Source organism: Sutcliffiella halmapala (assembly GCF_050107295.1).
Classification (GTDB): Bacteria; Bacillota; Bacilli; order Bacillales; family Bacillaceae_I; genus Sutcliffiella_A; species Sutcliffiella_A halmapala_A.
Map to the genome: position 1 here is coordinate 1 of NZ_JBNIKR010000019.1, position 52,409 is coordinate 52,409.

Here is a 52,409-nt window from a genome sequence, read left to right on the forward strand (position 1 = left end):
ACATCCTCCATCGGTCCATTACGTTTACTCATTTGGACTCCTCCTTTGATACTTCTATGATAATATCTTTTGATTGAGGTGTCCAAATGAGTTAGGGGGCTAAATAGATATCAACGAAATTTTCCGGATATCAACGAAAAACTCTTGGATATCGATAAAACGCATTTTACGACATAATTCGACAAATCCAGCAAGGTCCCCACAATAAAAAAAGCCGCCCGAAAGTCCTCTCTTGCATGACTTTTTCGGACAGCTTGTATCAATTATTTCTGCTCGGCCCATTCCTCGACGTTCCATACCTTTGTTACCCAATCCTCATAGAAGCTAGGTTCGTGGCAGACAAGAAGGATGGTGCCTTTGTAAGCTTTGATGGCACGTTTCAGCTCTTCTTTTGCTACCACATCCAAGTGGTTGGTCGGCTCGTCAAATAGGAGCCAGTTGCTCTCATGCATCATCAGCTTGCAAAGACGGACCTTCGCCTGCTCGCCACCGCTCAATTGGCTCAAGGGACGGGAGATGTGTTCATTTTTCAGACCACAGCGCGCCAGCACGGCACGGACCTGGTGCTGATCCAATGCAGGGAACTCATTCCATACATCATCGATCGGTGTTAGGTCTTTCGCTTTTACCTCTTGCTCGAAGTAAGAAGGGAATAGGAAATCCCCGCGAACAACGGACCCGCCAAGCGGATCGATTTTACCCAAAATCGTTTTTAAAAGAGTGGATTTACCAACCCCGTTGCATCCGACAATGGCAATCTTATCGCCGCGCTCGATTTCCATCGTAAGCTTCGGCAATAGTGGATCAGCATACCCGATTTCAAGATCCTTTGCTTCCACCACATAACGGCTGCTGGCACGGGATTCCTTGAATTCAAAAGTCGGCTTCGCGGAAGTTTCCGGACGATCGATCCGTTCCATGCGGTCCAGTTGCTTCTGACGGCTTTTCGCACGTCCTGTCGTGGAGTAACGCGCTTTATTTTTCGCAATGAAGTCCTCTTGCTTCTTGATGAATTCCTTCTGCTTTTCATACGCGTTGATATGCTGATTTTTATTCAATTCCGCAAGCTCCAGGAATTTCTCATAGGAAGCCGTGTAGCGGGTCAATTTTGAAAATTCCAGATGGAAGATGACATCGACGACGCCATTCATAAACTCCGTATCATGGGAGATTAATAGGAATGCGTGAGGATATTCCTTCAGATAAGAGCTTAACCAGCGGATATGCTCGACATCCAAATAGTTCGTCGGCTCATCCAGGAGCAATACTTGCGGCTGTTCCAATAACAGCTTCGCCAAAAGAACCTTCGTACGCTGTCCGCCGCTTAGGGCAGCAACGTCACGGTCAAGTCCGATTGCATCCAAGCCAAGTCCCCGGGCTGCTTCCTCCACCTTGATATCGAGATTATAAAAGCCGCCGGCGTCCAGATGGTCCTGAATTTCTCCCATCTGTTCCAAAAGCTCTTCCAATTCCTCAGGAGTTGCAGTACCCATCTTGTCCGTGATTTCGTTTAATTCTTTTTCTTTTTCATAAAGTGGAAGGAACGCATCGCGCAGTACATCACGAATCGTCTTTCCAGGCGTCAGGACCGTATGTTGATCCAAATAGCCATAATGCACACTTGGCGTCCATTCCACGCGGCCTGTATCGTATACTATTTCCCCAGTAATAATATTCATCAACGTGGATTTACCAACCCCGTTCGCGCCAACCAATCCTACATGTTCACCCGCAAGCAAGCGCAGACTAACATCCTTGAATAACATGCGGTCGCCAAAACTGTGGCTCAACCCATCTATGCTTAATAAACTCATTCTCGTATCCATCCTATCTCTAAGAGCGTGTTCAAAAAGGAGGATAAAAAGAGCAAAGAAGTTCGAGGAAGCGAAGTCTCGAGCACCGCAGCGTATGATTTATATACGTGAGGAGCGGAGAGACAAGCTGACGTAGAAATTCGAAGCTAATTTTACCGGACTTTTTGAACATCCTCTAAAATATCTACTTTTCATCATACTAAATTCTGCTAGGAAAGGAAAAGAGAAGTTTCTTCCTATTATCGTTATTTTTTTGAACTATTCCCACCCCACTTCATATAAAATAGAAAATAGAGAAAATTGGAAGAGAAGGGGTCCTTACTAGATGAGAGAAAAAAGAATTGCATTGGGAATCGTTTTAGCCTCATTACTTTTAGTGGGATCGGCATTCATCCCTACAGGATACGATGTATTATTTGCCGACGAACCGATTATGCTGGATGAACTTGTCGAATATGAGGATGGCTATGAGCTTGATGGGGAAATAGGGATGACGTATGTATCCTCGCTCGAAAACGTGGTATGGCCTTTTCTACTTCTTGGGTTGCTGTTCGAAGAGGGAGTGGATATCGAACCTGCTGCCACGGAGGAGCTGGATATCGATGTGGAGGATCTTCATTATCAATATGAAATGATGATGGTCCAGTCCAAAATCAAGGCAGAATACAAAGCAAGAGAATATATGGAAGAAACACCGGATCTCAATTTGAGTGGGTTCTATCCGGCCTATCTCGAGCCTGATTGGAAATATAAGAATGAGATTGAGGTAACTGATCTTCTAGTAGGAGTCGATGGGGTGGAGCTCGAATCCTATGAACAGCTCGATCAACTGATCCTTGCTAAGGAACCGGATGAAAAGACAGTATTGACGGTAATGAGGGATGGGGAACGGAATGACATCGAGGTTCGAACCTATCCGGAACGCGACTATTACAACAATACGTTCCTTGGCATGTACGTAGAAGAGGTGTTTGAGCTGGTGGAGGATGAACGGATCGCCTTCAACATTGAAGAGATCGGTGGACCGAGCGCAGGCTTGATGCTGACCTTGACCCTGATCGAAAAGATGACAGAAGAGTCGATGCTTAAAGGCAACAAGATAGCTGGAACTGGGACAATCGAAATGGACGGTTTCGTAGGTCCTATCGGCGGAGTCAAACAGAAGGTCATCGGAGCAGATCTCGCTGGCTATGAATATTTCCTTGTACCAGAAGACAATGATTATGGAAACAATGAAGAAATAGCAAAACAGACGGTAAAAGAAGAAGGACTGTCCATCAAGCTGATTCCGGTCGGCTCATTAGAAGAGGCGGTCGCGGAATTGAAAAAGCTGCCGGAAAAGAAATAGAAGCCAGTCTGAGAGGGCCATCTGGTCTTCTCTTCTTTTTTTGACTAGCTCCATACATTATGCCAAGATGATGGAAGGAATAGGCTAGTTTCGGTTTGTGCCAGGAAAACTAATTATAACTTTTCCCCCTGTGGGTTGGAGTGCAGGGGGTGAGACTCCTGCAGGAATTAGCGGTAGGCTTGAGACCCCACAGGCGAAGCCGAGGAGGCTCAAGCACCGCCCCGCGGAAAGCGAACCCCTCTCGCTGCAACCAACAGGGGTGTTTAACTCAGATACTTGTTAAAAACATCTATCTTAACGAAACAGCCATGTAATAAGAAACGAAGGGATTTGTATTCAATGTCAAAAACAGTAGTACTTGCAGAAAAGCCATCTGTAGCAAGAGATATAGCACGCGTATTGAAATGCGGAAAAAAAGGGAACGGGTACCTGGAGGGAGACCAGTACATCGTTACTTGGGCACTCGGCCATCTGGTAACATTGGCAGACCCTGAAGCCTATGACGCCAAATACAAAGCATGGAAGCTCGAGGACCTTCCTATGTTGCCGAACGAAACGAAGCTGGTCGTCATCAAGCAGACAGGCAAGCAATACAATGCGGTCAAAGCACAGCTGACAAGAAAAGATGTCAAAGAGATCGTCATTGCAACAGACGCAGGGCGTGAAGGGGAGCTTGTTGCCCGTTGGATCCTGGAAAAGGCCCGCATCCAAAAGCCGATCAAGCGTCTCTGGATCTCATCTGTAACAGACAAAGCCATCAAGGATGGATTCAGTCGCCTTCGGAATGGGAAGGAATATGAAAACCTCTATTACTCGGCAGTGGCCCGCGCTGAGGCGGACTGGGTAGTCGGGATGAATGCGACCCGCGCGCTCACCACGAAATACAATGCGCAGCTGTCATGCGGTAGAGTGCAAACACCGACACTTGCAATGATTGCCAAAAGGGAAGAGGAAATACAGAGCTTTGTGCCAAAGGAATACTACGGCATGAAGGCACTCACGGAAAAAGGCTTCCAACTCGTATGGCAGGATGCGAAAACAAAGGAACGACGCAATTTTAACAAAAGTGAAATCGAACGATTGTATGGACAGGTGAAAAATAAGCAAGGCACCATAACAGAGATCTCTAAAGCGGAGAAGAAAAGCTATGCCCCGGCACTTTATGATCTGACTGAATTACAGCGTGATGGCAACCGGATATTCGGCTACTCTGCCAAAGAAACCTTGTCCATCCTGCAGCGCCTGTATGAGCAGTATAAAATAGTCACCTATCCTAGAACGGATTCCCGTTTCATTTCTACAGACATGGTCGACACATTAAAGGAGAGGGTAGAAGCTGTTCGTGCCCATTCCTATAAATCAGTTGCCTCAAAAATTTTATCCAAGCCAATCAAAGGCAGCAAATCGTTTGTCAACAATGAGAAAGTAACGGATCACCACGCCATCATCCCGACGGAGGAAACGGTGCTCTTAAGCAAGCTTTCCGATAAGGAATACAAAATCTATGACCTGATTGTGAAACGCTTCCTGGCAGTATTAATGCCGCCATTCATCTATGAGCAGACGTCTGTTACAGCTACACTTGGCCCGGAGCAGTTTGTGGCAAAAGGGAAAACTGTCATCTCCCAAGGGTGGAAAGAGGTGTTCGGATCGCTTGAGGAGCAGGAAGATGGAAGCGATGGCTATACTGACCAGCTGCTGCCAAGCTTGAATAAAGGGGACTCCCTGTCTATCAGGAAAGTGGAAATCACCACAGGCAAAACAAAGCCTCCGGAGCCTTTTAACGAAGGTACCCTGCTTTCTGCCATGGAAAATCCGGTGAAATATATGGAGCAGTCCGACCGCGAGCTGATCAAAACGATCGGGGAAACAGGCGGTATCGGAACGGTAGCAACCAGAGCGGATATCATCGAGAAGCTTTTCAATAGCTTCCTTATGGAAAAGAAGGGGAAGGGTCTCCATATTACTTCAAAAGGAAGGCAGCTCTTGAATCTGGTGCCGGAGGATCTTAAATCTCCTGCCCTGACCGCAGAATGGGAGCAGAAGCTTGGCCTGATCGCCAAAGGGAAGCTGAAAAAAGCGGATTTCATCAATGAAATGAAGGCCTATGCCAAGGAAATCGTCCATGAGGTGAAAAACAGCTCAGAAAAATTCAGGCATGACAACATTACAGGCAAACGCTGCCCGGATTGCGACAAGCCGATGCTGGAGGTAAACGGCAAAAAAGGCAAAATGCTCGTATGCCAGGACCGTGAATGCGGCCATCGCAAGAATGTGTCGAAGGTGACGAATGCAAGATGCCCGAAATGCCGGAAGAAGCTGGAGTTAAGAGGCGAAGGGGAAGGCCAGATGTTTGCCTGTGTCTGCGGCCATCGCGAAAAATTGAGCACCTTCCAGGAGCGCCGCAAGAAAAATGACTCCCAAAAGGCGTCCAAGCGTGACGTGAATCAATATTTGAAGAAACAGAACCAGGATGAGCCGGTCAATACTGCGCTTGCTGATGCCCTGGCTAAATTGAAGTTGAAATAAGATTGAAGAGGAGGGGTGCTGCTAGAAGCGGCACTCCTTTTTGGTAATAACATATTATTTAATGTTCCGAAAAAGATAGTTTATAATAGATTTATAAACTACAAAGGAATGGTTTAATGAGCGCTCAACATAAATTGAACATAGAGGGGCTTCAATTTGAATGGAATCTGGATAAGGGGGAATTCCTCTTTGAAGGCGAAGACTCTGTTCTTTTTTGGATATCCTCGGCAATGAAAGCATTTTTCGATACCATTGAAGAGGTATCGGGAGCAGAATCCACCTGCCTTGTAATGGAGTCGACAGGCTATCGCCAAGGAGCGGTAGTTGGAAAGTACTTCGAAAACATGACAGATATCAGCATTGAGAAAATTGCGGGCTTAATAACAAATACGTACGCCTCCGCTGGTTGGGGAAAAGCCTATATTCACGATCTGCATGTGGAGAACTACAGTCTTACCGTTCATTTAAAGGATGATTGGGAATACAAAATAAACAAGGCGCAAGGAAAAAAGAAAGGCGGCATTTTCCTGGCTGCACACTACGCCGGTATCTTTACAGGCCTTTTCAAAACGGATATTTGGTACAAGGTCGTCCAGTCCCAAATTGAAGGGCATGAATACTCCATCATTGAATATTTCCCTCAGGAAGTAAATGTGGCAGAAAACATTCATGGCCTTGCACGCAGAAAAGAAGCGGAGCAGATCGCGAAGCTCGAAGGCCTGGTCCAGGAAAAAACAAAAGAACTGAAGGAGCTTGTCCAAACCATTTCCTCACCGATCATACCGGTCCTCGAAGGAATTGTGGTCGTTCCACTTCTAGGCAAATATGATGAAGAACGGGCAGATGAGCTCATAGTCAAGACCTTATACAATTTGCCAAAGCATAAGGCGAGCTACCTTGTCCTTGACCTGACAGGCATTGACCAGAATCTGACCACCTATACAGCAAGCATGATCGAAAAGCTGGGGTCAGCCGCGGAACTGCTCGGAATCAAGACCATCTTGGTCGGGATCTCCGCACAACTGAGCATGGAAATTACAAAGTCTGATATTGACCTGAACCATTTTGATTTCTTCCAGTCCCTGCAGCATGGCATTCATTTTGCCCTTGCGCAGAACGGACGGAGGATCATATAAATATTGACATAAGTATTAAGATTAGAACAAGCACAGCGCCATCTTTCTTCAGATGTTGCTGTGCTTTTCTTATTTTTTAAACCTCTATCCCTCGCAATCGACAATTGTAAAATTTACATTTTTTTAAAAATTTTTGTGGATACTAAAGGAAGGAGGTGAAAAAAATGCCTAATCCATTTGAAGCAGTATGGAATACCTTAAAAATTGCAGTTGATAATGTTGATGAACCGCACACACCCCTACACGTCATGGAAGTCGGAGATTGTTGGAAATATATCACGATGATGGAAGAATTCATCCGTTATGAGGAAATTGGATTGAATACATCCACCGACGATGAAGTCAAGGAGATGTTAGTGGATGTAATTGCTTTATGTAAAGATCAGGTGGGAAAATTGAGTAAATTTATGACAAAAGAAGGAATACCATTACCGGATGTCACTTCCGCAAAGCCTGAATCCAATTCCATGGAAATTCCGTTGGGTGTCAAATTGACCGATGATGAAATTACCAACGGGATTGCCTTTAAGCTAGTTTTATGTATGCAAGCCGCAGCAGTAGGTCAGGCTAACTCCATACGTAATGATGTGGGTATTATGTGGCTTGGGTTTTTCTCCGATTGGGTGACGTTTGGAACCACGTTAAAAACCTTAATGCGCAAACGTGGTTGGATCAAAGTTCCACCATATTATTATCCCCCAGGTTCTCCGAAGCACAACTAATGAACCTCAATTATTATAATATGGAGTCACATGTATTAGGCAATCACCTATTTCTTATCCCCTGCATATGGTAAAAAGGATAGCTTTATGTCAATTATCCTACCAATGAAGGGGTGTTATTTTTGGCAGGGAAAGTGTTGAATTATTATGCTGGCGGCAATACGGCACGTGGATTTTACAGTTTATATGAATCAAACATAGAGGGCTTGGACCGGATTTTCATCCTGAAGGGTGGTCCCGGTACTGGGAAATCCTCCCTCATCAAAAAAATCGGCAAGGCATGGAACGAAAAAGGCTATGACATCGAATTGTTGCATTGCTCCTCCGATACAAAATCAGTCGATGGCCTCATCATCAGGGAACTCGGTGTCGGCATTGTCGATGGAACGGCACCGCATGTCATCGAACCGAAAGCACCAGGGGCCATTGAGGAATATGTCAATTTAGGAGAAGCTTGGAATTCCCGTTTCCTAAAAGAATATAAGACCGAAATAATGGAACTGGCCCAGAAAAAGAAGCAGGCCTATCAGGCAGCCTACCAAACGTTTGCCAGAGCCTTGAAGGTCCATGATGACTGGGAGCGCTATTATATCCATAATATGAGTTTTGAAGCTGCGAATGAGCTAACCCTATCACTGATAGATTCCTTATTTGAAGGGAAGAGTCTGGATAAAAAAGCCGATGTCCGCCACAGGTTCCTCGGTGCAGCCACACCAGAAGGCGCAAGGGACTGTGTACCAAACCTGACAGAAGGTTTGACGAACAGATATTTCATTAAAGGACGTCCCGGATCAGGAAAGTCGACGATGCTGAAAAAGCTGGCCAAAGCAGCCGAGGATAGAGGCTTTGATGTGGAAGTGTACCATTGCGGCTTTGATCCCTACAGTTTGGATATGATCATTTGCCGCGAGCTCGGATTCGCCATTTTTGACAGCACGGCCCCGCACGAATATTTTCCGGAGCGGGAAGGCGATTCAATTGTCGATATGTACGAAATTACCATCAGAAGTGGAACTGACGAGCGCTATGAGAAAGATATCCAGCTCGTCAAAGATCGCTACACAGAAGCCATGAGCGATGCTATCGGGAAGCTTGCCGAAGCAAAAAGCTGGCATGAAAAGCTCGAAGCAATCTACGTAAAAGCGATGGACTATAGCGTAGTGGATGAATGGACGATGAAGATTCAGGCGGAAATAGAGGAGATTGCAGAATCGAAATAGGCACTACAATGTACTCCGAAAGTCAGCTTTGTTGGCTTTCGGGTTTTTAATTTTACTGATAAGGGGGAGAGGGGGAGGCGCGAATTTTGTCACTTTTTGCTTGCGGGCGGAAGCATGCCTTTATCGGGCGGAAAATTTGATTTCCGGGCGCAAACCTCCCTTTTCCGGGCGGAAATCAAGATTACCGGGCGAAAAACGTTCATTTCCGGGCGCAACCGCAAAATCGGTGATATAAAGAGTATGTAATTTCGGTGCCGCCATCCTACATAAGTCCGAAAACCACCTTCCGACAATCGCAATCGCTTTAAAAATACCTAAAAATAGCCATCCGCACAAAACGGATGGCCCACTAACATCTATATCCGAACCCGTACCTCCACACCAAAGTGATCGGACACGACCTCTTTATTTTCCCCGTTAAACACCACCCGCGACGAGTCTACTGCAACCTGCTCGCTTGCCAGGATAAGGTCGATCCGGAGATCCTGCTTGTTCTCATCCCAGCCGGCAATTTTGCCCCGCACTGTGATGCCGGAATCCTTCTCCTCAGCAAGGAGGTATGTGTCATACAAACCATACTCCACTGTCAATAGCTCATAGCCTTCCCCTTTGATATGGGCACTGTTATTGAAGTCGCCCATCAAGAAAAATGGAGCAGAGCCTGATTTCACCTCAGAAAGAAGCTGGTCGATCTGATAGCGGGCAGGCTCCTCTTCATCAGTCCACCAGCCTAGGTGACAGGTATAGAAGGCAAGCTCCCTCTCGCCATATTCCACCGTCACGCCAACAATCTTCCTGGTTTTCCAATAGTCCGTATCCTCACCCTTGGAAACAAAGAAAGAATGGGACTCAACAATTGGAAGCCTCGTCAGGATTGCAAGCCCTTCTTCATATGTGTCATATCCCATATGGGCGAAATCCCAGACTAGTTGATAGTCGGGGACTCCAAGCTTCGCAAGCTCCTGCTGCAGCACAAGGCCGAAGTTGTTTTCTTTTATATTATCTTGAACGAGGGGCGCATCGATGCTCTGACTAACCTCCTGAAGAGCAATGACATCGTATGCTTTTTCCTTGATGGTTTGGGCGAGATGCTGAATTTTCTCCATTTGATTCTCTTCCTGCCAGGAGTGGCAGTTTAAGGTTAGTAGGTTCATTCTATTACGCTCCTAACAAATCTTGGATATCCGATTTGATTACATCGGCTTTTGGTCCGTAGATGGCCTGGACGCCTTTGTCTTTAACAATTAGTCCAAGTGCGCCATTTTCTTTCCATTTCGATTCCACTGCTACCTTCTCACGATCTTTTACCGTTACACGAAGGCGGGTCATACATGCATCCACATCGTCAATATTGCTTGCTCCACCTAATAATTCGATGATCGCAGGTGCCAAGGAGTCATTTGAAACAGTTGCAGATGAACCGCCAGCGCCTTCCTCCTGCTCGATATAGTTCCCGTTGCGGCCAGGCGTCGGGAAATTGAATTTCTTGATCAGGAAGTTTGCTACTGCAAAGTTTAATCCAAAAAATACAAGACAAGCAATCACAAAGTTAACAAGGTCGAGCCAAAGGCCAGCTTTTACAATCATCGGAGTACGAGTCAAAAGCTCGATCACACCAAAGGCATGGACACGGATGTCGATTACATCCACGATTGCAAAGGCAAGTCCTGTCATGATTGCATACACCACATAAAGCAATGGAGCGGCAAACATGAACATGAATTCAATCGGCTCTGTTACACCAGTCAGAAATACTGCAAGGCCAGCAGAGAAGAACATGGACTTGTACTTTTTGCGCTTGTCCTTGTCCACATTGCGGTACATCGCATACGCAATACCGATCAATGCTGCGCAGGAAAGAATCATTTGTCCCACTTTGAAACGCGCTGGAACGACTTCTTTCAACAGTGCTTCATAGGACTCTTTATCCCCGGCAGATAGATAGTTGTTCAAATCCGCAATCCAAGCAAGCCATAGTGGATCTTGACCATATACTACCTGGCCGGCATTGCCGCCGGTCGCAATCGTATACGCTCCACCAAGCGCGGTATAGTTCATTGGTACCGTTAACATATGGTGCAATCCAAATGGTAATAACAGACGCTCTAATGCACCGAAAATGAATGGTGCAATAATTGGAGCCGTGTCACGGGAAGTTGCAATCCAACGGCCAAAGTCATTCAGTAAGCCTTGAATGAACGGCCATACAAGAGATAGTACGATTGCTGCAACGACAGATCCGACAATAACTACGAAAGGTACGAAACGTTTTCCATTAAAGAAGGATAGCGAATCAGGTAATTTACTATAGTTATAAAATTTATTGAATAGGTTTGCGCCGAGGAAACCGGCAATGATCCCGACGAATACTCCCATGTTCAAAGCAGGTGCACCAAGAACAGAAGTGAAATAATCGCCTACAATCAATTCCTGGCCGAATAGTGACGTGAAAGTCGCTTCCGGATCAGCAAGCATATCATTATTTACCCCAAAAATAGCTCCGGTAATACGGTTGATCAATACGAATGCTATCAATGCTGCGAACGCACCGCCAGCACGTTCCTTCGCCCACGATCCACCGATCGCTACAGCGAATAGGATGTGCAGATTGGTAATGATGGCCCAACCGATATCCTCCATCACTCTTGCAATCGTTTGCACAAGCGCGATGTCTCCACCAGTCATGCCAACCAACTTGCCAAGGGAAATCATAATACCAGCAGCTGGCATAACTGCCACTACGACTAGCAACGCTTTCCCGAATTTTTGCCAAAAGTCGAAAGACAAAAAGTTCTTCATATTAACAGCCTTCTTTCTTCATATGTAGTATATAAAACTTGAAAACGAATTCATTTTTGTGCAATTTTAATGCAACTTTAGTGCAACCGTTTGCATTTTTCTATTGTAAGAGATGTCCTATCACAATGCAAGTAAAAAATTTAACATTCATCTAAATTTAACAAAGTATATTTATTTGTAAAAAGTGTTATTTTGAGAAAATTATTTATTGGCGCAATAGTCTTTCTTTCGCGGATTCCCTATACATCCATTTAGAAAAGAAGTAAACTATGTACCGTACGAAGATGGACAATAAAGGAGAACCTATACATGAAAAAATGGATGAGCATACTATTGACAGCTTTAGTTAGCATCGCTGTTTTGGCAGGATGCAACACTGAAAATAAAAATGATTCAAAAGAAACGGAAGCAAGTGCAGCTTCTGATAATGATAACGATAGCAAGGAGATTACAGCATTAGTCGGTCTTCAAATGGAAATGATCCATACCATCCGCAAAAATTTAGAACCTGTGACAGCATATGAACAATCCCAAGATGCAGCGTTGCAGGAACAAGCGGTATCCTCGAGCAAACTTATTGCAAACGAGCTTCGCGGACTGGAGATCCCTTCCGACTTAAGCAAAGAGCTTCAAGGAGATATGAAGGAATCCGTTGAATTGCTTGCACTTTATTTCGAGGAGCGGGCGGCAACATTAAAGCCTGATGCAGACCTGACAGCAATGGAAGCGGCATTTGCAGCATTCCATGAGAAGATCGGAGCAACATTCGAAAAGGCTGGATTGCATGCGCCTAATTTCGAGAAGGATGTAAACTAATTACATTATAAGGAGCCACCTGTCGAAGAAATTGCGGCAGGTGGCTTTTTTTTGCTATATCTCCGAGGTTGTTGCCCTTGAAATCGGATTGCTTTTCACGTTATGCACAAAAAACAATGGTTTACGCGCAAAAATATAAATATATGCACAAAAAATTAATTTTATGCACAAAAAATCAGATTTACACTTAAAAATGGGTGTCTTATGCACAAACCGCAGGATTCGCCAATATTCGCCATAGTTCCCAGCGGACAACATCATTCAATCTATAATTGACCAAGCAACTCACAACATATCTCTAACTTCTACCGCATAACATAGCACAGACATATTTAGCTATCCGAAAGACTTGTTTAATCCTGAGTTTCATGATAGGATTTATCTAAATTAATAGTTATTTTCTTATCCAGAGAGGTGGAGGGACTGGCCCGATGAAACCCGGCAACCGCACAGGTGTGTGCAGGTGCTAATTCCAGCAAGACAATTTGTTCTTGGCAGATAAGTAGATGGACGGGTTCCCATTCCAAACTTCTTCTTATCGAAGAAGTTTTTTTATTTGCCAAAACGACTACAAACGAGGGGAAGATAGGGGATGAAGTTTGGTTTTTGGTTACCGATATTTGGCGGTTGGTTGAGAAATGTGGATGATGAGCAGATGCCGCCTACCTTTGATTATGCAAAAAAGGTCATTCAGCAGGCGGAAGGGCTTGGCTATGATACGACATTGATTGCAGAGCTATTTTTAAATGATATAAAGGGTCCCCAGGAGGATAGCCTGGAGGCTTGGTCAACGGCTGCGGCACTTGCTGCTGTGACGGAGAAAATCGAGATCATGACTGCGATTCGTCCCGGCTTCCATAATCCTGCGATAGCGGCAAAAGCGATTGCAAATATTGATCATATCAGCAATGGACGCCTTACCTTGAATGTCGTTTCTGCTTGGTGGGAGGAGGAAGCGCGGCAATATGGCGGCATTTTCACCGAGCATGATGAACGGTATGAACGGACGAAGGAGTTCATTGATGTGCTAAAAGGGCTGTGGACCGAGGATTCCTTCAGCTATGACGGCAAGTACTATCAGCTAAAGGAAACGAAGCTTTTTCCAAAGCCTGTGCAGCGTCCTAATCCGATCCTCTACGCAGGGGGCGAGAGTCCGAAGGGGAAAGAGGTCATCTCCTCCTATTGTGATGCGTATGTCATGCATGGCGGAACGGTGCAAGAGGTTGCCCGCAAAATAGAAGAAATGAAAGAGCGCAGAAGAAACACCGAGCACCCTCCTTTCCATTCGTTCGGGATGGCAGCCTATGTCATCTGCCGCGATACAGAGGAAGAGGCACAGCAGGAGCTTGCTAGAATAACAGATGTGAAGGAGTCCAGTGCCTATGCTGGCTTCAAGGATTTCACCAGCAAGTCGCAGCTGGAGCAGCAGATTCAGTTGCAGGACTATTCGGTATCCAATAGAGGGCTGCGGCCTAACCTGATCGGTACACCGGAACAGATTGCTGCGAAAATAAGAGAGTATGAAGACGCTGGCGTGGACCTGCTCCTGCTTCAATTTTCCCCGCAGCTGGAGGAAATGGAACGCTTTGCCCAAAAAGTGATGCCCCTGGTGGTAAATGAGTCACGGCTTGCCCAAACAGAGCTGCAAAAATGAGCATAAGCTGTACTAGGAGACTTGCAGAAATTGGAGGAAGATACGATGAAAAAGATATATATCCTACATGAAAACAAAGAATGGACCAACCATTTGACCGATAGATTAAAAGAATTGGACCTGCCATTTGAGGAGTGGCACCTGGACGAAGGGCTTGTTCCATTGGTCGAGGCCCCGCCTGAAGGGGTATTTTATAACAGAATGAGTGCATCCTCCCACACAAGGGACCACCGCTTTGCACCGGAATTGACGGGGGCAGTGCTTTCGTGGCTTGAGCATCATGGCCGAAAAGTGTTGAACGGCAGCCGTGCGCTTCAGCTTGAATTGAGCAAGGTGAATCAGTATACAGCCCTTGAGAAACAGGGGATTCGCACACCGAAAACGATTGCGGCAGTCGGAAAAGCCAATATAATCGAGGCCGCAAAGAAACTGGGATCCGAGGCGTTCATCACGAAGCACAATCGCGCCGGAAAAGGGCTTGGCGTCCAGCTTTTCCAATCCACGGCAAGCCTTGAGGAGTATTTGTATGGGCCGACCTTCGAGGAACCGGTTGATGGGATCACGCTGATCCAGGAGTATATCGAGTCACCGGAATCCTATATTACAAGATGCGAGTTTGTAGGTGGCAAGTTCCACTATGCGGTGAGGGTCGACACGTCTGAAGGCTTTGAGCTTTGCCCGGCAGACGCCTGTCAGATTGGCGATCTGTTCTGTCCGGTCGGGGAAGAAGTGGAAGAGAAGCCGAAGTTCCGCATTGTCGAGGATTTTGTCGATCCTATCATTGAAAAATACGAGGCATTCCTGAAAGAAAACAACATCCAGGTTGCCGGAATTGAATTTATCCGAAACGCAAATGGCGAAATTTACACCTATGACGTCAACACAAATACGAACTACAATGCCGATGCCGAAAAAGTGGCAGGGAAATTCGGCATGCTGCAATTGGCAAAACTGCTTGGTGAAGAGCTGGAACGAGTATAATCAAAAAGGTGCCTGACCCTTTGAGGGGTCAGGCACCTTTTGCATCTTTTTTTTAGAAAAAGATATGCGCCATGATTGCGATGACTGGCAGCGTAATCAATGTACGCAGGATGAAGATGATGAACAGGTCCTTGAATGATACTGGTACCTTGGATCCAAGTAATACGCCACCGACCTCGGAAAGGTAGATAAGCTGTGTCACGGAAACGGTTGCGACCACAAAGCGGGTCAGTTCGCTTTGAATATCGGCACCCAAAACGGAAGGCAGGAACATATCGGCAAATCCGACCATCATGGTTTCGGAAGCCGCCTTCGCCTCAGGAATCTGCAACAGTTCCAATAGCGGGATGAATGGTACTCCCAACCAAGTGAATAGCGGCGTATTTTCCGCTAAAATGAGGGCGATTGTACCGAACGCCATGACGATCGGCGCGACACCCATCCACATATCAAGGACGTTTTTTCCGCCCTCGATGAAGAATTTGCTGATGCTTCTATTTTTCGCAGCACGTTCCACAGCCAGGGAGAAACCCCATTTTAATGGTGTGTAACCCTCTGGAATCAATTCTTTCTCTTCTTTTTCCTCACCGTTGTAATAGGTATCAGGCTTCCAGGAAAGTGGCGGAATACGCGGCATGATGATGGCAGCAACCAGTCCTGAAAGTGCAACCGTCACGTAGAATGGAACAAACATTTTCGCAAGGTCGACCTGGGATATGACAATCAGACTGAACGTAATGGAAACAACGGAAAAGGTCGTCCCGATAACCGCCGCTTCACGCTTTGTATAGTAGCCCTCTTCATATTGCTTACTCGTCAATAGCACCCCGATTGTCCCATCCCCAAGCCAGGAAGCCATCGTATCGATGGAGGAGCGCCCTGGTAGAGTGAAAATCGGTCGCATGATTTTCGTCAACAAAGCCCCGAAGAACTCCAATAATCCATAATTCAAAAGCAGAGGTAAAAATAATCCGGCAAATAGGAAAACGGTTAATAGAATAGGAAGGAGTTCAAATAATAAAAGTCCTCCAGTCACGTCACTCCAAACAGCCTCTGGTCCAAGCTTGAACAATGTCATAATGGCAAAAACCATTCCGACAATGCGTGTCACTGTCCAGAACAAGGAAACATTCAACAGTGAATTGAAGAAGCCAGGTTGTTTCGTATAAGAAGGCTTCGCGAGCTTTGTAAAGACAGTCGCAATAGCAGTAATGGTAATGATGGCTGTCATGATATATGGTATTGTGCCTCCAAGCTGATCTTGCAGCTGCCCGGATAGAATGGCAATAGGTATGGTGATTTCATCCTTATAGGAAATGGGGAACATGAATAACAGGATCCCGATTAGTGATGGAATAAGAAATTTTAAGATATCAATCGTGCGATAAGATGGTGTATTTTTCAATGTAGATTCTCCTTATGCGTAAATATGCAACGTTAGTTATTTTAATACATTTCTCCTATTTTTCAAAGGTAGTTATTGGAAGAGGTGAAAGTTTTCCCTTTTACTTTCCCTAAAAGTAACGAAAACAAACCCAAAAAAGATACCGGAGATGACTTTAGTTGGCAAAATCCAGTATCTCCAGCTCTTTATGCTTTCTGAGATCAATAAAATGATCATCGATTTTAATGATTGGCAGATGAGGCTCATCCGTATGGATAAAAATGATTTCTCCATGCTTACCATTGTTTAATAGCACTTCATCGCGAATATGATTGGAGAAAATGTATCGGACGAAAGGATAAACAATAGCAGGATTGATGCGATTATAGCTTGCTTCTTGTATCAGGATCTTGCTTGTGACAAAAAGATTCTGTTTTGGCCGGTAGCTGCGTTCGGACGATAGGGCATCATACATGTCCGCCACGGAAAGTATCTGTACAAAATAAGGAATCCTTTCATGCTTGATCCCGGTTGGATAGCCGCTGCCATCAAGACGCTCATGATGCAGCAATGCACCCTGTAGGATATGGGGATCAATCGTTTTATTCTTCCGCAGAAGCTCGTAGCCCAGTGTCGTATGCCTTTGAATTTCGTTCCATTCACTTTCCGTCAGACGCCCCGGCTTTTGCAGAATGGTTTTGTCTATCAATAGCTTTCCTACATCATGAAACAGACCCATCTGACCAAGGAGTTTTATTTTTTCCTTGTCGAGACCCATGATTTTACCTATCAGGGACGCATATATGCCCACATTCAGGCTGTGCGAATATGTATAGTTATCATAGCTTTTTACTTGTTCAATATATCGAATGAATACAGGATCCTCGACCAGCTTGTCCACCAAAGGTGCAAGCATCTGATGAATCTCTTCCAATGGAGGCAGATTTTCTCGTTCCATTTTTGAGAAAATTGTCTGAAACGCGCTGACACTATTATGGTAAATATTTTTCACATGCTGGAAATAATCCTTGGAAAGGTGATGCGGCTGCTCCACCAATAGACGCTGGTCAAAATAGTAGTCATGGTTCTGCAGACTTTCCACATGCTTTTTAGTCAAGATAGTGCCTTTTTTCAACAAAAGATTTCCTGATACAGAATAGATGTCATCTATTAGGATTTTACCGATATGTTTTGAGGAAATTCTCATAGCATTCTACCTCGCCTAAACCTTTAATAATACTCTTATCACATCGATTTTAACATTTACAGGCCAATAAATCTATATTTTTCAAAATAGTCAGCAAATTATTTTCGCAGTATAATATTTGAAATATCCTGAAGGAATACTATAGGATAGGATTCAAGACATAAATTACATAAGAAGGTGAACAGATTGGTAAAATGTATTGCGATTGATATGGATGGAACGTTATTAAATAATAATCATGTAGTAAGCGAAGAAAATGCAAAGGCCTTAAAGGTTGCGCAAAGAAACGGCGTAGAAGTTGTCATTGCCACCGGACGGTCCTATGGAGAAGCGAAGAATGTCCTGGTAGAAGCGGGGATACACTGTCCGATCATCTGTGTCAATGGAGCAGAAATGCGTTCGATGGAGGGAGAGGTTGTAGCTATCAGCCCCTTGATGAACACACAAGTAGTGGAACTGGCTGAGATTCTCGATAAACATGATGTCTACTTCGAGCTCTATACGCAAAGCGGAACCTATTCCAAGGACTACGACAAGGCGGTTGCCACCCTTATGGACATTTTCATGTCGGTGAATGAGGAAAACGACTATGAGGAAGTGCTCAGGGCAGCAAAGGAAAGAATGGAAGACGGCAGAACGAAGCTGGTGGACAGCTTTGATCCAATTCTTAAGGACGAAACAACCATCATTTTCAAGCTGCTTGCCTTCTCATTGGATAAGAAAAAGCTAGAGGCGGCACGAAGCGAGCTGACTGAAACAGGACATGTGGCAATCAGCTCCTCCGGTAAGGACAACCTGGAGATCACCAGCAAGGAAGCGCAAAAAGGGATAGCCTTGTCGGTCTTCACCAGCGAGCGTGGCATTTCCATGGAGGACACAATGGCAATCGGGGACAACTACAATGATGTCTCCATGTTCGAACGCGTTGGCCGTGCCGTAGCAATGGGTAATGCACCAGAAGGCGTAAAAGCCAAAGCCCATATGGAAACCGACACCAACATCAACAGCGGCGTCGCCAAAGCCGTGCTTGAGGTATTGGGGTAGGAGTAGGATTGGATTGGTAAATAATTTGTAGTGGGGGCGGTGCTGAGTAGTACCAGGCCCCTCTTTTTTTGTTTGGGGGAGAGAGAGGTTTGGTGGTGGATGGAGGGGCCAGGCACTGGTGGTGTGGGATTATGTGTTTGTTTTGTTGTTTGGATTAGTGTTTTGGTTCGCCCCTGTTGGTTGCAGTGCAAGGGGTGAGACTCCTGCGGGAGGAAGGGACAAGGGAGACCCCGCAGACGCGCAGCGTCGAGGAGGCTCCCGGACCGCCCGCGGAAAGCGAACCCCTGGAACGGAAACCAACAGGGTGTTTAATGTGGACACAATAGTTCCCCGAAAACGTTTCCGGTAAATTAACCATTGTTCAGCACCCCCTCATCCTCTATAATAAACTAGTTGTAAAAAACGATGTTTTCGCATACATTGTGGCTTTTAACGTATCTCATGTATACACGTAAATTCATTTGCTTTCGTGCTCTTTTCTCTGCAAACCAATTAATTTTCTTTGGAATACGACAGGGATAATTGCTGAGAAAAATCCAAAAGCCGATTTTTCTCGGACAAAAGCAATAAACTTAACGAAAAGAGCCTAAAAGAACGGAAAAAGGGGGCCTCCAGATGAAGTTTCGTGCTTCTGCTGTGCAGTATCATTTGCATACCATCAATAGTTTTGAAGAATTTGCAAATCAAGTGATCCATTATGTAAAAACAGCCGCTGAAATTGACGCGGATTTCGTATTGTTTCCTGAATTTTTGACCACCCAATTACTCTCGTTTCCAGTTGACGGAAGAGAGCAGACGATAAAAGATCTCCCGTCCTATACGGATTTGTATTACCAGCTATTTAGCGGTATTGCCAAGCAGACGGGCATGCACATCATCGGGGGAACCCATGTTATTGAAAAAGAGGGCAAGCTCTATAACGCTGCACACCTCTTTTATCCGGATGGAACAATTGCCATTCAGACGAAGCTTCATCTGACACCGACGGAGGTTCAGGAATGGGGTATCACACCTGGGGAAGGCTTGCAGGTGTTTGAGACGGAAAAGGGCACCATTGCGATGCTGACCTGCTATGATATCGAGTTTCCGGAGGTTGTGCGCCTCGTGAAAGCAATGGGGGCGGATGTGGTATTCTGTCCATCCTGCACCGACGACCGCCATGGCTTCCACAGAGTGCGCTATTCCTGTCATGCCCGCACTATCGAGAATCAGGTATATGTGGTGACAACCGGCACGATCGGTTCTTTGCCGACAGTCGACTTTATGCGCGGCAACTTCGGCCAGGCAGCGATTATTTCACCGAATGATGTTCCCTTCCCGCCAAGAGGCATTGTGGTGGAAGGCGAATTGAACCAGGATATGATTGTTACGGGAGACCTTGATATCGCCCTTTTGGAAAAAGTGAGACAGAGTGGATCTGTAACAACTTGGCGGGATCGCCGTTCTGACTTGTACCCGGATTGGGAGCAGCTTGCAAAGGGATCTGTGAATAATTAGAGTAAACTATTTGACAAACAGGGTGTTGTCATATATTTTTAAAAAATAACAAGATGGATTGTGACTGGTAAAGCAGGCAAGACCTAATACGAAACCGGATAAACCCCGGGCGTGTTGGGTCTTTTTTATTTTCCTGACAATTCAGACCTTTAGGAGGAAAAAGATATGTCATTCTTGAAAAAGCTTTTCGGAAAAAACGAAGTGAAAACAGCAGAGGTATTGGTTGCGCCGATTACAGGAAAGGTGCTTCCGCTTGAAGAGGTTCCAGATCCTGTTTTTGCTCAAAAAATGATGGGTGACGGCATCGCAATCGAACCAACGGAAGGAACAGTCGTTTCCCCGGTAAATGGTGAGATTGTACAATTCTTCCCGACCAAGCATGCCATCGGGATCAAATCGGAAACAGGCGTGGAGGTCCTTATCCATGTAGGACTAGAAACGGTAGGCATGAAGGGTGAAGGCTTCGAAGGATTGGTAAATGTGGGCGATAAAGTAACAGTGGGTACGCCATTATTGAACTTTGATATCGAGCTGATTAAAGAAAAAGCGAAGAGCATCGTGACACCAATCATTTTGACAAACGGTGACATCCTCGAAAAAGTGCAGAAGCATGATGTGCAGGATGCATTCAAGGGTGCAACGGCGCTTGTGGATTGGAAGGTTAAAGACTGAATTTGTTGGTGGAGAACTGCTAAGGAAATTTAATAAAGTGATGCAATTCGTGCATACTAGCAAAAGAGAAGCGAGATAGCTTCTCTTTTTGATGGTCTTTTGGCGAAATTTGTCGAATATCTAATAACTGAAAAACAACCAACAACCCCAAAAGGAGGGAAATCAAATGCAAGTGGTCATCTATCTCATTTTGACATGGACTTTTGCAGCATTCTTCCTATTTCAGAGAAAATCACTATCACTTGTAGAAAATTTATTTCTATTTTTTTTCTTCCTTTTTATAAATAAAAACGTCATTACGATGCTTAGCTTGAATTTTAGCATGATTGAGTACTCTAAAGAGCCCCATCTGTTCATTTGCTTCTGGTTTCAACGCACCCTCGTTTATCCTCTTTTGTTACTGATTTTTGTCAATCGAGTGTTTGAGAAGTCGCCTATTTATAAGGTGGGTGGTGTACTTTTATTTATCGGAATCGGGATATTGATGGAGTTAATATCCATTAAATTGGAGGTAATTACGTATACCAATTGGAACTTTGGATGGACATTTCTTATATCCATCATCTATTTGTGCACAACGCTTGGAATCGCGAAGGCGTTTCGGTATTTCATACTTAGAGAAGGTGAGTTGAAGGGATGATAATAATGAAATGGTGGACCCTTGCCTCAACTGTTATCTATGATCATGCGTTTAATTCAAATGAGTGGTTCATTCTAATAAGTATTCTTGTTGGTTATTCGCTACTATTTATACTTCCAAAGCGGTTCCCAACTACCTACACTGTCCTCTTCTTATTTATTGGCATGAACAGCGGAATGGTATTTGATCATACGATAAGCATTCCTCCATTTGATTTTTACGATGTGAATGACAGTTCCAAATTTGAAATTTATGACTTTTTGTCTTACATTATGTATGGCCCATACGGGTATTTTTTCTTTTACCTCTACGATTACTTGAAGCTCAGGCGCTATCGAACCATGCTATATATTATCAGTTGGTCGATTACAGCAATGGTTGTAGAGTGGGTGGCTTACAATCTGGGAGTATTCCATTATAAGGCTGGCTATAAGTTTATCTACTCTTTTCCATTTTACTTTTATGTTCAAAGTGTCACGTTAGTGCTGTTCAATTTTATCATGAAAAAAGCTCCCCCTAACAAGTAGGAGAAGCTTGAACGTACTGTTATAAAAGTAAAAATGCCAGGGAGATGATTACTCCGCTTATGAATAGGACAATGACACAGAACCCCATGATGTCCTTGGCCTTTAAGCCGGCGATTGCCAGGGCAGGCAATGCCCAGAAAGGCTGGATCATGTTCGTCCAGGCATCTCCCCACGCAACTGCCATTGCCGTTTTGGCAACAGATACGTTAAGGGACTGCGCTGCTTCCAGCATGATAGGGGCCTGAACCGACCATTGTCCTCCTCCTGATGGAACGAAGACGTTCACGATACCAGCACTTAAAAAGGTGAAGAAATGGAAGGTGTGCTCATTGGAAATGGAGACAAATGCCTCTGACATGACTCCAGCTAAACCGGAAGCTACCATCATTCCCATGATCCCTGCGTAGAAAGGGAATTGAATAATGATGCCGCTTGCACCTTTTACCGCATTCATCACCGCTTCAAGGAAATGCTTAGGACGCCAGTGGAACAGAATGCCCAGGAACAGGAATAGGAAATTGACGATATCCAGGTTCAATTTGAAGCCATTATCTGCAAAATAAAGAAATAGGAAAAATAGCCCCATCACTGAAACGAGCAGGGAAAGAATCCAACTGTTCTCCAGGCGATCCGCTGGTGTAAGCGCAGCTTTTTCAACGGTTGCAGCCTGCAGACTTGAAGAGTCTTCCAATATGGCAGGGTCGACAGTGATGGTTTCGTTTTTGGAAGGCATCATTAAACGGTTCAATAGTGGCAGCGTAATAAATAGAGCCGCAATGATAGCCAGGTTGAATGGAGCGAAAATGGTTTGATCTGTGCTGATGACACCGATTAAATCCTGTGAAAAGTGGCCCTCTGTCGCAATGGTAAGCGGGATGGATCCTGAAAATCCGCCATGCCAGACAATGAAACCGCTGTAAGCGCTTGCAATCAATAGCCTGTAGTCTACGTTCTCCACACGTTTTGCCAGTTCCTTTGCAAACAATGCCCCGATAACGAGCCCGAAGCCCCAGTTAATCCAGCTCGCCACGATGGAAACGATGGTTACGATAATGATGGCCGAGCCTGGCGACTTTGCCGTGGACGCAAGACCACCAAGCATTCTTTTAAAAATGGGACTGCTGGCCAGCACATGCCCGGTTACAAGAACAAGCACCATCTGCATCGAGAAGGCGAGTAGAGCCCAGAAGCCTCCGCCCCAATGCTTTGCCATATCTACAGGACCGCTGTCGGTGAAAAGAAGACCCAATCCGAATACCACAAACGTTAAAATGATGACAAACAAAAATGGATCAGGTAGATAGCGCTGCATCACACGATTGAAAAAAGAAGTGATTCCTTTCATAATAAATTCCCCCTGTTTGACAATTTTTGATATAACCCATCCCTCTTTTACAATTCTCTATTAGCATTTATATTCCTCTTTTTTAAAGGGTAGTCCAAAAAAGAATGCACCTTCCATTTGGAAGGTGCATTTCTACTACTTATTCATTCTGTTTCGCCGTGAAAGTCCCGGTTCTTTTCGCAATGCTTTAAACAGGGAATAGCACATGGCAATCAGTATGATGGTGAATGGTAGTGCCGACACAAGAGAGGCGGTTTGGAGTCCTTCGAGCCCGCTTGCCAATAGGAGGACGGCTGCGATCGATGCCATCAGGGTTCCCCAAATGACACGTAATAATAAAGGAGGATTCAAGCTGCCCCCTGAGGTCATCGTTCCCAGAATATACGTTGCAGAATCCGCTGATGTAATCAGGAAAGTGAAAATCAGCAGGATGGATATTACAGATAGGATAAATGTGAACGGCAGTTCTGCAAAAGTTGCAAACAAGGCGCTGGTTACATCTTTATCCACGGCCTGCGCAATTTGCGTCCCTCCGAACAGATCGAAATGAAGGGCGGTTCCTCCAAATACAGCGATCCATAACAGGGCAATCACCGGTGGAATGACCAAAACCCCAAAAACAAACTCCCGAATCGTTCTCCCTCTGGAAACCCTGGCAATGAAGGCGCCGACAAATGGTGACCACGCAATGGCCCATGCCCAGTAGAAAATCGTCCAATCCCTGACCCATGTACCGCCTTTATATGGCGTCAATCTAAGGCTTGTTGTAAAAAATGTCGAGATATAGTCCCCTATCCCTAGTGTAAATGTGTTAAGAATGAATACAGTAGGACCGGCAAAGAAGACAAAGACCATCAACAGCAATGCCAATGTCAGATTCAAATTGCTCAAATACTTGATTCCGCGTTCGATCCCAGTTGTAGTGGAGGCCAAGTAAAGAATCAATAGTACAAAAATAATGATCAACTGAACGGTTGCATTATTGGGAATGCCGAAGACGACATTCAATCCGCCGTTGATCTGCAGGATTCCAAGTCCAAGTGAAGTCGCAACCCCCATCACCGTCGCAATGACAGCTAGGATATCAATGGGCTTTCTTATGTAATGTCTATTTTTTGTACCGATAATCGGATTTAATGTGGTGGAAATGAGTCCATCTTCCTTTTTGCGGAATTGAAAATATCCGATCGCAAGGCCGACTATCGTGAATACGGACCACTGACTTAATCCCCAGTGGAAAAAAGAATACTGCATCGAAGCTCGGGCAGCCTCTTCGCCGAGGGCGTCAATCGTCTCGCGTGGCGGAGTGAAGAAGTGGCTCATCGGTTCTGCTATTCCCCAGAACACAAGACCTATTCCAAAACCGGCGCTGAACAGCATGCCAATCCACGTGAAAAAAGAAAACTCCGGACGATCCTCATCCTTGCCCAACCTGATTTTTCCGTATTTTGATAGTGCGAGCACAATACAGAATAGCACAAAAAATAATACCGATAGCAAATAGAACCATCCGAATGCATAGGTGGTGAAGTTGAAAATTTCGCTTGCCACTGCTGCGAACGCTTTAGGTGCTACAGCACCAATTACTACAAGCAATGCTATTGCAATTGCTGAAAACCAAAAAACTACATCAAGCTTTCTAATAGAAATCTCCCCCAATATGTATGTTAAGAAAAGTGCATCAGTCTACTATTCCCTAGCTCCGACTGATTTACTCGTGATTCTCTGAAAAAAGAGCTCCTTCTGGAAATCCTCCTCAGGAACTGATTTAATGGGAAGTAAGATTGCCCACTAGAGGAGGAGCAGGGATGAACCCTACGATTGAAACCATTTTACAGCACCGATCGATTCGAAAATTTGAGGACAAACCATTATCGGATGAACAGATCAGAAGCATCGTGGAATGTGCACAGGCCGCTTCCACCTCCAGTTTCATTCAGGCCTACTCGATCATCGGAGTGAAGGATAAGGTGAAGAAAAAGAAGCTGGCTGAGCTTGCCGGGAATCAGTCCTATGTGGAGCATAGTGGGCACTTTTTCGTATTTTGTGCCGATCTTCATCGCCATGAAACGATAGGAGAAATGGAAGGAACGGATGTGTCCGGCTCCCTAGAGAGCATGGAGAAATTCATGGTTGCCGTCATCGATGCATCGCTCGCTGCACAAAATGCTACACTTGCAGCGGAATCCATGGGTCTAGGGATCTGCTATATCGGCGGCATCCGTAATAATATGGAACAGGTGACAGAGCTGCTTGGAATCCCAAGCCATGCCATGCCGCTCTTCGGCCTAGCAGTCGGGTACCCGGCTCAGCAAACCGATGTTAAGCCCCGACTTCCATTTGAACACGTCTATCACGAGGACACCTACAATACGGACGAGACAAGCTACAAGGAACAACTGGAGGACTACAATAAAACCACCTCAGCCTACTATCATGCCCGAACCGCCGGCAAGCGCGCAGACACCTGGTCGAGCCAAATGGCAAATATGCTGCGTGAACCAAAACGTACAGGAATGAAGGGTTTTGTGGAAAAGCAGGGATTTGCGAAAAAGTAGTTAATAGGGGGGCCTGACCCCTACAAATTTCGACAAAAAACGCACCGTCTGGAAAATCCGAGCGGTGCGTTTTTTTAGGAGCTGATCTTTATGATGCGCTTAAATACTGGAGTGAGCAGGTAGCCGATGAAAAATCCCAGTGTGTTAAGCAGGAGGTCATCAATGTCCAGGCTGCCACGGTTGGTCAGGTGCTGAGTGACTTCAATTAGGGAAATGGTGAAAATCGGCACAATAAGCAATGTTACCCAGTTCCTCTTTTTCCATTGCAGTGCAACCCCGAATGGCACGAAAAGTATAATATTGGCCGCTATGTTATAGAAGGCGACAAGAGGATCTGCATTTCCGGAAAGAAAAAGGGAAATGGTCGAGAACGGAACAAGATTGACATTATGGGCGGCGCCATAATCCTGCTCGTTAGGACGAAAGAAAAGCAGAACTAAAAGTGAAAGGGTGTAGATGCCCAAAATGGTCCCCACAGCCTTAGAGGATATCCTTACACACTCTCTCCTGAAGAAAAGAGCAGCGCAAAAAACCATCACGTAAATGCAGCCGGCCAGGACAGGTATAACCAAAGGATGCAGGTAAGTGGATAGTGGCTGATAGATGGGAATCAGCAGGATAAAAATAAGGCCTGAAAAGATAATTGGGAAGGTATGCTTTTTCATGGAGATTCTCCTTTGATACGTTTTAATTACAAATGAATAGTAGGTGTTTAAGAGGCTTTTTGAAAATAACACCGATTTCTTTTCCTGGTAAATGTAAAAGGGAGGCTAATAGAGCAAATTAAAGATTTTTGAATCCCCCTGTTGGTTGCAGCGCAAGGGGTGAGACTCCTTGAAAATGCTAGGATTTTCTGCGTGCGATGTATCGCTTCCGAAGCCTTCCTTGTCCTGCGGGAGCAGCGTGTCAAGGGAGACCCCACAGGCGCTATAGCGCCGAGGAGGCTCCCGAGGCCACCCGCGGAAAGCGAACCCCTCTCGCTGCAACCAACAGGGGTGTTTAACGTAGCTACTATATTTTCAGGAAGCCCCTTTTCGTAATGCAACACATACCTTACAAAGAAGACCATACCCCAAAAAACAGGCAGCCAAGCTTCCAGCCCGGCTGCCAATACCTGTTATTAAACTTACTCACTCTCAAGCAGGTTTTTCAACTGCTTCAAATGATCCCCGTCTTCCTTCTTCAGGATTCTGCGGATAATCGGCTTGGTAAGCTTCATCACAAGCCCTGAAGTATGGATATCCCCTTTGAAATTCACCCTTGTTCCGCCACCTTCAGCAGGAACGAAATCGTAGTAGTACACAACTTTTAACCCGTTGGTTTCGCTTTTAACAGAATAGCTTTTGTTCGGAGCGTATTCGGTAAATTCAATAACAGAAGAAGCTTTACGCCCTCTGATTTCACGGGTTTCCTTAAAGCGTGAACCGACCTGAAGCGGACCGTCCGTCAGCTTTTCAATTTCCACGACATTTTCCATGATCTTTGGGGCATTCTCCATATTGGAAGCATACGAAAAAACTTCCTCCACAGACTTGTTGATCACGACGGAATCCTGAATATCTGCCATTTTACATCCTCCTTTAAAGTATGTATCTATTTTCATCCATGAGAATTTTTTAAACAATTCAAGTCTAATATACCAGATATGTCCAGGTAGGGATAGAATCTGAAGGCAGGAAGTTTAAAAAGTATTGCAAACGGAAATATACTCTGTAAGCTACAAACAATGAACAAACACTAGAGGAGGAAATGACATGTTAGGACTATTAATTACTATTATAATTGCTATTATTATTGGAATGATCGGGAGCGCGATTGCGCCAGGCGGTATGCCAGGGGGAATCTTGGGTGCCATGATCGCAGGGCTTGTCGGTGCATGGATCGGTCACGCACTATTAGGGAAATGGGGTCCAGTGATTGCGGATATGGCTATCGTACCTGCCATTATCGGAGCAGCTATTTTTGTATTCTTACTGAGCCTTATCTCAAGAGGTCTAAGAAGCGCAACATAATGAATCAAAATAAAAGGAGTTAGCCTCAGCGGCTAACTCCTTTTTATGTCTATTATTTCGCCTCTAAGCGGCGGATACGCTCGTTTAAATCAGGGTGTGTAGAGAATAAAGAGCTCTTTCTTTTCCCGCTGATTTTGAAAGTTGCAATTGCTGAATCCTGCTCGTCTCTGATCCTGTGCGTGTAAGCCTGAAGGGATCGCAATGCGTGTACCATTTTGTCCTTACCTGCAAGGTCTGCACCGCCACGGTCCGCATGGTATTCACGGTAACGGGAGAATGCGAAGACAACTAAGCTACCAAGAATCGAGAAAACGATCTGGAACACAATCACAGCGATAAAGTGTACGATCGGTGCCATTTCCTCTTTTACAAAACGGGAAGCGATGAACGCTGCAATACGTGCCAAGAAGATAACAAATGTATTCACAACACCTTGTAGAAGTGTCATCGTTACCATATCGCCGTTTGCGATGTGGGCAACCTCATGGGCGATAACACCTTCAATGGCAGCATCGTCCATTTCCTGCAATAGTCCGGAAGAAACAGCCACTAAGGAGCGGTTCTTGGAAGGACCTGTTGCAAAAGCATTTACCTCTGGAGAGTGGTAGATCCCAACCTCAGGCATTTTTGTGATGCCAGCCGCACGTGACATGCGGTGAACCATTTCCACGATTTGACGCTCCTGATGAGACATCGGACCGTTCGGATCGATGACCTGGACATTCATCATTTTTTTCGCCATCCAGCGGGACATCAATAGGGAAATGAAGGAACCAGTGAAACCGATGATGGCACTGAAGATCAATAATGCGCCAAAGTTAATGCCATTGCCTTCAATGTAATTTCCAGCCCCAGTTAAACTGAAGATAATTGTAATCGTAGTCAGAACTAAAATATTCGTTAAAAGAAAATAGAAAATACGCTTTGCCATGTTTCTCCTCCTGCTTGTTTTTGAGTTCTTATGAACCTATATCTCTTGTTTTCAATTATAAAGATATATGTCTGATTTATCAATAAAAATACCTTGACTATATTTGACGAAAAGGCATTTGCAATTTACTATTAGAGCATAATTGGACGAGCGAAAAGAGGTACTCCTGATGGAAAAAGGATGGACAAGATTAGAGCTGGCAGTGCTTTTGGAGAAATTCCAGACTAAAAAGGGCTTAATGGTATACAGGGTTTCCCTACCCGGAAATTTCCAGCAGCTGATAACCAAAAAAGCCGATGGGGAGATAGGGCTCACCATGTCAAATATCGTCTGGCTCGGAAACCAGCTCGAAACGGCAGTCTATTCAGAGCCGGCGCTGAAAAACTGGGTTAAACGCGAAATAAAGGAATACATTGGAGCGCCGCAAGTTGGTCGCAAATATTCCATCGAGCAGGCAGCCCTCCTTTTTATTGTAAAAGATCTGAAGGTATTATTGGATTTTGAAGAGGTTCGCAAGGTACTCGGGGCCATTTTCAACAATCCGAAAGATCGCACCGATGACATTATCAGTCCGGTGGTATTTTATAAATCATATGCTTGTCTTTATGAAAACTTGATGGCCCAGACGGAAATTTTATCGGAAGAGCATATAAAAGAAGAAATCGAGGCCTATCTGGCAAAGGAATCACTGTACACGCAGGCGGAGAAAAGCAAAATATCCCGTTCCCTGTTGGTTGCCGTTCTTGCAGTCCGAACGAGGTATTTAAAGTCGCTTGCCAAACAGTATGTGAATAGGCTGGATGGCAAAGAATAAAGAATATTCGTGTGTAAGCGTTCGCATCCTTGAAGTTAGGTTATAATGGGTATAAAGCTTGATTCCATCAGGCTTTTTATGGTATTTTCAATTCGGACTATCGCGAAACAAATTACCTTGTAGAAGGGAAGTTTTTATAAAATGGCAAAGCAGCAAATTGGTGTAATCGGGCTTGCAGTTATGGGGAAAAACCTCGCAATGAATATCGAAAGCAGAGGCTATTCTGTATCTGTATTCAACCGCTCACCTGAAAAAACAGAAGAATTCATGCAAGAAACGGAAGGCAGAAACTTTAAAGGTACATATAGCATCGAAGAGTTTGTTCAGTCTCTTGAATCCCCTCGCAAAATACTACTGATGGTAAAAGCGGGCGGACCGACAGACGCAACCATCGAATCCTTGAAGCCGCATCTGGATAAAGGCGACATCCTGATCGATGGCGGTAACACGCTTTACACAGACACGATCCGCCGCAACAAGGAATTGGCGGAGCTTGGCCTGCATTTCATCGGTACAGGCGTTTCCGGTGGGGAAGAAGGAGCATTAAAAGGTCCTTCCATCATGCCTGGCGGGCAAAAAGAAGCGTATGACCTTGTAGAGGATATCCTGAAAAGCATCTCCGCAAAAGTGGAAGGCGATGCTTGCTGCACATATATCGGTCCAGACGGCGCAGGCCACTATGTGAAAATGGTGCATAACGGCATCGAGTACGGCGACATGCAACTGATCAGTGAGGCATATTTCCTTTTGAAAAATGTCCTTGGATTGTCCGCACAAGAGCTTCATGAAGTATTTGCCGAGTGGAACAAAGGCGAGCTCGACAGCTATTTGATCGAAATCACAGCAGACATCTTCACAAAAGTGGACGATGAAACAGGCAAACCACTTGTGGATGTCATCCTGGACACTGCCGGTCAAAAAGGTACGGGTAAATGGACAAGCAAAAGTGCCTTGGATCTTGGCGTTCCACTTCCGATCATCACAGAATCCGTATTCGCACGCTTCATCTCTGCTATGAAGGAAGAGCGCGTGAAAGCGAGCGGCATGCTTCGTGGACCGGAAGGCGTAACGTTCAATGGCGACAAGGAAGCGTTCATCGAGTCCGTTCGCAAGGCATTGTACATGAGCAAAATCTGTTCCTACGCACAAGGATTCGCACAATTACGAGCAGCATCCGAAGAGTATGGCTGGGATTTGAAATATGGCGAAATCGCAATGATCTTCCGCGGCGGCTGTATCATCCGTGCGCAATTCCTGCAAAAGATCAAGGAAGCGTATGACCGTGAGGCAGAGCTTGCCAACCTATTGTTGGACCCTTACTTCAAGGAGATCGTGGAAAGCTACCAAGGCGGTCTGCGTGAAATCCTTGGCGTAGCAATCCAGCACGGCGTACCTGTGCCATCATTCTCAAGCGCATTGGCATACTACGACAGCTACCGATCCGAGACACTGCCTGCCAACCTGATTCAGGCACAACGCGACTATTTCGGTGCACACACATACCAACGTACTGACAAAGAAGGCATCTTTCATACAGAATGGATGTCTAAATAATATATTTCTTAAGGAAAGGCCAATTCCTGGGTTGCATGATGCTGCTTGGGGGTTGGCTTTTTTGTGGCTGGATTACGTTTTTGAATATACAGGATCAGGATGCAAAGATATTCAAGAAAAGCGCCCGATTTTAGAAGAAACTACACTTATATTGCAAAATGAGCATAGGCTAAGGTGTAGTTTTAATAAAAAGGAGCTAAATCTTATGAACAGTAATGTTAATCATTGGTCACCTAACTCTTACGATTTATATCAACCTTTTTACAATCAACAGCAACAACATATGTCTCGAAATCACCAGTTAAAGCATCAAACCTTGTCAACAGTGGAACCTCTTGTTCAATATGGTCTTAAAGAAGCTCAGGTAACTTCATATCTGCATGCCATGCGGGAAGTTGCAGCTGTTTCCTATCTGATAGGTAAAGGGTATGATCCAAGAATGGCGTATCAAATGGTTGAATCATGGGAAGTTGCTGAAATGTTTTATCCACGATAAGTGAACGAAATACAAATAGCTTGAAAAAGAAACAACAATTTCTGCGAAAACAACAAAATAAAAAAGTGCCAAGGTCTCCGTCCCGCAACAGGACGTGCTCCTTGGCACAAATACATTAGTTCATATCCAATAAAACAATACGAGCAGGAGAAGCATCGACTCCGGAAAGCTTCAGAGGAGCAGCTACCATGATGTAGCTGCCTTCCTCGATATCTTTTAAGCGCAATCCTTCGATAATGATGACGTTGTTGTTGAATAGTGTCTTATGTGTCGGGTGACCTTCCTGGCTGCGCTCGATGCCAAGTGCGTCCACTGCCACTCCGCTGATTCCGATTTCCGCCAAGTAATGCGCCGCATCCTCTGCCACGAATACAAAGTCGAAATTGAACTCTTCGTCGAATGAGTTTTTCGTTTTGAACAGGATGAAGTCGTCCTTCTGGATATCAAGGTGGGCAATGTCTTCCTTCTTGATGCGGTCTTCCACAGAAGTCAGATCAAATACTTTACAAGGGCCAACCAGCCTTTCAAGCGGGAGCGTCTCAATGGTTTCGCCGTCCACGATCATGTGAAGCGGGGCATCCACGTGAGTCCCGGTGTGCACGTCAAGCTCCAGGCGGGTTTCTGTTACATAGCCGTTTGTATTAGTTGTTAATGCAGGTTGCTTTTCAGGCTTGTTTTTATAAACAGGCATTCCTGTAAAAATCGGTGAAGATACATCATATACTTTCATGTGAAAAACTCCTCTCAAAATTGGGTTAAGCTTTTCGGGGCTGAACGAGCCGGCTCCGCTTTTCTTGTTAAACATTCCACCAATGGAATCCGTCCCTTTTCAACAGCTCGTCCGCCTTTTTTGGCCCGACTGATCCTGCTTCGTAGTTCGGGAAGTCTTCTGCTGTAGTGCTTTCCCATGCTTTGGATACCTGATCGATGAAGCTCCAGGATAGAGCCACTTCATCCCAGTGGGTGAAGTTGGTCATATCTCCGCGCATGGCATCAAAAATCAGGCGCTCATAAGCTTCCGGTGTGTTGATTCCATCAATGCAATTGTTACTGTAATCAAGCTTGATCGGGGTGGTTGTTATATCCTTACCCGATTTCTTCGCATTCAAATGCAAGGTGATGCCTTCATCTGGCTGAATGTGGATGACAAGCAGGTTCGGGTCGACTTTTTCCCCGCGGTTATAGTATAGGTTCATCGGGATGTCCTTGAACTGTACGACAACCTTGGTTGACTTGGAGGACATTCTTTTACCGGTACGGATATAGATCGGGACGCCTGCCCAACGGAAGTTGTCGATGACAAGCTTGCCTGCCACATATGTTTCCGTGTTGGAAACAGGGTCCACGGAATTTTCTTCGCGGTAGCCAAGTACCTTTTCTTCCTCAATCATTCCTGCGCTATATTGGCCGCGGACGAAATACTGACCCACTTCGGATTGGTCGATCTGACGCAGGGCACGAAGCACCTTGACCTTTTCGCTTCGGATTTCTTCAGGGTTCAGCTTGATCGGCGGCTCCATCGCAAGCAATGCGACCATCTGCAGCATATGGTTCTGAACCATGTCACGCAGGGCACCGGAGTTTTCGTAATAGCGCCCGCGGTCCTCCACCCCAAGTACCTCGCTTGATGTAATTTGGATGTTGGAGATGTAGCGATTGTTCCAGAGCGGTTCGAAAAGGGCATTGGCAAAACGGATCACTTCAATGTTTTGCACCATTTCTTTCCCTAGATAGTGGTCAATACGGTAGATTTCGGACTCATGGAATGCCTCACGGATTTCTTCGTTCAATTCTTTGGCAGTTGGCAGGCTATGGCCAAACGGCTTTTCGATAACAAGACGTTTAAAGCCATCTGTATCAGTCAAGCCTTCCGCTTTCAGGTTGGAGGCGATGGTCCCGAAGAATTCAGGAGCCATGGCCAGGTAGAACATTCTGTTTCCGTTTGTTTGATACTCCTGATCCAATGAACTGGATAGATCTTTAAGCTGTTGATAAGAGTCGCTGCTCGTCACATCAAACGGCTGGTAGTAGAAGTGGGAGCTGAATTCCTCTACATCGGCATTTCCGTTTGCAGCACCATTCACGGACTTTGCCACATTTGCACGGAAATCCTCATTGGTAAGGGGGCGGCGGGCTACACCGACAACCGCAAAGTTCTTTGAGATGCTTCCATTTTTATAAAGGCGATAGAGGGACGGATAGAGCTTACGTTTTGCCAGATCCCCGGTTGCTCCGAAAATAACGATTAAGCTTGTTGGATTTTCTTTAGTCATCACAGTAAGAACCTCACTTTTAGTAGCTAGTCTAAACGGAATTGTGTTACAACAATTAACTCATTCAGGACAAACAATTATGTAAAAAAGTAGCATTTATTAAAATAAGTATGGAACATTGGAAAAATAACCTACCCAAGTATTTTATTTTATATAAAAAGACAAAGCAATTCAATGTTTTCCGATACCACTATACCACATTATGACCATATTCCCGGAATGATTGACTCAGTAAAAATGTTAAACAAATAGGAAGGGTCTATGGTAAAGTAGGGATTGGAATAGTAACAGACAGGAGTGGTGGTACATGGGCATAAACTGTGAAAATTGGTCCGCTCTTTTCAAGGAAGAATCAGAAAAGGATTATTATATTAAATTGAAACAATTTATAGATAGTGAATACGAGTCGACAATAGTATACCCGTCAAAGGAGGACTTATTTCGTGCATTCCAGGCTACAAGCTATGAGGATGTAAAGGTCGTCATTATCGGTCAGGATCCGTACCATGGAAAGGGACAGGCCCATGGAATGAGCTTTTCTGTCCAAAAAGGAGTGACCATTCCGCCGTCCCTTCGAAATATGTATAAAGAGCTACATGCAGACTTAGGAATTGCCGCACCAAATCATGGCTACCTGATGGAGTGGGCAAACGAGGGAGTGCTGCTTTTGAATACGGTGCTGACGGTCAGGGAATCGGAGCCCAATTCCCACAAAGGCAAGGGCTGGGAGCAGTTTACCGATGCGGTGATCAGGAAATTGAATGAACGAAGCCGCCCTGTCATCTTTCTTTTATGGGGAAAGCATGCAGAGCAAAAGGAAAAGCTCATCAGTAATAGCCGTCACTTTGTGATAAAGAGTCCTCACCCAAGTCCTTTTTCCGCAAACAGGGGCTTTTTTGGCAGCAGGCCGTATTCAAAAGTGAATGCGGTATTAAAGGAAATGGGCGAAAAAGAAATAAATTGGCAGCTAACGCCTTAGAGGATAGTTAGATGAAGGGAAGATTACATATGGAAAGTTGGAAATTGAAAACACGGCAGCTGGTCGGCCACCGTTTTTTTGTAAATGCAGTCATGCTTGTCATCCTGTTGAATGCGATACTGATCGGAGTGGAGACGTATCCTCATTTCAGAGAGGATTATCCAGGGGTCATTCAAGGGTTTGAAGTGTTCTTTTTATGGTTCTTTACGATAGAAATCATCTTGAGAGTGTTTGCAGAAAAGAAATTCTATCAGTTCTTCTATAGTAAATGGAACATCTTCGACTTTGTGGTCGTAGCCGGGGTGCTTTTATTCAGTGGAACATACTTTATTTCCGCTCTCCGTATCCTCAGAGTGCTGCGTGTCCTTCGTGCGGTGACGGTGATTCCGTCCCTTCAAAGGCTCGTAACGGCATTTCTGAAAACCATCCCATCGCTTGGGACGATCATGATGCTCTTGGGATTGGTGTTTTATATCTATGCCGTACTTGGTGTCATGTTCTTTGGAGAAATCTCACCGGAATACTTTGGGACGCTGCACTTGTCCTTGGTGACATTATTCCAGGTAATCACACTTGAGTCCTGGGCTAGCGGCGTCTTTCGACCAATCTTTGCCGAGAGTCCATACTCCTGGATCTATTTCGTCTCGTTTATCCTTGTCGGAACCTTCATCGTCCTTAACCTGATTGTCGGGGAAATCCTCAACAACATCCAAGAGGCAAAAGAGGAAGAACAAAAAGACGACAAGATCGAAGTAAGCAAACTGGAACTCGCGAAAATCACGAACGAAATCAGCGAACTGAAACAGCTGCTATTGAAAAGGGAGCAAAAATAAAAAGGGGCCTTGCCCCTTTTTTTCTTTTTCTACAAAACATCACAAAAACCATTAAATAACTTCCACATGTTGTCGAAATAAATAAGTAAGAGATATAAATTTTTTTAAAGAATTGTGCAAGCGGTTTCACAACTTGGAGCACGCACAATGCTGAATCACGAGAGACTGGCTTTAATGGATGGAAGGGGAAGAACAATGGGGAGTATGAGAAAAAGGCTGTTGGTCTTGACGGTAATACTTGCGGCAATCGGGGTGGCTGCTTCGATCGTCATATGGATGAACAGCATGCAGGTGCAGAAAAGTGTGAATGAAATGGAGGAGCTGACAGAGTTGAATGAGCGCTACTTTGAGCTGATTCAATCCTATCAATCGACGTTGACGGATATGTATTTTGTCGTATCGAATGGCTATTCCAAAAAGCATGTGGAGGGCATCGAGAAGAATCTTCTTGAAACGGAAGAGAAGTTGGAGAATTTAGAGCCTTATTTCGAGGAGTATGAAGAATTAGGTCAGTTAAAGCAGTATTTTGTCGTTTCACATGAAACATTGTCTAAACAATATCTACTAATTAGTGATGTTTCCAATGCAGCGAACATGGATCGTCTACGAATCCAGACTTCAGAGGAACTGGCGAAAGCTCGTAATCGAGTGGAGCGGGCAAATGTCACAGGAATGGAATTTCTCCAGACGTTCAATGATGAAAATAGAAAGGAAATACAGGATCAGGTCGGTTCGACAGAATTATGGACCTTGCTATCTTTATTAGTGGTAGTGCTTGTTCCGATTTTCGCAATGCTTTCCTTCCGTACAGCCTTTAACCGAGGTGTGAATCTGTTGCTCGAACGTGTGGGAGCATATCAGCAGGGGAACTTTACATTCACATCCAAACGCTCGGCAAGGAAAGATGAATTTGGCCAGGTGGATCATGCACTGACGAAAATGGGTCAGAACATTGATCAGCTGATGAATGGAAGTCTCGATGCCAATCAGCGTCTTCAGGTTGTGATGCAGGAGTTGCTGATCGGGGCGGACCAGAATCTAGATAAATCCGCTTTGATTAAATCAAAGTCCGAACAAGTGACAGAAAAAGTGGCGATGCAATACGAAGGGACAGCAGCCATTTCGGCGGTTACAGAGCAGGCTTCTGCCAGCACGCAGGAAATCTATAGCATTGTCGATGAAATGAAGCGAAACCTCGAAAACATGGAAATCCTTTCGAAAAAGGGTGCCAAGTCTGTAAAACAGATGTTTGAGACGATGCATCACTCCTCTAGGGAGACCGAGTCCATGGTCAGCCGATTTTCGCAGATTAAGACGAGCATTGATGAAGCGCAAAGCTTTTTAAAAGGAATAAATGAAATCACGACTCAAACGAATCTGCTGGCATTAAATGCTTCCATCGAAGCGGCTAGGGCCGGGGAGGCAGGAAAAGGATTTGCGGTGGTAGCAGAGGAGATCCGCAAGCTTTCATCCCAGACAGATCTCTTTTCAAAAGAAATCAACAGCATCACCGGACGTATCCAGGATGATGCCAACACTGTACTGGTGGAGTTCGAATCCTTCAAGGAGACAATCGATCAGACCAATGAACAGAACGCCGCTTCTGCAAAGCTATTTCAAAATATTGCCACCAATAGCGGAACCTTGTTGGAGCAAGGTACCCATATTACTGCCGCCATGGAGGAAATCAGCCTCGGAGTGAACGACATCGTGAACTCCGTCAATGACCTTGTGACCTCCTCTTCGGAATTGACACAACAGATGGCGGAAGTCGTAAGTGCCGCAGACCACCAGGTGGCCGTTTCCAACAGCATGAAAGGCACGGTGGATGTTGTAAAAGAAACAGCAGAAGACCTAGCCGCAACCATCGAGTCCATAAATAACCGCTGATCAAGTAACCTGTGATGAATTTGTCACAGGTTTTCTTTTAAATGTGAGAAAAACTAACCGCTTAATAAAGAGTCCTCATTAAACACCCTGTTGACCTCCGTTCCAGGCATTCGCTTTCCGTGGGGCGGTGCTTGAACCTCCTCGGCGTTGCCTGCGGGGTCTCAAGTCAACCGCTAAGCTCTAGCAGGAGGCTCATGCCTTGCACTACAATCAACAGGGGGGTGTGAAATTAATAATTTTTGTTATATAAAAGGGGAAATCTCTTCTGTACTTTAATATTTAGGACAGTGACTTGTCGGAATCCTTGATTTCTGCATCTTACTATTAGTTAGCCATAAAAAACACATAAATGATTTGAACCGAAGATATAACAAGAGGAACAATAGAAATTATTTTCAACCATGAATTTTTTGTTGCAAACCCTATTACTAATATTGCAAGACCTAAAATTAGCACACCAATCATTGATAAGAACGTCATTCCAATTCACAATCCTTCCAATTTCTGTATAGTGTAATTTTGCACTAATGGGGTAATTTTATCAATATAATCTGAATATTAATAATTATCGTTGTCACGAAGAATTACCTTTTGCTAAAAACCAAACCGCTTGGAACCACAATGTTTTAGATGACAGGCAAATTTTAAGTGTATGCCAGCTGGTGATTGGAGCAATAGGCGGAGACTCCTCGAAAATGCGAGCATTTTCTTCGTGCGATGTATCGCTGCCGAAGCCTTCCTTGTCCTGCGGGAGGAAGCGTTTAGTGGAGACCCCGCAGGCGAAAGCCGAGGAGGCTCCACAAACGCCCCGCGGAAAGCGCAGCCTATTGCGGAAATCACCAGCGGAGTTAATCCAGAGCATATTCACTACTAAGTTTTTCAAAATTAAACAAAGTACCTCATTCGTCACAGGTTATTCATAGGATGCACACTTAAAGAATGGTAAAATGGAGAAGGAAAATGGGGAAAAGGGTGTGAAGGAATGGAACCGAAGCGGATTGATTGCATGAAATGCCGGCATTACTATGTAACCTGGGATGCCAAGTTTCCAAAAGGTTGCCGTGCATTCGGGTTCAAAACCAATCAGTTGCCTTCCCTGGCAGTTTTCCGTTCATCAGGAAGCCCTTGTATGAAATTTGAAAAAAAGGCTACAACAAAAGAACCTATCCAAAAAGGCTATTACATATAAAGGCTGATTTTCAAAGAGCCTGTAAAAGGAGACAACCATGAAAAAGAGAAATTTCCTGCCGTGGATCATCGGCATATCCATCCTGGTCAATGCACTTGTAGCGGTTCTGTTTTTCCTTCCGCAATACGAGGGGCTAGCTCATGTGGACCTGACATTCCTGCCGATGATGAACGCGATATTTAACAGTTTTACTTTTATATTCCTCGTGTGTGCGCTAGTGGCAATTTTAAAAAAGAATATTACCGTGCACCGCGGCTTTATTTTGGCAGCATTTATGTCCACCACACTATTTTTAATTACATATGTGACTTATCATTCGCTCACGGAATCGACACCGTTTGGCGGAGAAGGTATCATACGGTCCATCTACTTCTTTATACTATTGACGCATATCGTGTTGGCGGTCGTCATTGTGCCGCTGGCGTTATATTCCCTGGTGACCGGTTGGAGCATGCAAAAGGAACGCCATCGTAAAATTGCTCGCTGGACGATGCCGTTATGGCTTTATGTAAGCTTAACTGGTGTCATCGTGTATTTTATGATATCTCCATATTATTGAAGGAGGGGAAAACATGAGCATCACATTGGATAAAGTCTTGCAGCGCATGCAAGCGGAACTGAATCGGGCGCAGGAAACGGGAAATGTGCAAAAGAAGCGTGAGCATCTTGCGGCGATGAAATCCCTATGCGAGCTGGCATTAGAGGAGGACGTACAGCAGGAGAGAAGACCTGCTGCACCAAGCATGCAGCCTGTAGCTCCGAACTTTGCGGCAAACAATTTTGTTCCACCGGTCCAACCTAGCCAACCGGTGAACCATTTTCCGTCTAAGCCCATGAAAGAGGACGAGGCGAACGGCGACTCGATTTTTGACTTTTAATAAGTGTTCAAAAAGGAGGATAAAAAGAGCAAAGAAGTTCGAGGAAGCGAAGTCTCGAGCACCGCAGAGTATGATTTGTAATGTTGCGGAGCGGAGAGGCAAGCTGACGAAGAAATTCGAAGCTTTTTTTCCGGACTTTTTGAACATCCTCTTAACGTTCTTCCGAAAAGTTACCATACTAAACTGCATAGGAAGTAGTCAAACTAAAAACACCCCAGCAAGTATGGAGGTGTTTTTTACACATGATGGGTAGTATGGACGGAACATTTTTCGGGATAGCTTCCTATATGGATAGAAATATCGATACAAGCACGAAGCTTTCCCATGATCGCTATGAAGTTTACGTAAACGGTGACTTTGTTGGACAAAAAACGCTGCTTTCGACAAGGGAAGATGTCACAAGTGTCAATGAATTTCTGCACACGCAGGGACACAATGACTTCCTTACGAATCTGGACGGCGATCATTATCATATAAGAACAAGCAAAAAAGAACGAGAGCTCAAACACGCACTTCAGCTGTATCTGAACTCCCGTTGAATATACGCCCCAAGACCGAATCAGGTGGGGCGTTTTATTTTTGAATAAAAATTTCCACATGCTTCAGGAAAAGCTGCTGCTCTTTCAGCGCTTCATACGCCTCCTCAAGAGTTGCTTCCGTAAAATGAATCTTTCCACCAGGCGGCACCTGCACCACTTTAGGAAGGTCCGCTGTGATGACCGTCCCGATCCGGCGATAGCCTCCAGTTGTCTGTCTGTCAGCCAAGAGTACAATCGGCTGGCCGTCTTCCGGCACCTGAATCCCGCCAAGCGGAATCGCATCGGAAGCAATTCCGGTATGGGTAGGGGAAGACAATGGCACCTCGCCATGTAGTCTGTAGCCCATGCGGTCACCCTGTCCCACTAGGTAGGCCTGCGAGAAAAAATGCTCAAAATCCTCTGTACCGAAATGAGATTCGTGTGGGCCGCGGATGACCCGCACCTCCACTTCTTTCGGGTAGCTGAATTCGTGGCGCAGGCCTCTGGCAGGCAAAGGAGAAGGGAGGGACTCCGCAGAAAGCATATCCCCTTTTTTGATTTCTAGACCAAGACTCGCCTTGGAATAAAAGGATTTGCTGCCCAACTGTATCGGGACCGCGAATCCGCCACTTACGGCAATATAGGAATAGACTCCAGCTTTAGGGGCGCCGAACTGTAGCTTATCGCCTTCATTTATCTGCAGGGTCTTCCACATATCCACTGGCGTTCCATTAATCATGGGGGAGAGGTCCGCCCCGCAAATCGCGATGGTTGCACTTTTGGCTGCCACTGTAAAAGAGGGTCCTTGAACGGCTACCTCGATGCATGCCTCTTCTTTTGGATTTCCGACGAGCAGATTGGCAATCTGACATGCCGTCGTATCCATCGCCCCGGAAGCCACCACACCCTTGGATTGGTGGTTTTTCCTTCCCAAGTCTTGAAAAGAAGTGAGCAGTCCCGGCTTATCTACTTGGAATATTGGATAGGTCATAGGCGCTGCACCTTCGCAATTTCAATCTTATTCTTACCAAGACTCTCATGGAGCTGTTGGGCAAAAAGAATCGCATGCTCGTTGTCTCCATGAAGGCAAATGGTGTCAGCATGGAGCTTCACCTTGTCCCCATTGACAGCTGTAACCGTACCATGCTCGACCATCTGAATCACCTGCTGCACAGCCTTATCCACCTCATGGATGACCGCATTCGGTTGGTTCCGCGAGGTGAGGGTTCCATCCTGCTGGTAGGTTCTATCCGCGAATCCTTCCGAAGCTGTACAGAGTCCCATATCTTTTCCCGCACGAATGAGCTCACTGCCAGCGAGGCCAAATAAAAGCAGGGAAGAATCGAAAGTTTTTACCGCTTTTACGATGGCCTCGGCAAGCGTATAGTCTTTTGCTGCCATATTATACAGTGCCCCATGCGGTTTTACATGATGAAGCGGTACGTCGTGTGCCCGGCAGAATGCTTCCATGGCCCCGATCTGATAAAGAACGAGATGGTAGACTTCATCAGGAGTGAGCGGCATGCTGCGGCGGCCGAAGCCCTGAATATCCTGAAAGCCTGGATGGGCCCCGATTGCAACATTATTTTTTTTTGCAAGTGCTACAGTCCGGTCCATCACATGTGGGTCGCCTGCATGAAAGCCGCAGGCAATATTGGCAGATGTGACGAAAGGGAGAATCAGTTCGTCATTGCCCATCACAAACGAACCGAAGCTCTCGCCTAAATCACAGTTCAAATCAATCCTTTTCATGTTTGAAAATCACTTCCTTTTTCCATGCACTTTGAGAAACTTTTTCCTGCCATAAGGCAAATTCCTTTTCAGAAATAGCTTGAAAACGCACTTGATCGCCGGCCTGCAGCAGGAAGGAATCCTCCTCATCCGGTAAAAACAGGGGTATCGGCGTACGGCCGATAAGATTCCACCCGCCAGGCGAATCCACGGGATATACACCTGTTTGATTTCCTCCGATCCCGACAGACCCGGCAGGAACTTTGCTTCTTGGGGTCGCAAGTCTTGGTGTTTCCAAGGAAGGCGGTAGCCCGTTCAAATAAGGGAATCCCGGCAGGAATCCGAGCATTTCCACTTCATAGGCAGCACCACTATGCTGTTCAATGATTTCTTCCACTTCGGTCTGGTGCTTGCCAGCAAGCGAGGCTAAATCGTGCCCATCATATAAAGTGGGCAGTAGGACCGTCCTTTTGGAAACTTCACGTTCCGAGAGGGGCATAGTCTCCAAGATGCCCACCACTTTTTCTTTTAAAATCATATAATCAGTCGTTGGATACTCATAAAAGATGGTTATACTGCTGAGGCCAGGGACGATATCCACGACACCTGGCAGGGAGCCGGCAGTAAGATGAGTACAAATGGTCCGGATGGTTGTATCCTTTTCCACAAACTCGATTCGTAAAGCCTGATCTCCAAGCGGTTGTAACAGATAGTTCAAAAAACATCACCCTTACATGAGGAGAATTGTGTTATACATAATAAATAAGCTGTTTTTGTAACGCAAGAACTGCATTTATGAGAAAATACTTACTATATAGCTTAAACGAAAACAACAGGTTAGGAAAGGTGGACCCACTCATGAATCTATTTATCATACTTGGTGCGATTAACGCATTTCTTGCCGTGGCACTTGGAGCCTTCGGGGCGCACGGATTGGAAGGGAAAGTCACAGAGCGGATGCTCGAAATCTGGAAAACAGGGGTAACCTACCAGATGTTCCATGCAGGGGGGCTTTTCGTCATCGCGTTCCTGATCGACCGCTTTGGCGGCTCAGGACTTTTATCCACTGCCGGCTGGTCCATGACAATCGGAATCATCCTATTCTCAGGAAGCCTCTATGTATTGACATTGTCCGGGGTGAAAATCTTGGGGGCCATCACGCCGCTTGGCGGAGTGGCATTCCTGCTTGGATGGGTATTGATCATTGTGGCGGCAATAAAGGCGTAAAAAAACACGCATGGCGCATACAGATGCGGCTTGCGTGTTTTTTCATTTTATCGAGGCTGATATTGTGACAGTTGGCCTTGACTGTTGAAAGGATATTCATATTCAAGCTCTTCATCGAATGTAATGTAATCAAGATAAACCATCAAGAGCAGATAGCGTTTTCCGGTTTGTGGGTCACTTAGGATAATATGATCCCGTCCTGCAGCTTCAATGATTCCTTTGAAAATCTTCGCGTTCCACTCGCGGTTGTTCTCAAATGTCATATACACCGTAGCCAGCTTGCCGCGATTCAATCGTAGAATATTTTCGATATATGATTGCTCTAGCGGCAACATTCCCGGTACATCCGGTCCTTGTTTGACTGTCGGGGTCGGAAAGGGTGGGACTTGAAATCCATTCTGCTGCGCACCTGCCACCTGCTGCATCATCTGCTGACCGCCATAAGCGTTGCCCATTCCATAATAACCGCCTTGCTGGCCATTTCTAGTGTAGGCTGAGTAAGGATCTCCGTACCCCTGTGCATAAGGGTAACCTGTTGCCTGTGAAAATTGTTGACTCATGTGTCATTCCCTCCTCAAAAACGTGTAAGTATTCTTTTCTTTTTTAAAAAGTCTGGTAAACACTGGGACAGTTCGCTTCCAATGGGAAAAAGAAGCAGTGTGATTTGAACTGGCCGGCATTCGGCTGATTGTACCATTGAGACGGACATGGTCCATCCGGTCGGAAGAACCATAAGGAGTTTGTTGCCGGACTGAACCGCTCCCCATTAATAGTGCGCCGGGCCAGTCTGATTTCCTTATCCCTTGCCCGCTGGTAGAAATACCCTTTTTGAGTTGCCTCAAAGCCACCAGGACTTTGGAATACCATCTTATTGATCGTATTGATGTTTTTGAAATCCAAGCAATTTGCGCGAACGCGATTGACACCGACATTACCAACTAACAGCATTCCCTGAACACCCTCGCCTTCAGCCTCTGCGCGTAACAGCCGGGCCAAGGTTTTCACATCCGCTTCGTTGTGAGATATAACTGCCATTTTCTCACCTCAATTTCCGTTAAAGCATAGGTATCTCCCCTATTAACATATTGAGTGGTCAGAAAATGGTGCAACTTTTTTATGAGAAATCATACTAGTAGATTGTATGAGGAAGGTGGAGGGAATATGACAAGGAGAGGCCGGAAGAAATCCCGGAACTCCCCACAGCCGCAAAAAAGCGCCAACCCGAAAGTTGGCGCCCACAAATCTTTTTATACGTGCAAGAAAGAGTATACTTTATCTTCTTCAAGTAGGTTTCCTACATAAAACGCCCCGAATTCCCCGAAACGGGCACTTACTTCGTCAAAACGCATTTCGTAGACTAGCTTTTTAAACTGAAGCGCTTCGTCCGCGAATAAGGTCACGCCCCACTCGTAGTCATCAAATCCGACAGAACCGGTGATGACCTGCTTCACTTTCCCGGCATACTGGCGGCCGATAATGCCGTGGCTGCGCATCATGCGGCGACGGTCTTCCATCGGCAGCATGTACCAGTTGTCTTCCCCGTTGCGGCGCTTGTCCATCGGATAGAAGCAGACATGCTTCGCTTTCGGCAATTCCGGGTATAGTCTGGCAAGAATCTGCGGGTTCTGATATGGATCCTCACCCTCAGGAAGATAGTTGCTCAGCTCAACGATGGATACATAGGAATGTACCGGAATCGTATACTGTGCAAGTGTTGTTTTGTTGAACTCATTTTCGATGGCGTTCAATTCCTCCAAAGTCGGACGAAGAAGCATCATCATAAAGTCGGCTTTTTGACCAACAACTGTGTATAGTGCGTGGCTTCCATTTTTATCTCGTTGAACATGGTTCCATTTTTCCACTAATCCCAAGAACTCATTGATGGCCGTTTGGCGCTCTTCGCTTGAAAGTGTCTTCCACAGGGCCCAATCCACCGTACGGAAATCATGCAGGCAATACCAGCCGTCTAATGTTTGTGCAGCTTCACTCATCATCATCACTCCTATATCGAAATTAGATAATAGATTTACTATGTATTCCTTCTTACTATAACACAGTTTGTCCCTATCTTCTTAATAGTAATACTGCAAAAATGTGTCGGGTTGATGAATAGGATGGGGCCGGCAGATAACAATAGAAGGGCGAAGATAATGGGATTTTTTTAGAAAATAAAGACTTTTTTCTGAAAGCGATAACAACAATGTCTTATGGTTGCTTTTCAATTTTGTTGAAGTATCCTTATCAGTAGAAGCTAATATAAAGCGAATTAAGGAGCGATTTGTGTGAGTGATTTATTTACTACCTTAAAAGAAAAAGTGGCAGGAAAAGATATCAAAATCGTATTCCCTGAAGGCAATGACGAGCGTGTGCTGACAGCAGTGGCACGTTTGGCGGCAGAAAATATGGTGCAGCCGATCGTGGTTGGAGACCTTGATGAGATCAATGAACTTGCAGCAAGCCTAAAATTGACATTGGACGGCGTGGAAATCTACGATCCGAAAACATACGAGCACATGGACGAGCTTGTGGCATCCTTCGTGGAACGCCGCAAAGGGAGAGCATCAGAAGAGGATGCGCGCAAGATTCTTCTCAACCCGAACTATTTCGGAACGATGCTTGTACACGTGAACCGTGCGCAAGGACTTGTAAGCGGAGCGGCACACTCAACAGCAGACACCGTTCGTCCTGCTTTGCAGATCATCAAGACAAAAGAAGGAGTCCGCAAAACCTCCGGTGTCTTCATCATGGTACGCAACGACGAGAAGTATGTATTCGCCGATTGCGCGATCAACATTTCCCCTGACAGCAACGACCTGGCGGAAATTGCAGTGGAAAGTGCCGCAACAGCAAAAATGTTCAACATCGAGCCTAAGGTAGCAATGCTGAGCTTCTCAACAAAAGGATCGGCGAAATCCCCTGAAACGGAGCGCGTAGTAGAAGCGGCTCGCCTAGCAGCTGAACGCGACCCGAATCTTGTAGTGGACGGCGAATTCCAATTCGATGCAGCATTCGTTCCATCTGTTGCAGAAAAGAAAGCACCTGGCTCCATCATCAAAGGGGACGCAAACGTATTCGTATTCCCGAGCCTGGAAGCTGGAAACATCGGCTACAAAATCGCACAGCGCCTTGGTAACTTCGAAGCGGTAGGACCGATCCTGCAAGGCTTGAACAAACCAGTGAACGACCTATCCCGCGGCTGCAGTGTGGAAGACGTATACAAGCTTGCGCTTATTACTGCAGGGCAGGCAATGAACTAAATGTGACGGTGAAAGAGGAAGTGTGCGGCTTGGTTGCGCACCTTCCTCTTTTTTCATTCTTGTATTATAATGCAAAGGAATAAATTTGAGCGTTCAGAGGAGTTACCATTATCATGATAGAACCAACAAATACGCTTGCCCAGGCGCTACTCATGCAGCCGAGCTGGCGAATCATCGATCAATCTTCATTAGGTGCAAATTTCCATGCACTTCAGTCGTTTGCCATGGATGACACATTATGTACCTCTGTAGGCAAGGGCGAAAGCGGAGCGGTTTGCAGGGCATGGGTCCACAAGAACACGATTGTACTTGGCATTCAGGATACGAGACTGCCCCATCTTCAGGAAGGCATCGATTATTTGAACAGCCAGGGGTATGAAGTGATCGTCCGGAATTCCGGTGGATTGGCAGTCGTCCTTGACGATGGCGTCCTTAATATTTCCCTTGTGTTCCCGGAAGGTGAAAAAGCGATCGATATCAATAGAGGCTATGATGCGATGTTTGAACTGACGAAGGAAATGTTCGATGATCTGACTTCTGAAATAGAAGCAAAGGAGATAATCGGATCGTACTGTCCGGGCAGCTATGATCTGAGCATCGGCGATAGGAAGTTTGCGGGAATCTCCCAGCGTCGCATCCGGGGCGGGGTGGCCGTCCAGATCTATCTTTGCATCGACGGCAGCGGTTCGGAGCGTGCAGCCATGATCGGAGAATTCTATAAGCGGGCCTTGCGAGGCGAGCAGACCAAATTCGCCTTCCCGACAATCAACCCAAGTGTGATGGCTTCCTTGACCGAGCTGACAGGCCAGCCATTGACCGTACAGGACGTGATGCTCAGACTGCTAACTTCCCTGAAAGGAATAAGCGGCAAGATTTTCGCGGGTACGCTACAAGGGGACGAGACAGAGCTCTATCAGCACTATTATCAACGGATAGTGGAGCGGAATGAGAAGGTGTTGGGGGATTAATAGAAAGGGGCCAGACCCCCTCAGTGCTTTAAAGCGCTAAGGGGGTCTGGCCCCATCTTCTTTCTATCTACTCCGCCAGTTTCTCCAAGTTCCCATTGCGGTCCATCATGAATTTCGATGGTACACGCTCTTCTTCATCAAACAGAACCAGTTTGCGTGCTCTGTTCATGATTTTCATTAGTGTTTCGTAATCCTCCTGGACGGTCAGCTGCTCATCCTGAAGCATTTTGACGCGCTGTTCGAGCTCCTGCGCTTTGCGGCCAAGTTCGGCATTTTCTTTTGCTAGTCTCTCGTTTTCTAGTTTTAGAGCGCTAGTATGAACGTTTGAGTGTTTCATGGTTTGTAAGAAACCGATAACCTGATCGATGGATAGCGTGCCGTTAAATCCGGAATAGCTCGGCTGCTTTTGCTGTACAGGCACCTGCTCGGCGGCAGCCTCCATGTTGGTTTGTGTTTGCGCATTCATCACAGGCTGGGACAAGGCTTCAGTCTGCTCGAGCACATATGGGATATCCTCTTCCACAATGGACTCCGGTGGGTTGTAAAGCAGCTTTTTCGTAGGCTGGCCCAATGCACGCTGCCTTTGCTTGCGCTGTTTCTTCGCTAATTGAAGCGCCTTTTCATAATCATGTCGTACCACTGCGTTCCAGCGGAATCCGCAGGCTGCCGAAGTGCGGTTCAGCTTGTCGCCTACCTCCTCGAATGCGTTAAGCTGTGTGCTTCCTTCTCTAACATGTCGTAAAACCGTTTCGGCCAGTAATAAATCATTCTCTTCAGACCAAGCGTCCTGACGATCTTTCATGGTAATCCAACTCCCTTTTAAGCTTTAGTTCTGTTATTATTTTTGACGAGAAAAAAATATTTATACATATTCATAGAAAAAATTACTAGATTGTTATCTGCCGCGATTTATGGCGGAAACTACGGAAACCGTGCTTGCAAAGGACTGGCTTTACATGTAAAATATCATTTGCAAAGCGATGGGGACAGCTCCCTTGTCTCCAGAGAAGAAAGGGTTGTACCAGACAATGGCGAATGAATTTCGAATATGTGATGATTGCCAAGCAACCAACATCAAGACATTGATTCCGAAGCTGAAGCAGGTGGATGAAGATGCGCAGCTTGATGTGGGCTGCCAATCATATTGCGGGCCAGGAAGAAAGAAGTCGTTTGCATTTGTGAACAACCGTCCTGTATCTGCACCAACGGAAGATGAACTGATCGACAAAATAGTGAAAAAGCTCAAGAAATAGAAATCGCCTTCGTATTCGTACAAAGGTGATTTTTTATTCGCCTTGAAGTTTCAGAAACTTAAAGAAAATTAATAGAATGACGAAAAGAAGAGTAGGCGGGATTCTGATTGGGTAAAACCAGGATAGACCCTCCATTTTGCCTTTTGGCCATCCTTTCTTTGTAAAAAAAATACTATATAATAGAGTCAGGTTTAAAAAATATCACACGTAAACGAGGTCAAGAGAATGAGTTATGCAACGGAAAAGCTTAGTGAAGAAAAAGTATTCAAAGATCCGGTCCATCGTTATGTGCATGTTCGTGACCGTGTGATATGGGATTTGATCGGGACAAGGGAATTCCAGCGCCTGAGGAGGATCCGCCAGCTCGGAACGACATATTTGACGTTTCATGGGGCGGAGCACAGCCGTCTGAACCATTCCCTGGGCGTTTATGAAATCGTACGCAGGATCATTGACGATGGCTTTGATGGAAGGCCGGACTGGTATCCTGAAAACCGCTTATTGTGCCTTTGTGCAGCATTGCTCCACGATCTTGGGCATGGGCCGTTTTCCCATTCCTTTGAAAAGGTGTTTCACCTCGACCATGAGGATTTTACACAAGCGATCATACTTGGCGAGACGGAGGTAAATGCGGTATTGCGGAACGTCCATAAAGAATTCCCTAAGCATGTAGCCGAGGTTATTGCCAAAACATATAAAAATAAACTAGTAGTAAGCTTGATTTCCAGTCAGATTGATGCCGACCGAATGGATTATCTGCTTCGCGACGCCTATTTTACCGGGGTGAGCTACGGAAACTTCGATATGGAGCGCATCATGCGCGTGATGAGGCCGAGAGAGGATCAGGTTGTCATCAAATCCAGTGGCATGCACGCGGTCGAGGATTATATCATGAGCCGCTACCAAATGTACTGGCAGGTCTATTTTCATCCGGTGACACGAAGTGCCGAGGTCATTTTAACGAAAATCCTGCACCGTGCGAAACAGCTATATGAAGAAAACTACACCTTCAAGCATGATCCGATCCATTTTTATTCCCTTTTTGAGGACAAGCTTGCACTCGAAGATTATATAAAATTGGACGAAGCAGTCATCATGTTCTACTTCCAGGCATGGGAGGAAGAAGAAGATTCGATATTAAGTGACTTATGTCGACGATTTATGAACAGGAATTTGTTTAAGTATGTCGAATTTAATCCTAATAAGCAGATGATGGATTTAATGGAGCTGATGGGGCTTTTCAAAAAAGCAGGACTCGATCCGGAATACTATCTAGTCGTCGATTCATCCTCCGATCTGCCATACGACTTTTACCGTCCGGGCGAAGAGGAAGAGCGACTCCCTATTCACCTATTGATGCCAAACGGGGACATCCGTGAGCTTTCAAGGGAATCCGAGATCGTAGAAGCGATTTCCGGAAAAAGAAGGACCGACCATAAGCTTTATTTTCCACAGGACATATTAGAAGACCATACGACGAAACGCACGATAAAGAAAAAAATTAGAGAGATATTAGGAATATAGGCTACGGATACACGTTAGGAGATGAAGGGTTTGTTGATCGATCACGCAAAATTAATGAAGGTTTTTGCAACGGCCGGGGAAGTCATCGGGAGAAAAAAGCTGCAAAAGATGGTGTACATAGCGAAAAAGCTGAACTACCCATTCTATGAAAAATACAATTTCCATTTTTACGGACCATATTCCGAAGAGGTGACCTTAAGAGTGGAGGAGCTCTGCAACCTTGGCTTCCTGCACGAACTGAAGGAAAACAAAGGCGGCTACTCGCAGTACCGCTACTCCCTCACGGAAACGGGAGCGGAATTCCTAAAGCATTACGACCTCGAGATGCCGCATCTTGGCGAGTGCATGACCGCCATGAACGAGCAGAGCTCACGCTTCCTCGAGCTTGTTTCAACTGTACTGTACTTTGAGAATCTGCCAAAAGAAGAAGTGCAGGACAAGGTGTTCACGTTAAAAAGCAAGCAGCGCTACACTGACCAGGAAGTGGACGAAGCGTATGAATATATCGAAAAGCTGCGCGCGCAGTTGGTAAGCTAGGCCCGGAAAATGGGGTCTGGCTTTTTTATTTGCCAAAGTGGATTAATTTTCCTGAACCCGCTTAATCCGAGGCGCAATAGGGAAAGGTATAAGAAAAGGCACGGATAAAAGGGGATACTTTTGCGATGGATAAGTGGACGTTAAAGGCGAGGGAGAGCATTTGGTTTGTTCCGAGTTTATATAGTGTAGTAAGCATCATTTTAACCATTATGGTGATTTTAATAGATACGGTTTTTGCGGATTCGGTGCAAAACGTCCTACCAAAGGTTTTGTTTACGAGTGTGGATCTTGGAACAACGATACTTAGCGCCATCTCGACGGCCATCCTGACGATGACGACGATTTCGTTTTCGACGATCATGGTGGTGCTGACGACGTATTCCTCGCAGTTCTCTCCCCGTACACTGCAGGATTTTATGACGGAAAGCAGTACAGTCAGGGTGCTTGGTGTGTTCGTAGGAGCATTTATATATTCTGTGCTTTCGCTTCTATTTATGAAGGACTGGCTCGATGACCAGCGTGTTCTGGCAGCAGGAGTCGGAATTATCTTGGCCATCATTTGTGTTGGCTATTTTGTGTTCTTTATTCATCACGTTGCCAGATCGATCAGGGTAAGTATGCTGATCGAACGGCTAATGAAGGAAGGGATGGAGACTGCAGAAAAAAAGAAAATGCTGATCGAATCCGGGAAACTTGTTCTTTCTGAAAAAGAAAACTTCGACTACATCGAGAAATTGGAATGGATGGCAGAAACTACAGGCTATATCCAATTGCTCGACACAGAGGGGCTAGCTGAAAAAGCGAAGGAACACGATCTGTTCATTCATTACCACAAGCGAATCGGTGATTTTGTTACGGACAAAAGTGTCATTGGAGAGGTCTATTTTTTAAAAGAAAAAAAGGAAACCATCAATATCAATCCATATATGGAAATAGGACCGGAGAGGACACCGCTCCAGGACGGGGAGTTTGCTTTGCAGAAGCTAACGGAAGTGGCATTGCGGGCCATTTCACCAGGAATCAACGATCCGAATACGGCGAACAACTGTATAAGATATATGAGCCGCCTCTTGATCGAGTTTGGCGAAATCGATTCCGAATCGCTGCTCTTCTTGGATGAGGATAGCAAGCAGCGTATCTTCCTGCCGCAGCGGACCTTTGAAGAAATCCTGTATACGGCATTCTATCAGCTCAGAATCTACGGGCAGGCGGATATCTCCGTAATCCTGACCACCTTGGAATGCCTGATTCTCACCGCAGAAGGAAGCAGCAAACCAATCAGAAGAAAAATCAACAGCATGTACGATTTTTTAGTCAACAGCATCAAAGAGGAGCAGTTCGAACCGTTGGATATTGTGAAAATCGAAGAGAAAAAGGCCTGTTTGAACGAATTGCTTCGATAAAAGGGGATATTGTGGCCCCACGAACCGTGATTTCGCGCTTTCGCCCGGAAATTAAGATTTGCGCCCGAAATTGCTTGGTTTACGCTCGAAAATCAAATTTTACGCTCGAAAATGGGGGACTTTCTATTTAGCCCCCTAACTCATTTGGACACCTCAATCAAAAGATATTATCATAGAAGTATCAAAGGAGGAGTCCAAATGAGTAAACGTAATGGACCGATGGAGGATGTAAAAAAACAATATGTAAGA

At 45.4% G+C, this 52,409-nt stretch carries 51 protein-coding genes and 1 riboswitch; of the genes, 32 read left to right on the forward strand and 19 right to left on the reverse strand.

Going from position 1 to position 52,409, the window contains the following annotated elements; translation table 11 throughout:
- Positions 1 to 263: 263 nt before the first annotated feature.
- Positions 264 to 1,814, reverse strand: coding sequence for an ABC-F family ATP-binding cassette domain-containing protein (locus ACQCT5_RS21550; protein ID WP_499645017.1), 1,551 nt, complete (start codon positions 1,812 to 1,814; stop codon positions 264 to 266).
- 325 nt (positions 1,815 to 2,139) lie between these two features.
- Between ACQCT5_RS21550 and ACQCT5_RS21555 the strand changes: the two genes are divergently transcribed.
- From ACQCT5_RS21555 to ACQCT5_RS21575, 5 genes are all read left to right on the forward strand, one after another.
- On the forward strand, positions 2,140 to 3,162 hold the full coding sequence (locus ACQCT5_RS21555; RefSeq protein WP_499645019.1) for a S16 family serine protease: 1,023 nt from the start codon (positions 2,140 to 2,142) through the stop codon (positions 3,160 to 3,162).
- A 339-nt stretch (positions 3,163 to 3,501) separates the two neighbouring features.
- Positions 3,502 to 5,691 (forward strand): DNA topoisomerase III, encoded by a 2,190-nt coding sequence (locus tag ACQCT5_RS21560; RefSeq protein WP_499645021.1) that lies wholly within the window; start codon positions 3,502 to 3,504, stop codon positions 5,689 to 5,691.
- Between the two features lie 116 nt (positions 5,692 to 5,807).
- Positions 5,808 to 6,827 carry an STAS domain-containing protein gene (locus ACQCT5_RS21565; protein WP_499645023.1) on the forward strand — a complete coding sequence of 340 codons (1,020 nt, stop codon included), beginning with the start codon at positions 5,808 to 5,810 and terminating at the stop codon, positions 6,825 to 6,827.
- A 164-nt stretch (positions 6,828 to 6,991) separates the two neighbouring features.
- Complete coding sequence (locus ACQCT5_RS21570; RefSeq protein ID WP_499645025.1) at positions 6,992 to 7,549, forward strand: DUF3231 family protein; 558 nt, start codon at positions 6,992 to 6,994, stop codon at positions 7,547 to 7,549.
- Positions 7,550 to 7,671: 122 nt separating this feature from the next.
- Entirely contained in the window at positions 7,672 to 8,769 is a 1,098-nt protein-coding gene (locus ACQCT5_RS21575; RefSeq protein WP_499645027.1) for a PRK06851 family protein, read from the forward strand.
- Between the two features lie 356 nt (positions 8,770 to 9,125).
- Here ACQCT5_RS21575 and ACQCT5_RS21580 read toward each other — a convergent pair whose 3' ends face one another.
- Together ACQCT5_RS21580 and ACQCT5_RS21585 are read right to left on the reverse strand one after the other, a co-directional pair.
- Positions 9,126 to 9,923 carry an endonuclease/exonuclease/phosphatase family protein gene (locus ACQCT5_RS21580; protein WP_499645029.1) on the reverse strand — a complete coding sequence of 266 codons (798 nt, stop codon included), beginning with the start codon at positions 9,921 to 9,923 and terminating at the stop codon, positions 9,126 to 9,128.
- A gap of 4 nt (positions 9,924 to 9,927) precedes the next feature.
- The gene (locus ACQCT5_RS21585; protein WP_499645031.1) at positions 9,928 to 11,568 is read right to left on the reverse strand and encodes a PTS transporter subunit IIBC; all 1,641 of its coding nucleotides are present in this window, start codon (positions 11,566 to 11,568) and stop codon (positions 9,928 to 9,930) included.
- 309 nt (positions 11,569 to 11,877) lie between these two features.
- On the opposite strand from ACQCT5_RS21585, the gene ACQCT5_RS21590 reads away from it, so the two are divergent.
- From ACQCT5_RS21590 to ACQCT5_RS21600, 3 genes are all read left to right on the forward strand, one after another.
- Positions 11,878 to 12,384, forward strand: a complete 507-nt coding sequence (locus ACQCT5_RS21590) for a hypothetical protein (RefSeq protein WP_499645033.1) — start codon at positions 11,878 to 11,880, stop codon at positions 12,382 to 12,384.
- Between the two features lie 399 nt (positions 12,385 to 12,783).
- Positions 12,784 to 12,889: riboswitch (SAM riboswitch) on the forward strand.
- Between the two features lie 87 nt (positions 12,890 to 12,976).
- Positions 12,977 to 14,038: an LLM class flavin-dependent oxidoreductase gene (locus tag ACQCT5_RS21595; protein WP_499645035.1), complete on the forward strand. Its 1,062-nt coding sequence runs from the start codon at positions 12,977 to 12,979 to the stop codon at positions 14,036 to 14,038.
- Positions 14,039 to 14,083: 45 nt separating this feature from the next.
- Entirely contained in the window at positions 14,084 to 15,019 is a 936-nt protein-coding gene (locus ACQCT5_RS21600; protein WP_499645037.1) for an ATP-grasp domain-containing protein, read from the forward strand.
- A gap of 52 nt (positions 15,020 to 15,071) precedes the next feature.
- On the opposite strand, the gene ACQCT5_RS21605 is transcribed toward ACQCT5_RS21600, so the two are convergent.
- On the reverse strand, positions 15,072 to 16,424 hold the full coding sequence (locus tag ACQCT5_RS21605) for a YjiH family protein (protein ID WP_499645040.1): 1,353 nt from the start codon (positions 16,422 to 16,424) through the stop codon (positions 15,072 to 15,074).
- Positions 16,425 to 16,578: 154 nt separating this feature from the next.
- On the reverse strand, positions 16,579 to 17,610 hold the full coding sequence (locus ACQCT5_RS21610) for an HD-GYP domain-containing protein (RefSeq protein ID WP_499645042.1): 1,032 nt from the start codon (positions 17,608 to 17,610) through the stop codon (positions 16,579 to 16,581).
- A 186-nt stretch (positions 17,611 to 17,796) separates the two neighbouring features.
- Between ACQCT5_RS21610 and ACQCT5_RS21615 the strand changes: the two genes are divergently transcribed.
- From ACQCT5_RS21615 to ACQCT5_RS21635, 5 genes are all read left to right on the forward strand, one after another.
- Positions 17,797 to 18,654, forward strand: coding sequence for a Cof-type HAD-IIB family hydrolase (locus ACQCT5_RS21615; RefSeq protein WP_499645044.1), 858 nt, complete (start codon positions 17,797 to 17,799; stop codon positions 18,652 to 18,654).
- A 615-nt stretch (positions 18,655 to 19,269) separates the two neighbouring features.
- Positions 19,270 to 20,151, forward strand: a complete 882-nt coding sequence (locus ACQCT5_RS21620) for a carbon-nitrogen hydrolase family protein (protein ID WP_499645046.1) — start codon at positions 19,270 to 19,272, stop codon at positions 20,149 to 20,151.
- 165 nt (positions 20,152 to 20,316) lie between these two features.
- Positions 20,317 to 20,823 carry a PTS sugar transporter subunit IIA gene (locus tag ACQCT5_RS21625; protein ID WP_499645048.1) on the forward strand — a complete coding sequence of 169 codons (507 nt, stop codon included), beginning with the start codon at positions 20,317 to 20,319 and terminating at the stop codon, positions 20,821 to 20,823.
- A gap of 166 nt (positions 20,824 to 20,989) precedes the next feature.
- Entirely contained in the window at positions 20,990 to 21,463 is a 474-nt protein-coding gene (locus ACQCT5_RS21630; protein ID WP_499645050.1) for a hypothetical protein, read from the forward strand.
- 5 nt (positions 21,464 to 21,468) lie between these two features.
- Entirely contained in the window at positions 21,469 to 21,990 is a 522-nt protein-coding gene (locus ACQCT5_RS21635; RefSeq protein WP_499645052.1) for a hypothetical protein, read from the forward strand.
- A gap of 19 nt (positions 21,991 to 22,009) precedes the next feature.
- Here ACQCT5_RS21635 and ACQCT5_RS21640 read toward each other — a convergent pair whose 3' ends face one another.
- Both ACQCT5_RS21640 and ACQCT5_RS21645 read right to left on the reverse strand, forming a co-directional pair.
- Entirely contained in the window at positions 22,010 to 23,335 is a 1,326-nt protein-coding gene (locus tag ACQCT5_RS21640; protein ID WP_499645054.1) for a short-chain fatty acid transporter, read from the reverse strand.
- A 135-nt stretch (positions 23,336 to 23,470) separates the two neighbouring features.
- Positions 23,471 to 24,985 carry a glycine betaine uptake BCCT transporter gene (locus ACQCT5_RS21645; RefSeq protein ID WP_499645112.1) on the reverse strand — a complete coding sequence of 505 codons (1,515 nt, stop codon included), beginning with the start codon at positions 24,983 to 24,985 and terminating at the stop codon, positions 23,471 to 23,473.
- A 158-nt stretch (positions 24,986 to 25,143) separates the two neighbouring features.
- Between ACQCT5_RS21645 and nfsA the strand changes: the two genes are divergently transcribed.
- Positions 25,144 to 25,893 (forward strand): oxygen-insensitive NADPH nitroreductase, encoded by a 750-nt coding sequence (nfsA, locus tag ACQCT5_RS21650; RefSeq protein ID WP_499645056.1) that lies wholly within the window; start codon positions 25,144 to 25,146, stop codon positions 25,891 to 25,893.
- A gap of 74 nt (positions 25,894 to 25,967) precedes the next feature.
- On the opposite strand, the gene ACQCT5_RS21655 is transcribed toward nfsA, so the two are convergent.
- Both ACQCT5_RS21655 and ACQCT5_RS21660 read right to left on the reverse strand, forming a co-directional pair.
- Positions 25,968 to 26,558, reverse strand: a complete 591-nt coding sequence (locus tag ACQCT5_RS21655) for a VanZ family protein (protein WP_499645058.1) — start codon at positions 26,556 to 26,558, stop codon at positions 25,968 to 25,970.
- 461 nt (positions 26,559 to 27,019) lie between these two features.
- Positions 27,020 to 27,460 (reverse strand): SRPBCC family protein, encoded by a 441-nt coding sequence (locus ACQCT5_RS21660; protein ID WP_499645060.1) that lies wholly within the window; start codon positions 27,458 to 27,460, stop codon positions 27,020 to 27,022.
- Between the two features lie 187 nt (positions 27,461 to 27,647).
- Here ACQCT5_RS21660 and ACQCT5_RS21665 point away from each other — a divergent pair, with 187 nt between their 5' ends.
- Entirely contained in the window at positions 27,648 to 27,905 is a 258-nt protein-coding gene (locus tag ACQCT5_RS21665) for a GlsB/YeaQ/YmgE family stress response membrane protein (RefSeq protein WP_499645062.1), read from the forward strand.
- Positions 27,906 to 27,957: 52 nt separating this feature from the next.
- Here the strand turns inward: ACQCT5_RS21665 and htpX are convergent, their stop codons facing one another.
- Positions 27,958 to 28,836, reverse strand: coding sequence for a protease HtpX (gene htpX / locus ACQCT5_RS21670; RefSeq protein ID WP_499645064.1), 879 nt, complete (start codon positions 28,834 to 28,836; stop codon positions 27,958 to 27,960).
- A gap of 169 nt (positions 28,837 to 29,005) precedes the next feature.
- Between htpX and ACQCT5_RS21675 the strand changes: the two genes are divergently transcribed.
- The 3 genes from ACQCT5_RS21675 to ACQCT5_RS21685 all read left to right on the forward strand — a co-directional run bounded on the left by ACQCT5_RS21675 (position 29,006) and on the right by ACQCT5_RS21685 (position 31,700).
- Positions 29,006 to 29,650, forward strand: coding sequence for a DUF1836 domain-containing protein (locus ACQCT5_RS21675; protein WP_499645066.1), 645 nt, complete (start codon positions 29,006 to 29,008; stop codon positions 29,648 to 29,650).
- Between the two features lie 141 nt (positions 29,651 to 29,791).
- On the forward strand, positions 29,792 to 31,204 hold the full coding sequence (gnd, locus tag ACQCT5_RS21680; protein WP_499645068.1) for an NADP-dependent phosphogluconate dehydrogenase: 1,413 nt from the start codon (positions 29,792 to 29,794) through the stop codon (positions 31,202 to 31,204).
- 61 nt (positions 31,205 to 31,265) lie between these two features.
- Positions 31,266 to 31,700, forward strand: a complete 435-nt coding sequence (locus tag ACQCT5_RS21685; RefSeq protein WP_499645070.1) for a hypothetical protein — start codon at positions 31,266 to 31,268, stop codon at positions 31,698 to 31,700.
- Between the two features lie 115 nt (positions 31,701 to 31,815).
- Here the strand turns inward: ACQCT5_RS21685 and ACQCT5_RS21690 are convergent, their stop codons facing one another.
- Positions 31,816 to 32,430, reverse strand: coding sequence for a cyclase family protein (locus ACQCT5_RS21690; protein ID WP_417898576.1), 615 nt, complete (start codon positions 32,428 to 32,430; stop codon positions 31,816 to 31,818).
- 67 nt (positions 32,431 to 32,497) lie between these two features.
- Positions 32,498 to 33,973, reverse strand: a complete 1,476-nt coding sequence (gene zwf / locus ACQCT5_RS21695; protein ID WP_499645114.1) for a glucose-6-phosphate dehydrogenase — start codon at positions 33,971 to 33,973, stop codon at positions 32,498 to 32,500.
- Between the two features lie 307 nt (positions 33,974 to 34,280).
- Between zwf and ACQCT5_RS21700 the strand changes: the two genes are divergently transcribed.
- The 7 genes from ACQCT5_RS21700 (at position 34,281) to ACQCT5_RS21730 (ending at position 40,281) form a co-directional block, all read left to right on the forward strand.
- On the forward strand, positions 34,281 to 34,952 hold the full coding sequence (locus ACQCT5_RS21700) for a uracil-DNA glycosylase (RefSeq protein ID WP_499645072.1): 672 nt from the start codon (positions 34,281 to 34,283) through the stop codon (positions 34,950 to 34,952).
- A 29-nt stretch (positions 34,953 to 34,981) separates the two neighbouring features.
- Positions 34,982 to 35,785: an ion transporter gene (locus ACQCT5_RS21705; protein WP_499645074.1), complete on the forward strand. Its 804-nt coding sequence runs from the start codon at positions 34,982 to 34,984 to the stop codon at positions 35,783 to 35,785.
- Between the two features lie 147 nt (positions 35,786 to 35,932).
- On the forward strand, positions 35,933 to 37,675 hold the full coding sequence (locus ACQCT5_RS21710; RefSeq protein ID WP_499645076.1) for a methyl-accepting chemotaxis protein: 1,743 nt from the start codon (positions 35,933 to 35,935) through the stop codon (positions 37,673 to 37,675).
- A gap of 982 nt (positions 37,676 to 38,657) precedes the next feature.
- Entirely contained in the window at positions 38,658 to 38,864 is a 207-nt protein-coding gene (locus tag ACQCT5_RS21715) for a hypothetical protein (protein ID WP_499645078.1), read from the forward strand.
- A gap of 37 nt (positions 38,865 to 38,901) precedes the next feature.
- Complete coding sequence (locus ACQCT5_RS21720; protein ID WP_499645080.1) at positions 38,902 to 39,423, forward strand: DUF420 domain-containing protein; 522 nt, start codon at positions 38,902 to 38,904, stop codon at positions 39,421 to 39,423.
- Between the two features lie 13 nt (positions 39,424 to 39,436).
- Entirely contained in the window at positions 39,437 to 39,742 is a 306-nt protein-coding gene (locus ACQCT5_RS21725) for a YwdI family protein (protein ID WP_499645082.1), read from the forward strand.
- Positions 39,743 to 39,984: 242 nt separating this feature from the next.
- Positions 39,985 to 40,281: a hypothetical protein gene (locus ACQCT5_RS21730; protein ID WP_499645084.1), complete on the forward strand. Its 297-nt coding sequence runs from the start codon at positions 39,985 to 39,987 to the stop codon at positions 40,279 to 40,281.
- A gap of 34 nt (positions 40,282 to 40,315) precedes the next feature.
- Here the strand turns inward: ACQCT5_RS21730 and ACQCT5_RS21735 are convergent, their stop codons facing one another.
- Genes ACQCT5_RS21735 through pxpB form a run of 3 tightly spaced genes read right to left on the reverse strand, consistent with a single transcriptional unit; the run spans position 40,316 to position 42,709 of the window.
- Positions 40,316 to 41,251, reverse strand: a complete 936-nt coding sequence (locus ACQCT5_RS21735) for a 5-oxoprolinase subunit C family protein (protein ID WP_499645086.1) — start codon at positions 41,249 to 41,251, stop codon at positions 40,316 to 40,318.
- A complete protein-coding gene (locus tag ACQCT5_RS21740) occupies positions 41,248 to 42,012 on the reverse strand; it encodes a 5-oxoprolinase subunit PxpA (RefSeq protein ID WP_499645088.1) in 765 nt (254 codons plus the stop codon). Before ACQCT5_RS21740 ends, ACQCT5_RS21735 begins: the two co-directional genes overlap by 4 nt.
- Positions 41,999 to 42,709 carry a 5-oxoprolinase subunit PxpB gene (gene pxpB / locus ACQCT5_RS21745; protein WP_499645090.1) on the reverse strand — a complete coding sequence of 237 codons (711 nt, stop codon included), beginning with the start codon at positions 42,707 to 42,709 and terminating at the stop codon, positions 41,999 to 42,001. Before pxpB ends, ACQCT5_RS21740 begins: the two co-directional genes overlap by 14 nt.
- 140 nt (positions 42,710 to 42,849) lie before the next feature.
- Between pxpB and ACQCT5_RS21750 the strand changes: the two genes are divergently transcribed.
- Positions 42,850 to 43,218, forward strand: a complete 369-nt coding sequence (locus ACQCT5_RS21750) for a DUF423 domain-containing protein (RefSeq protein ID WP_499645092.1) — start codon at positions 42,850 to 42,852, stop codon at positions 43,216 to 43,218.
- 47 nt (positions 43,219 to 43,265) lie between these two features.
- Here the strand turns inward: ACQCT5_RS21750 and gerQ are convergent, their stop codons facing one another.
- From gerQ to hemQ, 3 genes are all read right to left on the reverse strand, one after another.
- Positions 43,266 to 43,778 carry a spore coat protein GerQ gene (gene gerQ, locus ACQCT5_RS21755; RefSeq protein WP_499645094.1) on the reverse strand — a complete coding sequence of 171 codons (513 nt, stop codon included), beginning with the start codon at positions 43,776 to 43,778 and terminating at the stop codon, positions 43,266 to 43,268.
- 43 nt (positions 43,779 to 43,821) lie between these two features.
- Positions 43,822 to 44,253 (reverse strand): cell wall hydrolase, encoded by a 432-nt coding sequence (locus tag ACQCT5_RS21760; RefSeq protein WP_499645096.1) that lies wholly within the window; start codon positions 44,251 to 44,253, stop codon positions 43,822 to 43,824.
- A 212-nt stretch (positions 44,254 to 44,465) separates the two neighbouring features.
- Positions 44,466 to 45,209 (reverse strand): hydrogen peroxide-dependent heme synthase, encoded by a 744-nt coding sequence (gene hemQ / locus ACQCT5_RS21765; protein WP_499645098.1) that lies wholly within the window; start codon positions 45,207 to 45,209, stop codon positions 44,466 to 44,468.
- 291 nt (positions 45,210 to 45,500) lie between these two features.
- Between hemQ and pta the strand changes: the two genes are divergently transcribed.
- The gene (pta, locus tag ACQCT5_RS21770) at positions 45,501 to 46,475 is read left to right on the forward strand and encodes a phosphate acetyltransferase (protein ID WP_499645100.1); all 975 of its coding nucleotides are present in this window, start codon (positions 45,501 to 45,503) and stop codon (positions 46,473 to 46,475) included.
- Between the two features lie 113 nt (positions 46,476 to 46,588).
- Positions 46,589 to 47,443: an octanoyl-[GcvH]:protein N-octanoyltransferase gene (gene lipL / locus ACQCT5_RS21775; RefSeq protein ID WP_499645102.1), complete on the forward strand. Its 855-nt coding sequence runs from the start codon at positions 46,589 to 46,591 to the stop codon at positions 47,441 to 47,443.
- A gap of 67 nt (positions 47,444 to 47,510) precedes the next feature.
- Here the strand turns inward: lipL and ACQCT5_RS21780 are convergent, their stop codons facing one another.
- Positions 47,511 to 48,245, reverse strand: coding sequence for an RsfA family transcriptional regulator (locus ACQCT5_RS21780; protein ID WP_499645104.1), 735 nt, complete (start codon positions 48,243 to 48,245; stop codon positions 47,511 to 47,513).
- Between the two features lie 226 nt (positions 48,246 to 48,471).
- On the opposite strand from ACQCT5_RS21780, the gene ACQCT5_RS21785 reads away from it, so the two are divergent.
- From ACQCT5_RS21785 to ACQCT5_RS21800, 4 genes are all read left to right on the forward strand, one after another.
- Positions 48,472 to 48,696, forward strand: a complete 225-nt coding sequence (locus ACQCT5_RS21785) for a YuzB family protein (RefSeq protein WP_417898592.1) — start codon at positions 48,472 to 48,474, stop codon at positions 48,694 to 48,696.
- A 225-nt stretch (positions 48,697 to 48,921) separates the two neighbouring features.
- A complete protein-coding gene (locus tag ACQCT5_RS21790) occupies positions 48,922 to 50,220 on the forward strand; it encodes an HD domain-containing protein (RefSeq protein ID WP_499645106.1) in 1,299 nt (432 codons plus the stop codon).
- A gap of 30 nt (positions 50,221 to 50,250) precedes the next feature.
- Positions 50,251 to 50,757, forward strand: a complete 507-nt coding sequence (locus ACQCT5_RS21795; RefSeq protein WP_499645108.1) for a YwgA family protein — start codon at positions 50,251 to 50,253, stop codon at positions 50,755 to 50,757.
- Positions 50,758 to 50,882: 125 nt separating this feature from the next.
- Positions 50,883 to 52,160 (forward strand): DUF2254 domain-containing protein, encoded by a 1,278-nt coding sequence (locus ACQCT5_RS21800; RefSeq protein ID WP_499645110.1) that lies wholly within the window; start codon positions 50,883 to 50,885, stop codon positions 52,158 to 52,160.
- Positions 52,161 to 52,409 lie beyond the last annotated feature (249 nt).

Bases quoted from the DNA above. Each gene is read 5' to 3' on its own strand.
- ACQCT5_RS21550 (WP_499645017.1), bottom strand. From the start codon at position 1,814: ATGAGTTTATTAAGCATAGATGGGTTGAGCCACAGTTTTGGCGACCGC.
- ACQCT5_RS21555 (WP_499645019.1), top strand. From the start codon at position 2,140: ATGAGAGAAAAAAGAATTGCATTGGGAATCGTTTTAGCCTCATTACTT.
- ACQCT5_RS21560 (WP_499645021.1), top strand. From the start codon at position 3,502: ATGTCAAAAACAGTAGTACTTGCAGAAAAGCCATCTGTAGCAAGAGAT.
- ACQCT5_RS21565 (WP_499645023.1), top strand. From the start codon at position 5,808: ATGAGCGCTCAACATAAATTGAACATAGAGGGGCTTCAATTTGAATGG.
- ACQCT5_RS21570 (WP_499645025.1), top strand. From the start codon at position 6,992: ATGCCTAATCCATTTGAAGCAGTATGGAATACCTTAAAAATTGCAGTT.
- ACQCT5_RS21580 (WP_499645029.1), bottom strand. From the start codon at position 9,923: ATGAACCTACTAACCTTAAACTGCCACTCCTGGCAGGAAGAGAATCAA.
- ACQCT5_RS21585 (WP_499645031.1), bottom strand. From the start codon at position 11,568: ATGAAGAACTTTTTGTCTTTCGACTTTTGGCAAAAATTCGGGAAAGCG.
- ACQCT5_RS21590 (WP_499645033.1), top strand. From the start codon at position 11,878: ATGAAAAAATGGATGAGCATACTATTGACAGCTTTAGTTAGCATCGCT.
- ACQCT5_RS21595 (WP_499645035.1), top strand. From the start codon at position 12,977: ATGAAGTTTGGTTTTTGGTTACCGATATTTGGCGGTTGGTTGAGAAAT.
- ACQCT5_RS21600 (WP_499645037.1), top strand. From the start codon at position 14,084: ATGAAAAAGATATATATCCTACATGAAAACAAAGAATGGACCAACCAT.
- ACQCT5_RS21610 (WP_499645042.1), bottom strand. From the start codon at position 17,610: ATGAGAATTTCCTCAAAACATATCGGTAAAATCCTAATAGATGACATC.
- ACQCT5_RS21620 (WP_499645046.1), top strand. From the start codon at position 19,270: ATGAAGTTTCGTGCTTCTGCTGTGCAGTATCATTTGCATACCATCAAT.
- ACQCT5_RS21625 (WP_499645048.1), top strand. From the start codon at position 20,317: ATGTCATTCTTGAAAAAGCTTTTCGGAAAAAACGAAGTGAAAACAGCA.
- ACQCT5_RS21630 (WP_499645050.1), top strand. From the start codon at position 20,990: ATGCAAGTGGTCATCTATCTCATTTTGACATGGACTTTTGCAGCATTC.
- ACQCT5_RS21635 (WP_499645052.1), top strand. From the start codon at position 21,469: ATGAAATGGTGGACCCTTGCCTCAACTGTTATCTATGATCATGCGTTT.
- ACQCT5_RS21640 (WP_499645054.1), bottom strand. From the start codon at position 23,335: ATGAAAGGAATCACTTCTTTTTTCAATCGTGTGATGCAGCGCTATCTA.
- nfsA (WP_499645056.1), top strand. From the start codon at position 25,144: ATGAACCCTACGATTGAAACCATTTTACAGCACCGATCGATTCGAAAA.
- ACQCT5_RS21655 (WP_499645058.1), bottom strand. From the start codon at position 26,558: ATGAAAAAGCATACCTTCCCAATTATCTTTTCAGGCCTTATTTTTATC.
- ACQCT5_RS21660 (WP_499645060.1), bottom strand. From the start codon at position 27,460: ATGGCAGATATTCAGGATTCCGTCGTGATCAACAAGTCTGTGGAGGAA.
- ACQCT5_RS21665 (WP_499645062.1), top strand. From the start codon at position 27,648: ATGTTAGGACTATTAATTACTATTATAATTGCTATTATTATTGGAATG.
- htpX (WP_499645064.1), bottom strand. From the start codon at position 28,836: ATGGCAAAGCGTATTTTCTATTTTCTTTTAACGAATATTTTAGTTCTG.
- ACQCT5_RS21675 (WP_499645066.1), top strand. From the start codon at position 29,006: ATGGAAAAAGGATGGACAAGATTAGAGCTGGCAGTGCTTTTGGAGAAA.
- gnd (WP_499645068.1), top strand. From the start codon at position 29,792: ATGGCAAAGCAGCAAATTGGTGTAATCGGGCTTGCAGTTATGGGGAAA.
- ACQCT5_RS21690 (WP_417898576.1), bottom strand. From the start codon at position 32,430: ATGAAAGTATATGATGTATCTTCACCGATTTTTACAGGAATGCCTGTT.
- zwf (WP_499645114.1), bottom strand. From the start codon at position 33,973: ATGACTAAAGAAAATCCAACAAGCTTAATCGTTATTTTCGGAGCAACC.
- ACQCT5_RS21700 (WP_499645072.1), top strand. From the start codon at position 34,281: ATGGGCATAAACTGTGAAAATTGGTCCGCTCTTTTCAAGGAAGAATCA.
- ACQCT5_RS21705 (WP_499645074.1), top strand. From the start codon at position 34,982: ATGGAAAGTTGGAAATTGAAAACACGGCAGCTGGTCGGCCACCGTTTT.
- ACQCT5_RS21710 (WP_499645076.1), top strand. From the start codon at position 35,933: ATGCTGAATCACGAGAGACTGGCTTTAATGGATGGAAGGGGAAGAACA.
- ACQCT5_RS21715 (WP_499645078.1), top strand. From the start codon at position 38,658: ATGGAACCGAAGCGGATTGATTGCATGAAATGCCGGCATTACTATGTA.
- ACQCT5_RS21720 (WP_499645080.1), top strand. From the start codon at position 38,902: ATGAAAAAGAGAAATTTCCTGCCGTGGATCATCGGCATATCCATCCTG.
- ACQCT5_RS21725 (WP_499645082.1), top strand. From the start codon at position 39,437: ATGAGCATCACATTGGATAAAGTCTTGCAGCGCATGCAAGCGGAACTG.
- ACQCT5_RS21730 (WP_499645084.1), top strand. From the start codon at position 39,985: ATGATGGGTAGTATGGACGGAACATTTTTCGGGATAGCTTCCTATATG.
- ACQCT5_RS21735 (WP_499645086.1), bottom strand. From the start codon at position 41,251: ATGACCTATCCAATATTCCAAGTAGATAAGCCGGGACTGCTCACTTCT.
- ACQCT5_RS21740 (WP_499645088.1), bottom strand. From the start codon at position 42,012: ATGAAAAGGATTGATTTGAACTGTGATTTAGGCGAGAGCTTCGGTTCG.
- ACQCT5_RS21750 (WP_499645092.1), top strand. From the start codon at position 42,850: ATGAATCTATTTATCATACTTGGTGCGATTAACGCATTTCTTGCCGTG.
- gerQ (WP_499645094.1), bottom strand. From the start codon at position 43,778: ATGAGTCAACAATTTTCACAGGCAACAGGTTACCCTTATGCACAGGGG.
- ACQCT5_RS21760 (WP_499645096.1), bottom strand. From the start codon at position 44,253: ATGGCAGTTATATCTCACAACGAAGCGGATGTGAAAACCTTGGCCCGG.
- hemQ (WP_499645098.1), bottom strand. From the start codon at position 45,209: ATGAGTGAAGCTGCACAAACATTAGACGGCTGGTATTGCCTGCATGAT.
- lipL (WP_499645102.1), top strand. From the start codon at position 46,589: ATGATAGAACCAACAAATACGCTTGCCCAGGCGCTACTCATGCAGCCG.
- ACQCT5_RS21780 (WP_499645104.1), bottom strand. From the start codon at position 48,245: ATGAAAGATCGTCAGGACGCTTGGTCTGAAGAGAATGATTTATTACTG.
- ACQCT5_RS21785 (WP_417898592.1), top strand. From the start codon at position 48,472: ATGGCGAATGAATTTCGAATATGTGATGATTGCCAAGCAACCAACATC.
- ACQCT5_RS21790 (WP_499645106.1), top strand. From the start codon at position 48,922: ATGAGTTATGCAACGGAAAAGCTTAGTGAAGAAAAAGTATTCAAAGAT.
- ACQCT5_RS21800 (WP_499645110.1), top strand. From the start codon at position 50,883: ATGGATAAGTGGACGTTAAAGGCGAGGGAGAGCATTTGGTTTGTTCCG.